Source organism: Streptococcus sp. 9.1, assembly GCF_016648815.1.
GTDB classification, from domain to species: domain Bacteria; phylum Bacillota; class Bacilli; order Lactobacillales; family Streptococcaceae; genus Streptococcus; species Streptococcus salivarius_E.
Map to the genome: position 1 here is coordinate 1 of NZ_JACLQS010000005.1, position 57,671 is coordinate 57,671.

General features: G+C 40.7%; 60 protein-coding genes and 2 pseudogenes (1 of these 62 running past the window's edge). 7 read left to right on the plus strand and 55 right to left on the minus strand.

What is annotated here, in order from left to right; all coding sequences use genetic code 11:
* Positions 1–124: 124 nt before the first annotated feature.
* From H7T93_RS04930 to H7T93_RS05025, 20 genes and pseudogenes are all read right to left on the minus strand, one after another.
* Positions 125–1,216, minus strand: a complete 1,092-nt coding sequence (locus H7T93_RS04930) for a nucleotidyltransferase (RefSeq protein ID WP_175057753.1) — start codon at positions 1,214–1,216, stop codon at positions 125–127.
* A gap of 5 nt (positions 1,217–1,221) precedes the next feature.
* Entirely contained in the window at positions 1,222–1,962 is a 741-nt protein-coding gene (locus tag H7T93_RS04935) for a class I SAM-dependent DNA methyltransferase (RefSeq protein ID WP_048790347.1), read from the minus strand.
* A gap of 439 nt (positions 1,963–2,401) precedes the next feature.
* Positions 2,402–2,752: a ribosome silencing factor gene (gene rsfS / locus H7T93_RS04940; RefSeq protein ID WP_002891669.1), complete on the minus strand. Its 351-nt coding sequence runs from the start codon at positions 2,750–2,752 to the stop codon at positions 2,402–2,404.
* 14 nt (positions 2,753–2,766) lie between these two features.
* Positions 2,767–3,267 carry a cysteine hydrolase family protein gene (locus H7T93_RS04945; RefSeq protein ID WP_004183286.1) on the minus strand — a complete coding sequence of 167 codons (501 nt, stop codon included), beginning with the start codon at positions 3,265–3,267 and terminating at the stop codon, positions 2,767–2,769.
* Between the two features lie 3 nt (positions 3,268–3,270).
* Entirely contained in the window at positions 3,271–3,864 is a 594-nt protein-coding gene (gene yqeK / locus H7T93_RS04950; protein WP_073689584.1) for a bis(5'-nucleosyl)-tetraphosphatase (symmetrical) YqeK, read from the minus strand.
* Positions 3,861–4,493, minus strand: a complete 633-nt coding sequence (locus tag H7T93_RS04955; protein ID WP_073689585.1) for a nicotinate-nucleotide adenylyltransferase — start codon at positions 4,491–4,493, stop codon at positions 3,861–3,863. The genes yqeK and H7T93_RS04955 overlap by 4 nt, the downstream gene beginning before the upstream one ends.
* Before the next feature lie 105 nt (positions 4,494–4,598).
* Positions 4,599–4,916, minus strand: a complete 318-nt coding sequence (gene yhbY / locus H7T93_RS04960) for a ribosome assembly RNA-binding protein YhbY (protein ID WP_002884193.1) — start codon at positions 4,914–4,916, stop codon at positions 4,599–4,601.
* A gap of 29 nt (positions 4,917–4,945) precedes the next feature.
* Positions 4,946–6,064, minus strand: a complete 1,119-nt coding sequence (gene yqeH / locus H7T93_RS04965) for a ribosome biogenesis GTPase YqeH (protein WP_201041644.1) — start codon at positions 6,062–6,064, stop codon at positions 4,946–4,948.
* A complete protein-coding gene (locus tag H7T93_RS04970; RefSeq protein ID WP_002891674.1) occupies positions 6,064–6,591 on the minus strand; it encodes a YqeG family HAD IIIA-type phosphatase in 528 nt (175 codons plus the stop codon). The genes yqeH and H7T93_RS04970 overlap by 1 nt, the downstream gene beginning before the upstream one ends.
* Positions 6,592–6,727: 136 nt before the next feature.
* Entirely contained in the window at positions 6,728–7,645 is a 918-nt protein-coding gene (locus tag H7T93_RS04975) for a DMT family transporter (RefSeq protein ID WP_155213405.1), read from the minus strand.
* 97 nt (positions 7,646–7,742) lie between these two features.
* Positions 7,743–8,786 (minus strand): 2,3-butanediol dehydrogenase, encoded by a 1,044-nt coding sequence (locus H7T93_RS04980; RefSeq protein ID WP_060971912.1) that lies wholly within the window; start codon positions 8,784–8,786, stop codon positions 7,743–7,745.
* Between the two features lie 159 nt (positions 8,787–8,945).
* Positions 8,946–9,329 (minus strand): hypothetical protein, encoded by a 384-nt coding sequence (locus H7T93_RS04985; RefSeq protein ID WP_201041645.1) that lies wholly within the window; start codon positions 9,327–9,329, stop codon positions 8,946–8,948.
* Positions 9,330–9,423: 94 nt separating this feature from the next.
* Positions 9,424–10,866, minus strand: a complete 1,443-nt coding sequence (gatB, locus tag H7T93_RS04990; RefSeq protein WP_201041646.1) for an Asp-tRNA(Asn)/Glu-tRNA(Gln) amidotransferase subunit GatB — start codon at positions 10,864–10,866, stop codon at positions 9,424–9,426.
* The gene (gene gatA, locus H7T93_RS04995) at positions 10,866–12,332 is read right to left on the minus strand and encodes an Asp-tRNA(Asn)/Glu-tRNA(Gln) amidotransferase subunit GatA (RefSeq protein ID WP_183137314.1); all 1,467 of its coding nucleotides are present in this window, start codon (positions 12,330–12,332) and stop codon (positions 10,866–10,868) included. Before gatA ends, gatB begins: the two co-directional genes overlap by 1 nt.
* Positions 12,332–12,634: an Asp-tRNA(Asn)/Glu-tRNA(Gln) amidotransferase subunit GatC gene (gatC, locus tag H7T93_RS05000; protein ID WP_183137315.1), complete on the minus strand. Its 303-nt coding sequence runs from the start codon at positions 12,632–12,634 to the stop codon at positions 12,332–12,334. Before gatC ends, gatA begins: the two co-directional genes overlap by 1 nt.
* A 139-nt stretch (positions 12,635–12,773) precedes the next feature.
* Positions 12,774–13,214, minus strand: a pseudogene (locus H7T93_RS05005) (glycosyltransferase); the annotation flags it as partial.
* A gap of 20 nt (positions 13,215–13,234) precedes the next feature.
* Complete coding sequence (locus H7T93_RS05010) at positions 13,235–14,674, minus strand: 6-phospho-beta-glucosidase (RefSeq protein WP_049546025.1); 1,440 nt, start codon at positions 14,672–14,674, stop codon at positions 13,235–13,237.
* A gap of 211 nt (positions 14,675–14,885) precedes the next feature.
* Positions 14,886–15,437, minus strand: coding sequence for a cysteine hydrolase family protein (locus H7T93_RS05015; protein WP_049546024.1), 552 nt, complete (start codon positions 15,435–15,437; stop codon positions 14,886–14,888).
* A 64-nt stretch (positions 15,438–15,501) separates the two neighbouring features.
* Positions 15,502–16,287 (minus strand): GTP-sensing pleiotropic transcriptional regulator CodY, encoded by a 786-nt coding sequence (gene codY / locus H7T93_RS05020; protein ID WP_002884784.1) that lies wholly within the window; start codon positions 16,285–16,287, stop codon positions 15,502–15,504.
* Positions 16,288–16,554: 267 nt separating this feature from the next.
* The gene (locus H7T93_RS05025; RefSeq protein WP_195519952.1) at positions 16,555–17,769 is read right to left on the minus strand and encodes a pyridoxal phosphate-dependent aminotransferase; all 1,215 of its coding nucleotides are present in this window, start codon (positions 17,767–17,769) and stop codon (positions 16,555–16,557) included.
* Positions 17,770–18,128: 359 nt separating this feature from the next.
* Between H7T93_RS05025 and H7T93_RS05030 the strand changes: the two genes are divergently transcribed.
* Positions 18,129–18,581, plus strand: coding sequence for a universal stress protein (locus H7T93_RS05030; protein WP_002884397.1), 453 nt, complete (start codon positions 18,129–18,131; stop codon positions 18,579–18,581).
* A 78-nt stretch (positions 18,582–18,659) separates the two neighbouring features.
* On the opposite strand, the gene H7T93_RS05035 is transcribed toward H7T93_RS05030, so the two are convergent.
* The 4 genes from H7T93_RS05035 to H7T93_RS05050 all read right to left on the minus strand — a co-directional run bounded on the left by H7T93_RS05035 (position 18,660) and on the right by H7T93_RS05050 (position 22,894).
* Complete coding sequence (locus H7T93_RS05035; RefSeq protein ID WP_014634961.1) at positions 18,660–19,412, minus strand: hypothetical protein; 753 nt, start codon at positions 19,410–19,412, stop codon at positions 18,660–18,662.
* Positions 19,413–19,481: 69 nt separating this feature from the next.
* On the minus strand, positions 19,482–20,282 hold the full coding sequence (gene pflA / locus H7T93_RS05040; protein ID WP_021143691.1) for a pyruvate formate-lyase-activating protein: 801 nt from the start codon (positions 20,280–20,282) through the stop codon (positions 19,482–19,484).
* 186 nt (positions 20,283–20,468) lie between these two features.
* Entirely contained in the window at positions 20,469–21,209 is a 741-nt protein-coding gene (locus H7T93_RS05045; RefSeq protein ID WP_201041647.1) for an LPXTG cell wall anchor domain-containing protein, read from the minus strand.
* Positions 21,210–21,562: 353 nt separating this feature from the next.
* A complete protein-coding gene (locus H7T93_RS05050) occupies positions 21,563–22,894 on the minus strand; it encodes a hemolysin family protein (RefSeq protein ID WP_014632682.1) in 1,332 nt (443 codons plus the stop codon).
* A 109-nt stretch (positions 22,895–23,003) separates the two neighbouring features.
* On the opposite strand from H7T93_RS05050, the gene H7T93_RS05055 reads away from it, so the two are divergent.
* Positions 23,004–23,786, plus strand: a complete 783-nt coding sequence (locus H7T93_RS05055; RefSeq protein ID WP_175057281.1) for an ABC transporter ATP-binding protein — start codon at positions 23,004–23,006, stop codon at positions 23,784–23,786.
* 183 nt (positions 23,787–23,969) lie between these two features.
* Here H7T93_RS05055 and H7T93_RS05060 read toward each other — a convergent pair whose 3' ends face one another.
* From H7T93_RS05060 to dinB, 15 genes are all read right to left on the minus strand, one after another.
* Positions 23,970–26,036 carry a cation:proton antiporter gene (locus H7T93_RS05060; RefSeq protein ID WP_037602478.1) on the minus strand — a complete coding sequence of 689 codons (2,067 nt, stop codon included), beginning with the start codon at positions 26,034–26,036 and terminating at the stop codon, positions 23,970–23,972.
* 8 nt (positions 26,037–26,044) lie between these two features.
* On the minus strand, positions 26,045–26,287 hold the full coding sequence (locus H7T93_RS05065) for a hypothetical protein (protein ID WP_002891697.1): 243 nt from the start codon (positions 26,285–26,287) through the stop codon (positions 26,045–26,047).
* Positions 26,284–26,832 carry a tRNA (mnm(5)s(2)U34)-methyltransferase gene (locus H7T93_RS05070; protein ID WP_037602480.1) on the minus strand — a complete coding sequence of 183 codons (549 nt, stop codon included), beginning with the start codon at positions 26,830–26,832 and terminating at the stop codon, positions 26,284–26,286. Before H7T93_RS05070 ends, H7T93_RS05065 begins: the two co-directional genes overlap by 4 nt.
* Positions 26,829–27,773 (minus strand): TIGR01212 family radical SAM protein, encoded by a 945-nt coding sequence (locus H7T93_RS05075; RefSeq protein WP_037602483.1) that lies wholly within the window; start codon positions 27,771–27,773, stop codon positions 26,829–26,831. The genes H7T93_RS05070 and H7T93_RS05075 overlap by 4 nt, the downstream gene beginning before the upstream one ends.
* An 85-nt stretch (positions 27,774–27,858) precedes the next feature.
* Positions 27,859–28,896: a SepM family pheromone-processing serine protease gene (locus H7T93_RS05080; RefSeq protein WP_051677074.1), complete on the minus strand. Its 1,038-nt coding sequence runs from the start codon at positions 28,894–28,896 to the stop codon at positions 27,859–27,861.
* A gap of 16 nt (positions 28,897–28,912) precedes the next feature.
* Positions 28,913–29,410, minus strand: coding sequence for a pantetheine-phosphate adenylyltransferase (gene coaD / locus H7T93_RS05085; RefSeq protein ID WP_195918162.1), 498 nt, complete (start codon positions 29,408–29,410; stop codon positions 28,913–28,915).
* A gap of 32 nt (positions 29,411–29,442) precedes the next feature.
* Positions 29,443–30,039, minus strand: a complete 597-nt coding sequence (rsmD, locus tag H7T93_RS05090) for a 16S rRNA (guanine(966)-N(2))-methyltransferase RsmD (protein ID WP_272128123.1) — start codon at positions 30,037–30,039, stop codon at positions 29,443–29,445.
* 139 nt (positions 30,040–30,178) lie between these two features.
* The gene (locus H7T93_RS05095; protein ID WP_201041648.1) at positions 30,179–32,308 is read right to left on the minus strand and encodes a hypothetical protein; all 2,130 of its coding nucleotides are present in this window, start codon (positions 32,306–32,308) and stop codon (positions 30,179–30,181) included.
* A gap of 356 nt (positions 32,309–32,664) precedes the next feature.
* Positions 32,665–33,618: a thioredoxin-disulfide reductase gene (gene trxB, locus H7T93_RS05100; RefSeq protein WP_255296714.1), complete on the minus strand. Its 954-nt coding sequence runs from the start codon at positions 33,616–33,618 to the stop codon at positions 32,665–32,667.
* Between the two features lie 32 nt (positions 33,619–33,650).
* On the minus strand, positions 33,651–33,875 hold the full coding sequence (locus H7T93_RS05105) for a DUF4059 family protein (RefSeq protein ID WP_002884393.1): 225 nt from the start codon (positions 33,873–33,875) through the stop codon (positions 33,651–33,653).
* Between the two features lie 211 nt (positions 33,876–34,086).
* Positions 34,087–34,830: an amino acid ABC transporter ATP-binding protein gene (locus tag H7T93_RS05110; RefSeq protein ID WP_002891704.1), complete on the minus strand. Its 744-nt coding sequence runs from the start codon at positions 34,828–34,830 to the stop codon at positions 34,087–34,089.
* On the minus strand, positions 34,830–35,576 hold the full coding sequence (locus tag H7T93_RS05115) for an amino acid ABC transporter permease (protein ID WP_095559509.1): 747 nt from the start codon (positions 35,574–35,576) through the stop codon (positions 34,830–34,832). Before H7T93_RS05115 ends, H7T93_RS05110 begins: the two co-directional genes overlap by 1 nt.
* 387 nt (positions 35,577–35,963) lie before the next feature.
* On the minus strand, positions 35,964–36,794 hold the full coding sequence (locus H7T93_RS05120) for a transporter substrate-binding domain-containing protein (protein ID WP_175057759.1): 831 nt from the start codon (positions 36,792–36,794) through the stop codon (positions 35,964–35,966).
* Positions 36,795–37,010: 216 nt separating this feature from the next.
* Positions 37,011–37,901: a peptidase gene (locus tag H7T93_RS05125; protein ID WP_175057760.1), complete on the minus strand. Its 891-nt coding sequence runs from the start codon at positions 37,899–37,901 to the stop codon at positions 37,011–37,013.
* Positions 37,902–38,022: 121 nt separating this feature from the next.
* Positions 38,023–39,129 (minus strand): DNA polymerase IV, encoded by a 1,107-nt coding sequence (gene dinB / locus H7T93_RS05130; RefSeq protein ID WP_175057761.1) that lies wholly within the window; start codon positions 39,127–39,129, stop codon positions 38,023–38,025.
* Between the two features lie 267 nt (positions 39,130–39,396).
* Between dinB and pflB the strand changes: the two genes are divergently transcribed.
* From pflB to H7T93_RS05145, 3 genes are all read left to right on the plus strand, one after another.
* Entirely contained in the window at positions 39,397–41,709 is a 2,313-nt protein-coding gene (gene pflB / locus H7T93_RS05135) for a formate C-acetyltransferase (RefSeq protein ID WP_175057762.1), read from the plus strand.
* Positions 41,710–41,973: 264 nt separating this feature from the next.
* Positions 41,974–42,756, plus strand: coding sequence for a carbonic anhydrase (locus H7T93_RS05140; RefSeq protein WP_201041649.1), 783 nt, complete (start codon positions 41,974–41,976; stop codon positions 42,754–42,756).
* Positions 42,757–42,841: 85 nt separating this feature from the next.
* Positions 42,842–43,294, plus strand: a complete 453-nt coding sequence (locus tag H7T93_RS05145) for a GNAT family N-acetyltransferase (protein WP_201041650.1) — start codon at positions 42,842–42,844, stop codon at positions 43,292–43,294.
* 16 nt (positions 43,295–43,310) lie between these two features.
* Here the strand turns inward: H7T93_RS05145 and H7T93_RS05150 are convergent, their stop codons facing one another.
* From H7T93_RS05150 to H7T93_RS05160, 3 genes are read right to left on the minus strand one after another with little or no spacing between them, the layout of a single operon-like run.
* Positions 43,311–43,985, minus strand: a complete 675-nt coding sequence (locus tag H7T93_RS05150; RefSeq protein ID WP_201041651.1) for a hypothetical protein — start codon at positions 43,983–43,985, stop codon at positions 43,311–43,313.
* On the minus strand, positions 43,969–44,916 hold the full coding sequence (locus tag H7T93_RS05155) for a serine hydrolase domain-containing protein (RefSeq protein WP_201041652.1): 948 nt from the start codon (positions 44,914–44,916) through the stop codon (positions 43,969–43,971). Before H7T93_RS05155 ends, H7T93_RS05150 begins: the two co-directional genes overlap by 17 nt.
* Complete coding sequence (locus tag H7T93_RS05160; RefSeq protein WP_022495893.1) at positions 44,916–45,671, minus strand: CppA family protein; 756 nt, start codon at positions 45,669–45,671, stop codon at positions 44,916–44,918. Before H7T93_RS05160 ends, H7T93_RS05155 begins: the two co-directional genes overlap by 1 nt.
* 173 nt (positions 45,672–45,844) lie before the next feature.
* Between H7T93_RS05160 and H7T93_RS05165 the strand changes: the two genes are divergently transcribed.
* On the plus strand, positions 45,845–46,516 hold the full coding sequence (locus tag H7T93_RS05165; protein WP_082759636.1) for a CPBP family intramembrane glutamic endopeptidase: 672 nt from the start codon (positions 45,845–45,847) through the stop codon (positions 46,514–46,516).
* Positions 46,517–46,605: 89 nt separating this feature from the next.
* Here H7T93_RS05165 and gla read toward each other — a convergent pair whose 3' ends face one another.
* Positions 46,606–47,472 carry an aquaglyceroporin Gla gene (gene gla, locus H7T93_RS05170; protein WP_201036093.1) on the minus strand — a complete coding sequence of 289 codons (867 nt, stop codon included), beginning with the start codon at positions 47,470–47,472 and terminating at the stop codon, positions 46,606–46,608.
* Positions 47,473–47,592: 120 nt separating this feature from the next.
* Between gla and H7T93_RS05175 the strand changes: the two genes are divergently transcribed.
* Positions 47,593–49,860: a Xaa-Pro dipeptidyl-peptidase gene (locus H7T93_RS05175; protein ID WP_201041653.1), complete on the plus strand. Its 2,268-nt coding sequence runs from the start codon at positions 47,593–47,595 to the stop codon at positions 49,858–49,860.
* Between the two features lie 196 nt (positions 49,861–50,056).
* On the opposite strand, the gene H7T93_RS05180 is transcribed toward H7T93_RS05175, so the two are convergent.
* The 12 genes and pseudogenes from H7T93_RS05180 to rlmN all read right to left on the minus strand — a co-directional run.
* Positions 50,057–50,353, minus strand: coding sequence for a bacteriocin immunity protein (locus tag H7T93_RS05180; protein ID WP_021152512.1), 297 nt, complete (start codon positions 50,351–50,353; stop codon positions 50,057–50,059).
* 769 nt (positions 50,354–51,122) lie between these two features.
* Positions 51,123–51,523 (minus strand): annotated as a pseudogene (locus H7T93_RS10035) (hypothetical protein).
* 329 nt (positions 51,524–51,852) lie between these two features.
* Positions 51,853–52,020 (minus strand): hypothetical protein, encoded by a 168-nt coding sequence (locus H7T93_RS05185; RefSeq protein ID WP_022495889.1) that lies wholly within the window; start codon positions 52,018–52,020, stop codon positions 51,853–51,855.
* A 74-nt stretch (positions 52,021–52,094) separates the two neighbouring features.
* Entirely contained in the window at positions 52,095–52,220 is a 126-nt protein-coding gene (locus tag H7T93_RS09980; RefSeq protein WP_022495888.1) for a hypothetical protein, read from the minus strand.
* On the minus strand, positions 52,208–52,297 hold the full coding sequence (locus tag H7T93_RS05190) for a ComC/BlpC family leader-containing pheromone/bacteriocin (RefSeq protein WP_022495887.1): 90 nt from the start codon (positions 52,295–52,297) through the stop codon (positions 52,208–52,210). Before H7T93_RS05190 ends, H7T93_RS09980 begins: the two co-directional genes overlap by 13 nt.
* A 141-nt stretch (positions 52,298–52,438) precedes the next feature.
* The gene (locus H7T93_RS05195) at positions 52,439–52,606 is read right to left on the minus strand and encodes a hypothetical protein (protein WP_002891737.1); all 168 of its coding nucleotides are present in this window, start codon (positions 52,604–52,606) and stop codon (positions 52,439–52,441) included.
* A gap of 15 nt (positions 52,607–52,621) precedes the next feature.
* Complete coding sequence (locus H7T93_RS05200; RefSeq protein WP_004183368.1) at positions 52,622–52,801, minus strand: Blp family class II bacteriocin; 180 nt, start codon at positions 52,799–52,801, stop codon at positions 52,622–52,624.
* Positions 52,802–52,961: 160 nt separating this feature from the next.
* Positions 52,962–54,710 (minus strand): ABC transporter ATP-binding protein, encoded by a 1,749-nt coding sequence (locus tag H7T93_RS05205; RefSeq protein WP_398578080.1) that lies wholly within the window; start codon positions 54,708–54,710, stop codon positions 52,962–52,964.
* The gene (locus H7T93_RS05210; RefSeq protein WP_060971665.1) at positions 54,700–56,460 is read right to left on the minus strand and encodes an ABC transporter ATP-binding protein; all 1,761 of its coding nucleotides are present in this window, start codon (positions 56,458–56,460) and stop codon (positions 54,700–54,702) included. The genes H7T93_RS05205 and H7T93_RS05210 overlap by 11 nt, the downstream gene beginning before the upstream one ends.
* Positions 56,461–56,523: 63 nt before the next feature.
* Positions 56,524–56,913: a hypothetical protein gene (locus tag H7T93_RS05215; RefSeq protein ID WP_260313905.1), complete on the minus strand. Its 390-nt coding sequence runs from the start codon at positions 56,911–56,913 to the stop codon at positions 56,524–56,526.
* Between the two features lie 159 nt (positions 56,914–57,072).
* Entirely contained in the window at positions 57,073–57,600 is a 528-nt protein-coding gene (locus tag H7T93_RS05220; protein ID WP_201041654.1) for a VanZ family protein, read from the minus strand.
* A gap of 1 nt (position 57,601) precedes the next feature.
* On the minus strand, positions 57,602–57,671 hold the 3' end of the coding sequence (gene rlmN, locus H7T93_RS05225; RefSeq protein ID WP_096832658.1) for a 23S rRNA (adenine(2503)-C(2))-methyltransferase RlmN. The gene runs 1,040 nt beyond the window's last position; the window shows 70 of its 1,110 coding nt (coding positions 1,041–1,110); its start codon lies beyond the right edge, outside the window — the gene reads right to left on this strand; the stop codon is at positions 57,602–57,604.

Consider the following 57,671-nt stretch of genomic DNA (forward strand, 5'->3'; position numbering starts at 1 on the left):
TTTAGCTTACAGAACTGCTTGTGAAGCTCTAGAGGATGAGTTCGAGTAAATGTTGCACTTATTCTTGCAATTTATCATTCGAAAAAGATTTAAAAAGCATACCAGAGGTAGACCTTCTATAAAACTATTTTACTCTAATCGGTACACGTCCAAAGTTTTGTTCGCAAAGCTCGGGGTTACCTAATTGATAAACATTATCCGCTTGCTGCGTAAGCATGTCCCAAGGCTCCCTTCCAATCCGAGCCACTATATCCACAGACTTTTTCACAGATTTGAGATGAGCCTGCCCTTTTTGAGAAAATCCAAGCACATGAATGGATTCAGGCAAAGGCTTTTCCACAGCTCCAACCAGAATATAGGTCAAAAGACGACGTACACGTGCTTTTGTATAGCGTTTGGTTGCTACCTTATCCACCAATTCCTCCACAGAAGAAACCTCACGAATAGCAGCTTTTAAACGACTGGCAATCTCTTCATTTACCTGGAAAACACTAGTCAAATCGGGATTTGTAAGAATCTGATAAACCAGCAATTGGAAATAATTATCCCAAGAGACCTGTGGAGAAGTCTGAAAAAGTTTGCTATTGGGCATGAACTTATCCACAAAATCACTATCTTGCTTGTGGAGACGTAGACTGGTCGCTGAGGCGAAAGATACTTTCTTGTCTGAGGAATGATAGCCAGCCCCTTGTCTCTGGATAGGAGTCAACTTAATGCCCCTACCAGCACAAGCTTTGGCATAGGCTAATCCTAGAATATGGTTGGGGGTATTGCCAGTAAAGTCCACACTAGCAAACTTTTCCCACATTTTTTGCGTCTTCTGTGGATAAGACAAATCACTAGGCAAACTTTCCACAAAAGCTTCCATTTCCTCGGACTTTTCAGCATAGACATCTGCTATCGCCTGGTAGTCTAGGACTTCTTCCGTACCAAAAGTAAGGCAATCAATTCCCAGTCGGGACAAGATATCGACGGCTCCAACCGCAAAATAATCAGCAGACTGAACTGCCGTAAAGAAAGGCAACTCAACCACGAGGTCAGCCCCATTTTCCAAAGCCATCTGAGCTCTAGTCCACTTATCCACAATAGCTGGCTCGCCTCGCTGAACAAAGTTCCCAGACATGGCAACGATTTTTACGCCTTCAGCCTGATCCAAGAGATACTTGTGGCCGTTATGAAAAGGATTGAACTCAGCAATAATACCTGTAACTGTCATAGCTCTTATTTTTGCGCCACAAAGAACCAACGTGCACTAGTTTCAGTCGGTTCCTTATCCTCGAAATCAGCGTAAAGTTTGAAGGATTTGAAGCCAGCTTGCTCCAACAAGATATCATAAGTCAAGACCTCATAGGTACGCTCCTCATGGACCTCATCATGTCGGCTAAAGCTTCCATCTTCCTCTTGGACAAAGAAGGTCAATTCATGAACAATAGAATGCGGTGCCGCATCCTCATAGGTATCCCAAAGCATAGCAAAGTCTTCTGCATTTTCATGGTAGGAATAGCCAGGAAAAACCTCATCCGTCTGATAGGTTGAGTGCACATCAAAAATGAAGACGCCATCCTCATTAAGGGCATTGTAAACCTCCTTGAAGACATCCCCAACCTCTACTTCGTCCTGCATATAGCAGATTGAATCTGAGTAGCAGGTCACAAAGTCATACTTGCCTGCTTTCGATAAATCCAACATGTTGCCTTCAATAAAGTCAATTTTCTGTTTGGCAGAAGCTGCTCGCTTCTCAGCAATTTTCAACATATCAGCACTCAAATCGAGTCCAGTCACATCAAAACCAGCTTGAGAAAAACGTACAGATTGAATCCCAGTTCCACAAGCCAATTCAAGCAATTTCTTTTTATCCTTAGTCTTTGGCAAATGACGAAGCGAAAAATCCGTCCACAAATCGTAAAGACTATCATCCATAACAGCGTCGTAGACCGCCGCAAAAGTTTCATAAGTAGCCATAATGATGATACCAAGTCCGTCCGTAATCGGAATGAAAATTAGGGGGAGTGAGACAGAACGAGTTTTTTTTTAAAATCGTTCGTTGTCTCACCCCCGCAAGGCTGATTAGGTACTCTTCCGAGCTTAAAAAGCGAATGAAGAGTCCAATCAGCTACTGCGCCAAATAATAAATTTTAATATTGATTATTTGACATAGAACTATCTATTTTCCGACGATTACAGGACGGGTTCAAATCCTTTCTAAGATACAAAGAGCGTTAAAAGCAAAAAAATAGGAAACATTCTGTCATATCGCTAGATACAAAGGAAGTTTTTCTTTTTCTCACAGCTTTTAGCTCGTGTTCAGTTAACAAACCAACCAAACACAAGACTCTATCCTTCCTATTAAATCTTTAGTTTAAGCAACAAAACCCAGTTGTCGCCAACTGAGTCCAATTTCTTATGCCAAATAAGCTGACACATCCACCATTGGTGCTTCATGCCAGAGTTTTTCGAGGTTATAGTGTGCACGTTCATCTTCTGTAAAGATGTGAACAACAACATCGTTAAGATCCAAAAGAATCCAACCACCCTTGTTGTCACCTTCCATGTGACTAGCATCAAGGCCAGCTTCTTTCACTTTCTCACGGATGTTGTCGGCAATAGCTTCCAACTGACGGCTGTTCATTGCACTCAAAATAACAAAGTAATCTGTTAGACTTGTAAGGCCGTACAAATCAAGGGCAACAATGTCTTCAGCTCGCTTTTCATCAGCAGCTTTGACAACCAATTCAAGTAATTCTTCTTTCATTTAATCCTCTTTCATTAAAAAATCGTTTTGTAATCTAAGACATCTGCAAAACGTTCATCCCAAATGTTCTCGTAAAATTCATTAATCGTTTCTGCTGGAATGTCGTCTCCATCAAAGGTTGTAACAGTACCTTCGGGAACGACTAACTTGTAGCCATGTTCGAAAGCAACTTTAACGGATGTATCAACACAATACTCCGTCTGCATACCGCATAAGACTAGTTTCTCAATTCCTTGTTGATCCAAGTATTCCTTTAATCCAGTCTCTTTAAACATGCTATTGTATCGCTTCTGAAAAACCTTTTCATCAGACTGTCTCTTTAATAGTGGCGATAATTTCCAATCTTCCGAGGTTAGAGCCTCTTCCGTTTCAATATGCTGAATATAGATAATTTCAATCTGCTGTTTTCTAGCCTGATCTTGTAAATAAGAGATTTTCTCTAACAGCTTTTGTGTTTCAAAACCTGTTTCCACTAAGATATTTTGTACATCAATAATAATAAAAGCTGTTTTCACTTACTAATCCTCTTTTAAGTAATGCACAAAAGCATTATAGGTTTCCAAGGTTTGTGGGAAAATCGGCAAGGCCTGGTGGGCCAAGTGTTCTACCGTATGGACGGTTTCAAAAGCAACTGCCTTATCCAAGGATTGCTCAGCTACTTGTCTAGCTTCCTCTACCAAAGGGAAATTACGGTTATGCTCAATATAATCAGCCACATAGACAATCTTGTCTAGGGTCGACATGTCATGGCTTCCGACGGTATGGATTTCAATACTGCGTAGAATCTCAGAATCAGTTAAACCCAAATCTTCTTGAATTTTGTAAATCCCGACCATACCATGCCAGACATTATTTCCCCATTTTTTCAATTCAGGGTCGAGCTCATACTTATCGATTAGCTCTAAGAATTCCTGATCCGGAAGCTCCTTGGCATAATCATGAAGGAGGCCAGCCAAACCAGCTTTTTCAGTATCGTAACCATACTTTTCAGCAAGAGCAACAGCAGCTCGCTCAACACCCAAAACATGATTGAAGCGTTTAGGACTCATGACCGCTCGAACTTTTTCAAGGAGTTCTTCACGAGAATAGTCTAGATATTTTTCATAGGTCATTTATAGAGCCCCGCTTTCTTGATGTAGGCAAGTACAGACTGGGGCACCATAAAGTTAGGTGTACGATCCTTCTTAATGTAGGCTCTGACTATACTCGAACTAATATCCATAAGGGGCACATCCACCCAGATAACGGGATATGAGGTTCCAGCCTTATACTTAGGACGCTGAACACCAACAAATTGGACCATCTCAATTAGTTCATCAATACGATGCCATTTTGGTAGGTATTCGACCATATCCGCTCCAATAATAAAGTAATAATCCGTATCAGGATTGGCCTCTGTCAAAAGCTTCATGGTGTCATAAGTATAGCTGATTCCCTTACGTTCCAACTCGATGGTTTCGATGTCCAATCCTTCAATGCCGTTAATAGCCAACATAAGCATATTAAGGCGGTGTTTTTCATCAATAGTCTCTTTTTTATCGACATGAGGTGGCTCATATTCAGGCATGAGAAGAACTTCATCGAGACCTAACTGCTGACGCACCTGGTCCGCAACAACCAAGTGAGCATTGTGAACAGGGTTGAAATTTCCACCTAAAATTCCCACCTGCTTACGGCCAGTATCTTTGATTTCTTCTTCTAGTTGAACCTTTGTAAATGGGGTTACGAGATCCAGTGCCATGTACGCCTCCTCTTTTTCAAGCATTATACAACTGACTTAAGGCTAGCTGATGCTTCAAAAGTGTTCCTATACCTTAGTTTATCCTTCACCAAGCAAAGTCAGCAACTATTTTTGGATAGCTTTGACCTTTGGTGACAACTTACGATTTTCTTTTTTAGCTGACTCTTTATAGAGAATCAAGATACGTCCAATCTTAAGAACTGTATCACAGCCAATTTCTTCTTCCAAGATTTCAGCAACCTCATGAATATCTTCCATAGTGTTTTGGAGTAGGGTTACTTTGATCAATTCACGGGCATCAAGGGCGTTGCGAACGCTAGTTTTGATATGGTCGTTAAGACCGTTTTTCCCGATTTGTACAATAGGTTTAAGTGTGTGTGCTTCCGATTTGAGGAAGGCACGTTGTTTTGATGTTAATGACATGTTTATTCCTTTTAACTACTTAATTAAGTTTAAATAATCGCTTTTCGTACGGCAACGCCAACACCTTCTGGTGCCCAAGCAGCAACGATGGTTGGTTGGTCAGCTTTTCCTTGGACACGGATCCATCCTAATCCTGAGAAGACAATGTCTGTCTTATCTTTAACAGTAAATTCATGACGAACAAGTTTTGGAAAATCAGCCAATTCCTTTGGTCCAGGAGGCATGAGAAGACTTCCAACATGCTTATCATAGAAGGCATCTGCGCCTTCAAGTTTGGTACGATGTAGCTTCAAGTTATTATCAAAGAAGGCTGTAAAACCTTGCTTATTCCCATCAATAAAGTCAAAACGTCCAAGACCGCCTAGGAATAAGCTTTGTCCTGCATTTAACTGGTAAGTTTTTGGCTTAATTTCCTTCTTAGGACTAACGTACTTGAGATCCTTCGCTGACAGATAGTGTGCCATCTGGTGTCGGTGAATAATTCCTGGTGTATCAAAAATATAGCTACCGTCATCCAATGGGATTTCAATCTTATCAAGGGTCGTTCCTGGAAAACGAGAGGTTGTAATAACATCTTTATCACCAGTAATTTCTTTGATGATGGCATTGATTAAGGTTGATTTACCAACATTCGTCACACCGACAACATAAACATCACGACTCTTACGGAGTTTTTCAATACGCTGAATCAACTCTTTAATGGCGTGGTGATTTTGGGCAGACGTCAACATGACATCCACGGGACGCATCCCTTCTTCGTGGGCACGTTCTGTCAACCATTGGGTTACCTTACCATCTTTTACTGATTTAGGTAGGATATCCTTTTTATTTCCAACCAAGAGCACATCATTACCCGAAACAAAGCGTGATAAGCCTGGTATGATTGATCCATTAAAATCAAAAATATCAACGACATTGACAACGAGGGCATCACTATCACCAACTTCATGAAGCAATTTTAAAAATTCATCATCTGTGATGTGGACATCCACAATCTCATTGTAATGACGAAGACGGAAACAGCGTTGGCAGTATAACTCACCTGTTTCTTCGGCCTTTTTAATAGAGCTAGCAGGTGTGAAACCTGCTTTTTCTTTATCTTCTGTTTGAATTTGGGCTCCACACCCAATACAAAATAATTCTTCCATTAAATTCCTTTGTTGAAGGTCATTGGACCATATGCTTTTTCAATCTTTTTCCACATGCGACGTTCACGCCAACGGTTAAACTTGGTTACCCAAGCATCTGATTTCACCAAAGGCTTGACCAAAATCGAGCGAATTCCAGCTCTGTGGCTAGCTCTGATGTCAGTCATTAGCTGGTCTCCCACCATAACGACCTCATCTCGATTAAAGTGGTAACGCTCAATCGCTTCATTAATGCCTTTAGTGAAAGGCTTCATGGCACGACTCACGAAATCCACATGGAAATTGGCAACCGCACGTTCAACACGTTCATATTTATTGTTAGAGACCACAACTACCGGAATATCAGCCTCTGTCATCTCATCCAACCAAGCACGTAGCTCAGGAGTCCCATCAGGGTTGTTCCAAGCAATCAAGGTATTGTCCAAATCGACCAAGACGGCACGAATACCGTGTTCACGTAGTTGGTCAGGTTTCAAATCATAAACAGCCTCCACCATAAAATGGGGCCTATAATCGTCTATAGTCATTTTCTCTCCAAAATGTTAGTTTACCTCTTATTCTACCATATTTTTAAGGTTTATGTGTGGGACTTAAGTCCTATTTTTTAAGAACATCCTTTACAGAACAATAAAGAAAAGAGCCACAATCACTCAGGCTCCATTCTTATCTTTGAATTTTTTCTTGTTTTTTAAGGGCAACTAAATTCTTAAGCGATATGATGATAACAGCAAGAACAATTAAAATCATCCCAACCACATCAATGGCAAAGAAGCGGTCCCCCATAATTAATACGGTCAAAATGACCGATGCTACGGGTTCTACCGAAGCCAAGAGACTCCCTTTGACAGCTCCAACCATGATCGTCCCCTTAAGGAAAACAGTGTAGGCAAAGACTGTCCCAATGAAGACCAAACCAAAAAGCGCTAAGAGATTTCCGCCAGTCAAAGGAAGCTTATACTTCCAGGCTTGGATAACAATCGGAAAGATTAAACCACCGAGCAACAGGCCTAAACCAATGACAATCAAACTACCCCATTTTTCAATAGCCTTAGCAGGCAGTAAGATATAAAGTGCATAGGTCACCGCCGAAAAGAGACCCCAGAACAAGCCCAGAGGTGTAATCGCCAGCTCCCTTATCTGACCATGCGTTGCGATGGTAAAGGTTCCCACAATAGCCATGATAATCGCCACTAGCTCTGCTGCTGTTGGGAACCTACGATATTTTGCACATACAAAAGCCAGGATGATAACTGGGGTGACATACTGCAAGACCGTCGCTGTCCCAGCATTAGTGTATTGAATAGCACTAAGATAGGCGTACTGATTTAGTACCAGACCAAAGAGAGCAAATAAGGCGATACTTACTAAGGTTTTTCTATCTTTAATAGCTTGTACTAATTTGTCTCGCTGCCTAAAAAAGACCGAAGCCGTTAGTAAAATACCAGACAGAAGCAAACGTAAACTCGTCAAAAGATTGACATTAACACCATGAGCCATTAGGTATTGACCAGAAACTCCTGAAAATCCCCAGGCAATTCCTGCAGTTATGACCATCAGACTACCTTTTAGCGTCTTTGACATAGTCGCCTCCCAAATCTATTTGTTTCTGTTATTGTAACACAAAAAGGTCGAAACAAAACGGTTTCGACCTTTATCTATTCATTCGACCTTTATAAGCTTATTCTGGTTCAACTAAGATCTTAATTTGAGATTTATCTTGGGTCAATTCAACAAATCCTTCTTCAACGATATTCTCCAATTTAATTTTCTTAGTAACCAATTTATCAGCAGGGAAGTAGCCTTGTTCCATCAATTCCAAAACTTTAGGGAAGATGTGACGGTAGGCAATAATTCCTTTGAGAGATTTTTCTTGGATGGCGAATTCATTTGGATTGATGCTGGCTTCACGTTCCCAGATAGATACGACCATACATTCCCCAGCTTTATGAACAGCTGCAAGGGCTTGGCCTAAAACAACCGGAACCCCAGTAACTTCGTAAGAAACATCTGCTCCACCTCCTGTCAAACGATGGATAGCCTCTACGACTGTTTCCCCTTCTTCTGGGCGAACAACAATTGCTCCCAATTCTTCTGCTTTCGCTTGACGTTCAGGAGACAATTCAACCGCATAGATTTTTGATGCGCCTGCTGCACGAAGGGCTTCAACGATCAAAAGACCAATTGGACCCAAGCCAAAGATAACAGCTGTATCCCCAGCTTTCAAAGCAGATTGACGGACTGCATACACAGCTACAGCAGCAGGTTCTGTAAGAGCAGCTTGTTCATAGCTCAAGCTATCTGGAATCACATGGACAAGATCACCATCAAGGACACAGTATTTCGCAAAACCACCATCTGCAGCGAGGCCGACGAAGTTCAAGTTTGGATCAAGGTTATAATCGCCAATCAAGTTGTGCTCTGCAAGAATTGGTTCGATGGTTACACGATCGCCAACTTTGACACGAGTCACATTACTTCCGACTTCTACAATCTCACCAGAGAATTCATGTCCCAAAGTAACCGGTGCTTTTTGACCAGAATACACATGTTCTTCTGTTGGAATGAAGATTGGTCCATCCAAATATTCATGCAAATCTGTACCACAGATTCCTGTGAACTTGACTGCCACTTTTACTTGATGAGGCTGTACTTCAGGTACTTCCACTTCTTCGATACGAACGTCTTTCGCTGCATGCCAGCGAGCTGCTTTCATAGTAGCCATATGATGATCTCCTTGTTTTCACAATTTTTGGTTTTCTTTTCAGGAAACATTATACATCAAATTGTAAACGTTTTCTTTTTACTTGTCAAGGAAAAACTGGACAAAAGAGATTAGGGAAGCACCCCATAAGATACTTCCCTAATCTCAACTTTATTTGTGTTATTTCTTTTTGATTCGAGACACCTCTAGCCACCAACCTACAACCCAGCCAAGGACTAAAAGATAATTTTCAAGTGCACCTATGGCGTTGACTGAGTGATGATGTTGAAAATAGCTAAGGAAATGATTAGTCCCAATCCCGAGGCCTCCAATAATCAAAGCTATCAGTACAGCTCTCAAATAAAACCAATCGTATTTGAGATTAACGGAAATCAGGATGACAAGGACTGCCACATTCCAGATACCAATCTCCCTCTGCCAGCCAACTGAAATACCGTACCCCGAATGACTTCCCATATAAGTTGGGAAGAACAGCTGAAAAATAATAGCACCAGTCATGGCGAGAATGACGAGGATAAATAGGACTCTTAAGAATTTGTTCATGGGGTTGCTCCTAAACTCTTTTTTTAATGTTCCCAACTAGTCTAACACAAATATTGCAGATAAAAAACCAACCTTTCGGCTGGTTCTTTATCTATTATTCTTCTTTCAACTTCGCCAATTCTTGGGCAAGTAACTTGAGGGCTACTTGTGGGTTGGCTTGACCTTTGGTTGCTTTCATGAGGAAGCCTGTGAAGGCCTTGTCAGCGTTACGTTTACCTGACTTGAAGTCGGCTACGGCTACTTCATTGTCTGCAAAGACTTGGTGGATGATTGGGATCAAGACTTCAGGGTCTGAAATCTGTACCAATCCAGCTTTTTCGACGTATTCACGCGCACCTCCACCGTTTTTCGCCAAATGAACGAAGACTTTCTTAGCAATCTTAGAAGAGATGGTTCCATCTTCGATGATGGCAATCATTTCTACCAAGTTTTCTGGTGTCAACTTGATTTCTTCAAGCGTTTTACCTTCTGCGTTCAAGAATTGAGCGACTTCACCTTGGAGCCAGTTAGACACTTGTTTAGCGTCTCCGCCAAGGGCTACGGCTGCTTCAAAGAAGTCAGATGTGACCTTAGTAGCTGTCAATTGGTTGGCATCATAGTCAGACAAGCCAAGCTCTGCCACATAGCGAGCACGGCGGTCTTTTGGAAACTCAGGCAATGATGTACGCATTTCCTCAATCCAGTCATCTGAGATTTCAAATAATGGTAGGTCTGGTTCTGGGAAGTAACGGTAATCCGCTGCCCCTTCTTTGACACGCATAAGGATAGTGCTCTTGTTGGCCTCATCATAACGGCGTGTTTCTTGACGAATGACACCACCTGAACGCAAAATTTTTGCTTGACGCTCCACTTCGTATTCAAGACCTTTACGCACGTTTGAGAAAGAGTTCAAGTTCTTCAACTCCGTCTTGGTACCAAATTCCTCTTGACCGTAGGGGCGAAGGGAAATGTTGGCATCGACCCGCATCGATCCTTCTTCCATCTTGACGTCAGAAATACCTGTGTATTGGATGACTTCTTTCAAAGCTGTCAAATAAGCATAGGCTTCTTCCGGAGAACGCATATCTGCTTCAGATACAATCTCGATCAATGGAACCCCTTGACGGTTGAGGTCTACATAAGAGAAACCGTCTGTTCCGTGGGTGTTCTTACCGGCATCTTCTTCCAAGTGGGCACGTTCAATCCCGATTTTCTTAGTTGAGCCATCTTCCAATTGCACTTCAATCCAACCGTTGTAACCGATTGGTTCGTCAAATTGCGAAATCTGGTAGGCCTTTGGATTATCAGGGTAGAAATAGTTCTTACGGTCAAAGTGCATGTGCTGATGAATATCCATATTCAGGGCCAAAGCAGCCTTGATACCAGCGTCCACAACACCCTTGTTCAAGACAGGAAGCACCCCTGGGAAAGACCAGTCAATCACATTGGTATTGGCATTTTGCTCGTTCCCAAAATGAGCAGAGGTTGGTGAGAAAATTTTTGAGTTTGTATTCAATTCAACGTGGACTTCAAGTCCGATGACTGTTTCAAAGTTCATTAATTGTCACCTCCGAAAATAAGGGGTTGTTGCTTGTGATAGTCCGTTGTTGCTTCAAAAGCAGCTGCAGCTTGGTAGATGGTTTCTTCCGAATACTTAGGACCAATCAACTGCAAACCAACTGGAAGTCCTTGCGCAAAACCAGCAGGAATCGAAATCCCTGGAAGACCTGCCAAGTTAACTGGAATGGTCAACAAGTCCGCCAAGTACATGGCAACCGGATCATGGTTAAGCGAATCCAAATCAAAGGCCACGCTTGGAGCTGTTGGACCAAGGATGAGGTCGTAATCCGCAAAGACTTTTTCAAAATCTTGGATAATAAGACTACGGACTTGACCAGCTTTCTTGTAGTAAGCATCGTAGTAACCAGATGACAAACTAAAGGTTCCAAGCATGATACGGCGTTTGACTTCATCACCAAAGCCTTGGCTACGAGTGTTCACATAGATGTCATCCAAATTCTTGGCATCTTCCGCACGGAAACCATAACGAATACCATCGAAACGTTGCAAGTTTGATGAAGCTTCAGATGAAGCAATGATGTAATAAACGGCAACCCCGTATTTAGAATGAGGCAGGCTGACTTCTTCGACAGTTGCTCCCAATTTCTCAAAGTGCTTCGCCGCATTAAGGATAGTTTCTTTGACTTCTGGGTCAATTCCTTCACCGAGGTATTCCTTAGGAAGGGCAATCTTCATGCCCTTGATGTCTTGACCAATCTTAGAAGTAAAATCGGCTACGCGTACTGGCGCTGAAGTTGAATCTTTGGCATCTTCACTGGCAATGACATTGAGCAATTGGGCATTTTCCTTAACGGTTTGTGAGAAGGTACCAATTTGGTCAAGTGAGCTACCAAAGGCAATAAGACCGAAACGTGAAACAGTTCCATAAGTTGGTTTGAGACCAACAATCCCGTTGAAGGCAGCTGGTTGGCGGATAGAACCACCGGTATCAGAACCAAGAGACAAACGAACTTGCCCTGAAGCGACAGAAGCTGCTGAACCACTAGAAGATCCACCAGGCACCTTGCTGTGGTCCCAAGCATTTTTAGTCGCCCCATAGTAAGATGTTTCACCAGATCCACCCATAGCAAATTCATCCATGTTGGTCTTACCGATGACAATCATATCTTTGGCTTTTGCATTGGCAACAGCTGTCGCATCAAAGATAGGCTCGTAGTTGTAGAGCATTTTTGATGCCGCAGTCGTCAAGATACCATCTGTTGAGATATTGTCTTTGACAGCGAGTGGAATCCCTGACAGGAGGTTATCTTTATCGATTCCTTTTTCGTCAATAGCCTTAGCTTGGGCAAGTGCTGCTTCTTCAGCCACCGTCACAAAGGCATTGACTGCTTCTTCACGCGCCTTGATATCCTCAAGTGTCGCTTGGGTCAATTCGGTTGCTGAAATTTCCTTAGAGACAAGGAGGTCGTGTAACTCTTCAATGGTTTTATGGTTGAATGACATTAGGCATCTCCTCCATCTTCTAGGATAGCTGGTACCTTAATGTAATAGCTATCTTTTTCAGGTACATTTTTAAACAAGCGGTCACGGTCTGTCCCTTTTTCAGCAACATCCGGACGCAATACGGTCTTACGATCAGCCATAGTCGTTGTTGGGGCCACACCGGTTGTGTCCACTTCTTCCAACAATTCCACCATGTCGACAATTTTAGACAAGGTTGTCGCAAACTCAGCTGTCTCTTCTGGAGAGAATTTCAATTTTGAAAGATTGGCAACGTGGGTTACCTCTTCTTGCGTAATTTTCATCTTGCTTCCTTTCGTGAAATGATGATTTTTCAATACGTTCTATTTTACCATAATTAGGCCTATTTTGCTTGGAGGATAAAAAAACTGTAGTAACTTTTTTGTCACTACAGTTTACAGAGATAGAGCTTTTTCAAAACACTTATCGTATGGCTATCAAGAGCTTTCTCCAAGCCTCTAGGATTTCTGGTTTCAAATACTGTTTTGCCAGGTCATATGAGACTTGGTGCATAGACTCAAGATCACTTTCTAAGGCAAATACAATTTTGTCTGCCATCTGAGAAACAAGTAGGTTCTCATCCATAGTTTCGCTATAAGGAACCAGAAAGCCGTTTTTACCATCTTTGATGAAAGTTGGATTGCCATAACGGGCGTCAAAACCAACCAAGGCTAGACCTGCTCCCACCGCTTCCATCAGAGTCAAGCCAAAGGTCTCCCACTGAGAGGCGGTGACATAAAGTTCATACTGTGGGTAGACATCACGCAAATCCGCATGACCCCGAAGTTGGATGAAGTCACCTGCCCCAAGAGCATCAATCAGATCTTGTAGATTCTCTTGCTCGCCACCTTTGCCATAGATGTCATTAGTCGAGAACTCACACCCTATTCTACAGAGGCACCGTTACTTGCGATAACTTCTTTGTACCAGTTAAATGATTTCTTCTTAGAGCGTTTAAGACTACCATTACCATCGTTATCTCGGTCCACATAGATGAAGCCATAACGTTTCTTCATTTCACCAGTTCCAGCAGAAACAAGGTCGATACAGCCCCAGGTTGTGTAGCCCCAAAGCTCTACACCATCTTCATTAATAGCATCACGCATAGCCTTGATGTGGGCTGCCAAGTAGTCGATACGATAATCGTCTTCAACATAGCCATTTTCATCTGGCGTATCCACAGCACCAAGCCCATTTTCAACGATAAACATCGGTTTTTGGTAACGATCCCAAATAGCATTGAGGGTAATACGAAGGCCTAGTGGGTCAATTTGCCAGCCCCACTCTGAAGCTTCCAAATAGGGATTTTTAATAGAGGCAAAGATATTTCCAGCAGTCTCTTCATTAACTTCTGGATCACCTGAAGCCACACGACTTGCATAGTAAGAGAAGGAAATAAAATCAACAGTATGCTCTTTAAGAAGGGCCAAATCTTCTTCCGTCATCTCAAGCTCAATGCCATCACGTTCCCACTGTTTCTTAGCATAATTTGGATACTCTCCACGAGCTTGAACATCAGTAAAGAAATAGCTACTACGGTCTTCTTGAATAGCTGCCCAGTAGTCACGTGGATGGGCTGTATTTGGATAATATTGACCTGCTGCCAACATACAACCGACCTTATTTTCAGGGTCAATCTCATGAGCCAATTTCGTCACCATAGCTGAGGCTACCAACTCATGGTGAGCAGCCTGATATTTAACCTGCTCCTCATTCTCACCCTCTTCAAAGCAGAGTCCTGCTCCCATAAATGGGGCATGAAGAATCATGTTGATTTCATTGAAAGTGAGCCAGTACTTAACCAAACCTTTAAAGCGTGTGAAAAGGGTACGGCAAAGATTTTCATAGAAGCCAAGCATCTTACGATTACGCCATCCTCCATACTCGGTAATCAAGTGCATTGGACAATCAAAGTGTGTGATCGTCACCAAAGGTTCAATGCCATGCTTGTGACATTCCTTGAAGAGGTCCTCGTAAAAGGCAAGCCCAGCTTCATTTGGCTCAGCCTCATCACCCTTAGGAAAAATACGTGACCAAGCAATAGAAAGACGATAAGTCTTAAAGCCCATTTCACCAAAGAGAGCAATATCTTCCTTGTAACGGTGGTACATATCGATACTTTCCTTGGCCGGATAAAAATAACCATCCTCAAAATCAAACATCTTGCGACGTCCAGTGATAATCGAAAGGCGATCCTCACCAATTGGCACCACATCAACATTGGCTAAACCACGCCCATCAGCATCATAGGCACCTTCACATTGGTTAGCTGCTGTCGCACCACCCCACAAAAATCCGTCAGGAAAAGTTAATTTTTTAGTCATTATTCTACCTCCTATATCTTTCGACTTAATATGGTAATAGTATACAATAGCCTGTAATCGTTTTCTTATAGTAAACTACGGAAAACTGATACTATCCTATGATTTTAGACAAAAAAATTGAGAGTAGGGCAGATTCCCACATTCGATAAGAGCTGACTCCCAAACCACTCCTCATTATTACAATTATCAAAAAAAGAGTAAGAACTAACTCTTACTCCACAATTGTTGCTCCAAGAACATTTTTAAAATGTCCAATAGCAAAGTCATGAGCTTCAGGCGTCAAGGAGGCTGTTGCACTCTCTACCACCTCGATATCATAGCCCAAATTATAAGCATCAATAGCCGTATGTAACACACAAATATCTGTTAAAACTCCCGTCAAAACAACTGTCGTCACACGACGCTCACGTAAACGAATATCTAAATCCGTTCCCGAAAAGGCTGAATAGTGTCGCTTGTCCATCCAAAAGACACGATGGTCGTCCTTGATGGTATCATATACACTAGCTAACTTACCATAAAGTTCTCGCCCAGATGTCCCTGCAATGTTGTGAGGTGGAAAGAGTTTAGTCTCAGGATGGAAGGTATCTCCTTCATCATGTCGATCCATGGCAACAAAAATATAATCCCCATTGTCATAGGCTTCTTGAGTTACCTGAGCAATACGATCTTCAATGGCTTGGGCAGGCTTACCAGCCGTCAACTTCCCATCATCTGCCACAAAATCATAAGAGTAATCAATTGATATCAATGCCTTTGTCATGCTACTTTCTCCTTTTAAAAAAGTGGGGCAGGTCCTCCTACCTCACTCTCTTTCAGTATTCTTCTTATTCGTATTCTTTCAATTTGTCGTAGATACCTTCGTTAAGGACTTTAAGATAAGTCCCTTTCATACCGAGTGAACGGCTCTCAATAATACCAGCTGATTCCAACTTACGAAGGGCATTAACGATAACTGAACGCGTAATTCCGATACGGTCAGCAATAACAGATGCTGTCAAGCGACCTTCCAAACCGTCCAACTCGTTCAAGATAGCTGAAACTGCCTTGATTTCTGAGTAAGACAAGGTATTAATAGCCATGTTAATAGCTGTTTGTTTACGAATCGTTTCTTCCAAGTTCTCTGTTTGAAGGTTTAACAACTGCAACCCAACTACCGTAGAGGCAATCTCAACCAAGATAAGATCTTCATCCACAAAATCATGGTCGTTACGCCAAATGATGAAAGAACCAAGACGCATACCACCACCATAGATAGGGGCAATTGTAGTCAAACCATCTGGGAAGTCATCTTTTGATTCCACAGGGAAAATGGTCAAGTCACTGTCAATACCAATGTTTTCTTGAGTGTCATAAACACGGCTGATTCCACGTGTGTATTCTTCTGGAAGTTGTTTAGCTTCAAAAAACTCTTCTACACGATCATTGTTGGTTTTGTACTTCATGGCAAAACCAAGGAGAGCACCACCACCATTAACGATAGCAGCGTTACAATCAATGATATCCGCCAATTGAGCAGCCATGTTGTTGTATGGAAGGTCTCCTTCCAAGCTGTCTACTGAGCGTTGCAAGATAGATGTAATTTTACGTGTTTTAGCCAGCAAATTTGCCATATTTATTGTCTTCACTTTCTATTGTAATCATAATAATATCAAGCCTTGTACTAATCTTCTGCGTCAAGACCTACTAGCCCTACTATTATAGCACACTTAACCCAGAAATTGCAAACAATTGTCTGAAAATTATTTATTATTTTACTATTCATTATATTATGTATATTATGGCATTTTTAGGAAAAACGTTCGGATTTTACTCAAATACATCCCCTTTTTAGAGACAATAAAAACTGGACAAGCCTTTTTGTCCAGTTTTTTAAGAAATTAACGCTTGTAATATGACAAGACTCGTTCGATTTTGTTACCGAGATCAGCCAACTCTTCAACACGAGGAAGGTAGACAATACGGAAGTGATCTGGTTCATTCCAGTTAAAGCCTTTACCTGGAACTAGGAGAACCTTCTCCTTCTTCAAGAGACGAAGACAGAATTCTTCATCATCTTCAATATCATACATGTTACGGTCAATCTTAGGGAAGATGTAAAGCCCTGCATCTGGCTTAACAGCTGATAGTCCTGGAATAGCGTTTACGGTATTCGTGATAAACTCACGTTGTTCATAGATACGACCACCAGGAATCAAGAGTTCATCCACGGATTGGTAGCCACCAAGTGAAGTCTGAATAACGTGCTGAGAGAGCACGTTGGCACAGAGACGCATGTTGGCCAACATATTAAGCCCTTCAATATAGCCTTTGACATTCTTTTTAGGTCCAGAGAGAACCATCCAACCTACACGGAAACCACAGATACGGTGAGACTTAGAAAGACCATTCATAGACACACAGAAAACATCTGGTGCAAGGCTCGCAATCGCAGTATGCTTTTTACCATCCATAACCAAGCGGTCATAAATCTCATCCGCAAAGATAATCAAATCATTTTGTCGAGCAATATCCACAATCTGTTCAAGGACATCCTTAGGATAGAGTGAACCTGTAGGATTATTAGGATTGATGACTACAATTGCCTTAGTATTTGACGTAATTTTTGATTTGATATCATCAATATCTGGATACCAGTTAGATTTTTCATCACAAACATAGTGTACGGCATTACCGCCTGCTAGACTGACACAAGCTGTCCAAAGAGGATAGTCTGGCATTGGGACCAAGACCTCATCTCCATCATCAAGCAAGGCCTGCACAGACATGGAAATCATTTCTGAGACACCATTACCAATATAAATATCATCAATATCTACATTTGGGAATCCCTTTAGCTGGCAATACTGCATAATCGCCTTACGAGCTGAGAAAATCCCCTTACTATCCGAATACCCTTCACTGTTACGAACATTCATAATTAAATCACGAATGACTTCATCCGGTGCTGTAAAGCCAAATTCCGCAGGATTTCCTGTATTAAGACGAAGAATCTTTTCACCATTGGCAATCATACGGTTGGCTTCATCCAAAACTGGTCCACGAATATCATAGGCAACGTGATCCAACTTTGATGATTTATCAAATGTTTTCATAAGTTAATCCTTTCAAAAGATACTAAAAGTAGATACATCTAGCAGAAAATAAGAAAATTCAACACCTGATGGGGATTTCCACTTTTATTGACACCAACTTTAGGCTTGGCCATTTGGTATCATTTCTGAAGACTTGTCTTCCTCTTTTTTAATTATCATGTTTCTTACGAAGCTAATAACAGATTGTATTATACCTCTTTTTCAAGCAATCTTCAATTTTTAGATAATACTGAAATCTTCACATTACTAAGAGCGTCCTAAAGTAAGCAGTCAAAAAAAGATTTCAGAAAATCTATAACAACGCTTTCATTTTTTAGATTAAAGGAGTATAATAAAGCTAAAGATAGGAGGTAGAGCTTATGTCTCAACAATATGAACGTATTATGGTAGCTGTCGACGGTTCTTACGAATCAGAACTGGCCTTTATTAAAGGTGTGCACGTTGCAAAACGTAATAATGCTCAGTTACTATTGGTACACGTTATCGATACACGCGCCCTTCAAAGCGTTGCGACTTTCGACTCTTACATCTATGAAAAACTAGAAGACGAAGCTAAAGCTGTTTTGGCTGACTTTGAACGCCAAGCCAGAGAAGCTGGTTTAACCAAGATTCGCAAAGTTATTGAGTTCGGTAATCCTAAGAGCCTCTTGGCTGTTGATATCCCTGATAAGGAAAATGTTGACCTTATTATGGTTGGTGCCACAGGTCTCAATACTTTTGAACGCTTGCTTATTGGTTCATCTTCTGAATACATTCTCCGTCACGCAAAAGTTGACTTGCTCATTGTTCGTGACTCTGAAAAAACACTTTAGTCACCTCTCACAAGCACCTCTGGTGCTTTTCTCATATGAAAAAGAACCGAGATCTTAATCTCAGTTCTTTTTTCTGTTCTATTTTTCTGACTTTGCTGATTCAGACATTACTTCTGACTCTGAAGTTGACTGGCTTTCTTCGGCCAAGTCTTCACTAGCAGATTGACTTGAGGCACCTGCTTGCTCCAAAGCAAGGCTAGTTGAAAGGCTCTCACGTTCTGCTTCCTGACTAAGGCTAGCTTCAACAATCATGAGTTCCTTTTGACGTTCTGTTTCACGAAGATATTCACGTTCTTCAAGTTCTTCCTGACGACGTCTTTCCTGCTCACGTCTTTGGGCTTTTTGACGCTCACGCTTAGCATGACGTTTTTGCGTTTCATCAATCAAGACCTTAGTGTTGTCTTTAATATGCATCCACTTAATAAGACGAACCAAGAGTCTCCATAGGAAGACAATAATTGACTCTGCAAAGAGAAGAATCTCAACCAGAATAACTCCCAACAAGCTCCAAGCCATGAAGAGTGTAATCAATAACTGTGTGAAAATCTTCTTCAAGTCACCCAAATGATTATTGTGAATATTAAGGGTCTCAAGGAAAAGATCTAAAATCCCCTGCAAGAGGTGTGATTTAACAGATTTGTCTCCCTCTAGGCTCAAGTCCGTTTGGACTTCTGCCGGAGTAACAACTGTCAAGTCCCCATCCTGATAGACATCTATACGGTCTCCTAATTTTATATCAAAATCAAAAAGCGTGCGATCTATTTTCTTAAGTCGCCCGTCAGGATGACTGAGATAAACAAAGTCATCATCAAATTTTAAAATACGAAACATAATTTACCTACTCTTTATTGCTCCCTAAATAATAGCAAAGTTAAAAAGCTCTTGTCAAGAGCTTCTTTTTCAATCCAAGGTTTTAACACCGATACGATTTTTATACTCTTGATACGTTTCAGTGTGCATGAGAGCTTTGGCATTTTTAACCCGATCTGCCGTTGGTGGTTTGACCCCTTCCAAAGGATATGGAATACCGAGCTCACGCCATTTGAACTCACCCATTGTATGATAGGGAAGAATTTCAAATTTATCGACATTTTTCAAGGTTTTTACAAACTCACCAAGCTTAACCAAGTGTTCGTCAAAGTCTGTCAAACCAGGTACCAAAACATGGCGAATCCAGACTGGAACTTGTTTATCAGACAGATATTGAGCAAATTCCAAAATATTTTTATTAGGTTGACGGGTCACAAACTTGTGTTGTTCAGGATCAATCTCTTTGATGTCAAGTAGGACCAAGTCAGTAACAGCCAAAAGTTTGTCAACAACTTCATGATACTCAGGAGTATTGCGGTAAGCAAACCCACAAGTATCAAGCGTACAATGAATCCCTAGCTTCTTAGCCTCTGTAAAGAGGGCAGTGACAAAATCAATCTGAAGCATGGCCTCACCACCTGATACAGTGATACCACCATGCTCACCCCAGAAATGACGGAAACGAAGAGCCTCATCTAAGACATCTTCAACTGTACGTTCAACAGCCTTATTTGACTCCATAGCCCAAGTATCTGGGTTATGACAATATTGGCAACGCATCTTACAGCCTTGCATGAAAACAATAAAACGGATACCAGGACCATCTACGGATCCAAAACTTTCGGTTGAATGAACAAGTCCAGTCACCTGACTGTAATCAATTTCTGCCATGGCAGCCTCCTTGAAAACGCTTTTTACATGTTTTTATTATACCTCTTTTATCAGAAACATGCTCCATATCTGCCTGAATTCAGGCAAAGGTTATACTATAATACATCTGAAATTAAGGAATATCTATACTATACCAGAAGAAAAACAAAAAAACTGGAAAAATCCAGTCTTTTATCATCTATATTACTAGGCACGTTTCTTAAGCCCCAAAAAGGCTGCAGCAGCAAGGAAGAATGTTCCTACCATTGTCAAGATTACTGTTGATGCTTCACCAGTCTTAGGAAGTGTAACTTCCTTACCTTTAGCATCTTTACCAGTCAATGTACCGTCAGCGTTCACTTTGAATCCTACTGTTTCAGGAGCAACAACACTTGTTGTACCATCAGTGTTAGCGATAACAATTTGGCTATTTTGTGTAGACACAATTGTTTGGCCAGCTGCAGTGATAACTGGAGCTGTCGGTGTTACAGTAACAACAGGTTGTCCATTAACATTCACTGCTGGAGTTTCAGGGTTTTGAGGTGCTTCGCTTGTCCCTTTATCAGTTGCTGAAGCTGGGTCTTCCGGCTTATCGGCTGGTTTCTCAGTTGGTTTATCAGCTGGTTTTGTAGATGAATCAGCTGTTGGAGCCGGTGTCGCAGGTGTTTCTGGAGTTGCTGGTGTTGTTGGTTCAGCTGGTACTTCAGGAACTGTAGGTGTTGGTGTTGTTGGCGTTGCCGCACCTGTGTTTGAATCATTGCTACGAGCCAAGTCTCCATCACTTGGGGCTGTTGAAGGACCAGTTACTGCACGATCTGTCGTTGGTTGTGTAAGAACAGCATCATTTGTCGCAATACCATCGTCCGCAAAAGAAGTTACTGGTACAAAAGCTCCTAGGGTAAGGGTGAGTAAAAGCAAGCCACTATATATAGATTTTTTAGAAGCCATTAAGATTCTCCTTTTTTCATTTATCAGTTAATTTATATTCTACCATAAAAAAGTAATAAAAGACTGTTTTAATTAAAATCTTATTTATTTTTATTCTAAATCTATCAATACACTAAAATATGTTAGAACATCTCCAAAATTATAGTTCTTTTTCTGACAAAGTCTGGCAGTTTTGATAGGTGAAAGAGGCTTTATGACGTACTTTATAGGCATTTTCTAATCTTATTATTTTGATAAGCTGATATTCCAAGATAGATAAGAAAAAGCACTTTCACTCATAATGAGAGAAAGTGCCTAATTAGTAAATAGTCGCTTTTAAGTTCCAATATTTTCTAATAAAAACATGTAGAAAACTATTCTTCTGCCTCTTCTGGAGCTGCCGTGATGATTACCTTAAGTTTGGTTACACGACCATCCTTAACCTTATCATTGATAAATTCGAGGTGTTTGTCCTTGTTGATAACTGAATAGTGTTCCTTGACTTCTTGAGTTGGAATGGCTCCCACACCTGTCAAATAATAACCTGCAATAGTATCAACATCATCACTCTCAAGTTCTGTATCAAAATGTTCATTGAAGTCGTTAAGAGTCATAGCTCCCTCGACAATATAGGTATTCTCACCAATTTCACGAACTTCCACACTAGATTTATCTGTTTCGTCGTCAATCTCACCAACGATTTCTTCCAAAAGGTCCTCGAAGGTAACAAGACCAGCAACGCCACCGTATTCATCAAGCAAGATAGCCATCTGATTATTGGTGTTACGAAAGGCTGCCAAGAGATCATCTACGAAGATAGTCTCAGGAACAAAGAGTGGTTCATTCATGATTCGACGAAGTTTGATATTTTCGAAACCAAGTTCGAAACCTGCTTTAAGAAGGTTTTTGGTATGAATGACACCGATGATCTTATCCTTGTCATCTTCGTAAACAGGAATACGAGAGAAACTTTCCTTGAGAATAGCTTGGATATTTTCTTGAGTATTGTCTTCAATATCAATCATGAAGGCATCTGTACGAGGGACCATAACCTCACGCGCCATCAATTCATCAAGAGAGAATACCCCTTGGAGCATTTCAATTTCTTCAGCCTCAAGTGTATCCTCACTCTTGGTCAACATGTACTCAATCTCATCACGTGTCATCTGCTCATCTGCATCATCAAAGGTCATAGGTGTCAAACGAGACAAAAGATTGGTTGAGGCCGAAAGAATCCAAACAAAGGGACTGACAATCTTACCTGTAACAATAATGACAGGTGCCGAGTAGATGGCTAGATTTTCCTTGAGATTCATAGCGATACGTTTTGGATAAAGTTCCCCAAAAACGATAGAGATATAGGTCAAGACAACCAAAGAAATCATGCTACCTGCTGTCTTAGCCCAGGCTGCATGACCAAACCAAGTCGCTATCACTGCACCTAGCGAAGCGGAGAGACTAGCCCCTTGTAAGAGACTGATAAAGGTAATACCAACTTGAATGGTTGATAAGAAGTTATTTGGATTTTCAAGAACCTTGAGCAGGCGAATAAATTTCTTGTCGCCTTCTTCAGCCTTTTGTTCCACACGTGAACGGTTTAGTGATACTAAAGCCATCTCTGATGCTGAGAAAAAGGCCGTAAGCAAGGTTAAAATTAGTAATAAAATAGATTGAAATAATAAGGACTGACCACTGGAGTCTTCCATTTTTTCTTCTCCTCTAAAAAAATTCTGACTTCCATTATATCACAATTTCCCAATATAGGTTCCTATTTTATGCTATAATTAGAGTAATTTATCATCGAAGGAGAGACTTATGTCACTTATACGCTTAGAAAATGTCAGCTTGGCTCGACAAGGAAAAACACTCTTGTCTGACCTTAACTGGACAGTTGAAAAAGGACAAACCTGGGCTATCCTGGGACTTAACGGTGCTGGAAAATCAACCCTTCTACGTTTGTTGACAGCTGAATTCTTCCCTTCTGAGGGAAAGGCTGAGATACTAGGCTACACCTTTGGGAATGGAGACATCACAGGTCTTCGTCAACATATCGGTATCGTCAGCTCCTTCATCACTGAGCGTTTGCCTAAGCATATGACTGCTGAAAAAATCGTCCTTACTGGTAAATACAAGAGCTCAATCCTCTACAAGGCATATGGGGATAAGGAGTTGCAAGAAGCCAAGGACATGCTGACCTCACTTGGTGCTGGAGATTTGATAGGTCGTAAATACCATGGCCTGTCTCAAGGAGAAAAACAAATTTGTTTGATTGCTCGCAGTCTCATGGAAGATCCTGACATCATTATCCTTGACGAAGCGACTGTTGGCTTGGACCTATTTGCCCGCGAAAAACTCTTACGTCAGATTGACCGTATCACCTCGCTTCCACATGCTCCATTGGTTCTTTACGTCACCCACCACGCTGAAGAGATTACTGAAAAAATGGACCACATTCTCCTACTCCGTCAGGGAAGAATCGTGGCACAAGGACCAAAAAACGATATTATCACACCGGAAGTTCTAGCTGACTTCTACCAAAATCCTGTTCAAATTATCCCAATTGACAACCATCGTTTTTACATTAACCCTCTTCTATAAAAATCGCTCAAAGAAACAAGTCCCCCAGATAATGTCTAGGGGACTTGTTCTTTTATCACTACTCCTCTTTTATTTTCGATACGCCATACAAAATTAAGGCTGGAACGACAAGCTGTTCTATAAAAATATATGAACAAGAAGCCAAAATTTTTCTTGGCTTCTTTTTGTGATAACATTCATTGCTTAAGCTCGACCTCGAGCCAGATTAATCATATCATAGGTTAACGTGTTGCTAGTTTCTTTGAGAGAGTAATCCTCCAAAGTATTGACTTCCTTACGAAGCTGCTTGGCATAACGGCTAGAAATAAGTTCAGCCTGCTCGTACTCGTTGATAACCTTACGTTCCAAATAGTAGCCACGCAACATTTCATCAATATTGTCTGGATGAAGATGGGTGATAACCCGCTCAACAAAGGCACCTGATTGAATAATCTCAGCCTCTTGAAGGCGACTGCGTTTCAGATAAGACAAGAGATCTGAATGATAAACACCTTCCAGATTACTCAGGGCTTCCAAAATCTGCTCAGTATTTGTCAAATAGAGCTCAGTCATATGGTCGCGGTTTTCTTCCGTCAACCTAGGACCTCTTCTCGTTTCATCCTGATCAATATGAAACTTGAAAGTAAGAGCTAAGTGTAACAATCTACGAAGGCCACGCACAAAGACAGCTAGGGCGTAAGAAAGGCTAGAGACAAAACCACGGTTGATACGACGTTCCAAGCCCTTGATATAACGTTGGTAGAGATTGTATTCGAGTTCTGAAATCTTACCCTTCTTGTAGGCATATTCCAGACCCTCACTCTCAATTTCCATAATCATTACTCGGATATTGGCCAACTCTTCTTTGACATCATTTGATTCCTGCTCCAAGATTAAATCTTCCAAGCGTTGATTGTAGTTGTCAATAGTAGCATAGACAGCCCCTTGATTGGTAGACTGTTTTAGATCTTTTTCCAACTCATCGACCACATCATTGAGAATGGCAATCTGCATATAATGGTTGGTCGTGTGCGCTGGTCCAGTCGCTAGCTTAGGTAGGACTAAAATCCCTGTTAAGAAGCTCAGCAAGGTCACACCCGCTACCGTAAAAAGCAAAAGACTATGTTCCAGAGCAGTCATATTGGCAACTGGAAGCAAAAGGATGGTTGCAATGGAAACCGTTCCTTTAACACCTGAAAAGGTTAACAGAGTAGCACCCTTCCAGATTTTTTTTAGTGATCGTTTGGCCCTCCAAGCTCTTTGAGCAAATACTGCACTAATCATAACAAAACGAATACCAAACATGGTCGCTGTTAGAAGGATGATAGCAAGAAGCATCCAGAGATTATCGTAAGTACTGCTACGCAGTACTGGGGCTGCTAGGGTTGGAAGTTCTGTTCCCAAGAGGAAAAAGACCATGCCATTAAGCATGAAGGTAATGGTTCCCCAAATCGTATGAGAAACACTATCCAACTTAGCATCAAAAACGGTGATTTTTTTGAAACGACTGGCAAGCGAAATCCCTGCTACGACAACAGCAATAATTCCAGAAGCATGAATTTCCTCGGCTACAAAGTAAGAGGAAATCGGTAGTACCAACTCTAGTAAGAGAGCACCTGTGACATCAGCAGCATCCATATTGTCCAAAATGGTTAAAAAGAGACGATTAAATAAGGCTGTAATCAAGCCAACTAAAAAACCACCAAGCACAGAAATAACCAAATTCCAGCTCGCCCCAAGGAGAGAGAAGGTACCTGTGGTCAATGCAGTCACCGCCACCTGAAAGGCGACCAAGCCAGAGGCGTCGTTCAGAAGACCTTCCCCCTGCAAAATGTAGCTAATCCACTTTGGAAAACTGAAACGTTTAGAAATAGCTGAATAGGCCACCAAATCCGTTGGCCCAAGAGCCGCCCCAATAGCTAGGCAGGCAGACAAAGGCACTGAGGCAGGCAAGACAGCCTTAGCAAGATAACCGATTCCCAGTGTAGACACGAAGATGACTGGAAAAATCAAAAATAGAATGAGCTTCCAGTTACGTAAAATACTGGTAATATCACTTTCTTCACCCTCACGAAACAGCAAGGGAGCAATAATGAAAGCTAGAAAAAGTTCCGTTTCAAGCTCGAAAGCACGTCCCTTAAAAAGAAAACCGATACCCACTCCAAAAATAATTTGAATCAAGGGTAAGGGAAGACGTGGAAAGATACGATTGATAACGTTCGATAAAATCAAGCTAAAAAGAAGAACAAGCAAAGCTAACGATAGATGCATAGCTCCTCCTACCCTTCCTTATGACAACAGTTTGAGAATAGTTCTTTTTGCTTACTAATTTTTTTATCAATGGCAGTGACATCTTCCTTGGCTAAAAGTTTATGGCAACGTTCGACCTCAAGACTAGCTAACTTTTTCTTGATCTTAGCCGTTTTACGATTATCAACCTTTTTCAAAGTACCCTCGGCACTCTGCTTATCAATATATTTGGCCTGCATATCTGCAAGTTTTTCTTTAATATCTGTAATCATTGTAATTTCTCCAACATCACCAAAAATGGTGGGGTATTAATTTGATTAAGGGGTTGGTAAAGCATAGCTGTGAAAACACGCTGGTCCAAACCGATAACGTACTCAAGCACAGCATCCTTCTCCATATCACCACCATCATGACCGTAGTAAATCATAATAGCCAAGCGCCCACCAACCTCTAGACGGTCAAGAATTTTCTCAACGGCCTCAAGAGTCGTATGGGGCTTAGTGATGACACTTTTGTCTGCAGATGGCAGGTAGCCCAGATTGAAAATAGCTGCTCGAATAGGTTCCGTGACATAACGGTCCAGATTTTCGTGACCATCTAAAATGAGTTCCGCATTTTCAATTCCCAGGTCTGACAAGCGTTGACTGGTCTTTTCAAGCGCCTGCTCCTGCACGTCAAAGGCATAGACCTTCTTGGCAAGGCCAGCCAGAAAGGCTGTATCATTGCCGTTTCCCATGGTCGCATCGATAGCTATACTCTCATCATCCAGCACTTCTGCTAGAAAGTCATGAGATAAATGAATGGGTCGTTTAATCATGCTTTTTCCTCCTTCTCGCTAGCTACTTTGCACCCTTGCCATGAGTCACGACGTTCCATCTCTTTGTCGATGGCATTAAGGACTTCCCACTTGTTGAGACTCCACATAGGACCAATCAACATATCTCGCGGCGCATCACCAGTAATACGATGAATGACGATATCCTTAGGGATGATTTCCAACTGGTCACAGATGATTGACACATACTCTTCCTGACTCAGCAATTTAAGACGCCCCTCGTGGTAATCTCTTTGCATACGCGTATTGGTCATCAGGTGGAGGAGGTGGAGTTTGATGCCCTGAATGTCATTGTCCGTCACACAACGGCGAACATTTTCCACCATCATCTCGTGGGTTTCCCCTGGCAATCCATTAATCAGGTGCGATACAATTTCAGCCTTTGGTGCACGCTCACGCACACGCTTCACGGTCTCTACGTAGAGTTCATAGCTGTGTGCTCGGTTAATGAGTTCTGACGTTTCTTCATAAGTCGTCTGCAAACCAAGTTCAACAGTCACATGCATACGTTCTGTGAGTTCTGCCAGATAATCAATCACATCATCTGGCAAACAGTCTGGGCGAGTACCGATATTGATGCCAACAACACCAGGCTCATTGATAGCCTGTTCGTAGCGTTCCTTGATAACCTCAAGCGGAGCGTGGGTATTAGTAAAATTTTGAAAATAAACCAGATATTTCTGAACTTCTGACCACTTGCGGTGCATAAAGTCAATCTCATGGTAAAACTGCTCACGAATCGGCGCCTCAGGAGCTACAATGGCGTCCCCAGACCCCGATACCGTACAAAAGGTACAGCCACCGTGGGCCACTGTGCCATCACGGTTGGGACAATCAAAGCCCGCATCTATAGGAAGTTTGAAAATCTTTTCGCCAAAAATTTCACGATAGTAATCATTGACTGTTCTGTAACGTTTTTTCATAAAGACTATTATAACACTTTGACCTTAAAAAGAGAGTAAGACTAGGACAAAAATCATGGATTTCTGCCTGTCCTACTCTCTCTTCTTACTTAGTCTTTTTCAAATAATCAATGGCTTCTTGAGCTGTTTTAACAGGGACGATTTTCATCTTGGTCCCCAGTTTCTTGGCAGCTTCCTTGGCCTCTTGATAGTTAGTCTTAGCATCCGGATCAGCCTTTTTCATTTCCTTAGTTACTGGATTATTTGGCACGAAGAAAATATCTGCGCCACTATCAGCCGCTGATTTCACCTTGAGGTAGGCCCCGCCGATATCACCGACAGCCCCATCCTTTTCAATAGTGCCTGTTCCAGCAATTTTACGGCCAGCCTTGAGGTCTTGACCAGACACCTGATCGTAAATAGCCAAAGTAAACATAAGCCCCGCACTTGGTCCACCAACACCATCAAGTTTAAACTTCACGTTTTCAGGACTCTTGACCTCAGTATGATCCGTCAAACCAATACCGATACCATTTTTACCATTAGCAATCTTAATGATCTTACCAGTGGCAGTCTTTTCTTTGTCCTCTGTCGTATAAGTGACCTTGACTTTTGAACCCAACTTAAGTCCTTGGACGTATTTAATCAAGTCAGTAGAATTATCAAAGGTCTTGCCATTGACAGCTGTCACCGTATCCGCAATATTAAGGACACCCTTGAAACTAGAATCATCAGCCACCTGAAGCACATAAACACCCATATACTCCAAGCTAGCCTCCTTACCAGCCTGAGTCAAGCCCTGATAAATCGCCTGGTTTTGGGAAGTCTCCATGTAGAATTGATTGATACGCATGAAATCTTCATCAGAGTAATTTCCAGTTGCCTCTTCAGCCGTTTGAAGCTTTGCAAAATCATTAAGCTGAGCATAGAGCATGAGGGCCAAAGTTGCCTTGGTTTGAGCCACCGCCACAAAATTGTAGGATCCTTTTGAATCATCAGCTTTCTTATCTACAGTCAAGACTTCCTTAGTATCAAAAGCACCACCCGGAAGCTCAACATAATAATTATTTAGCGGGAAAAAGAGGGAAAAGAGGAGGAAAAGTACCGTAATAATACTTAATAACCACCACTTAATCCGCCACATTTTCCCTAATAGCGATTTAGATTTTGTCTTGTTTGCCACGCTTGGCCTCCACTTCCTTAACAACTGCTTGAGGAACATAAGAACTAATGTCCCCCTCAAAATAAATCAACTCACGCACTCGACTCGAGGACACTGGTGTCACCTCATGACTAGCAATCAAATAAACCGTTTCAAGCTCAGGCGCCAGCCCCTTATTGAAATAATCCATATTAGCCTCATAGTCAAAATCTGTCGCATTACGAAGGCCTCTAACCAGATAAGTCACCCCAAGATCTCTGGCGACATCTACAGCCAGACTATCGTGAGCCGTTATAACCTTGACATTGGGAAAATCTGCCACAACCTCTTCCAAGATACGCTTGCGAGTCTCAATGTCCCAGAAGCCCTGCTTATTTTTATTATAAAATAGTCCAATATAGAGCTCATCAAAGAGCTTGCTGGCTCTGGCAATAATATCCATATGCCCATTGGTAATTGGATCAAAAGACCCCGTAAACATAGCAATCTTTGTCATAGCATTCCTTTCTACAACTTCCCTATCAAAGGCTAACGCACGTAAACGGTCACCTTACTGATACCATAGGTTTTCTGCTTCCAAATCCCAAAGTTTGAAATTTCTTCAGGCAAGTCCACAGCCTTATCCGTCTCGCAAACCAACATAACTTCTTCAGCCAAGAGCCCTTGCTCCTCTAACTGAGTAATATTAGCCACAATCTGCTCTTTGGCATAAGGCGGATCTAAAAGCACCAAGTCAAATTGACCTGTCAATTGTGTCAATGCACGCGCTGCATCCATCTTCAAAAGTTGAAACTGCTTCTCACTCTTGGTCATCTTGATATTTTCCTGAATAACAGCCTGTGCCCGACGATCCTTTTCCACGAGGACAGCAGACGACATACCACGACTGATAGCCTCAATAGCCAGGCTACCGCTCCCAGAAAAAAGATCCAAAACACGCCCTCCATCAAAGAAAGGACCAATCATATTGAAAATAGCACCCTTGACCTTGTCCGTTGTTGGACGAGTCGTTTTGCCTTCTAACGTTTTAAGCGGACGCCCGCCAAAATCACCTGCTACAACACGCAAGTTGGTCACCTCGTTTTTACTGATTTTTAGTAAGACTTTTCTATTATAACAAAAAATTACACATAGATGTTGCCACAAAGAAATCTAGTCATGCTAAATACCTACAAGACCACACAAAAAACTCGAGAACCTCCCGAGTTTCCATTTATTTTACTTATCACCAAGTGCAGTCACGTAGTTGTAAGAACCACACATGCTACAATCCTTCTAGATAACTAACCCATCCTTGGTATCGCTCTCCAACTGTCTCATCATAGTGATATTGATTGAGAAGAATTCCCTTTTTATCAGGTATAAATTCGTTTTTTTCTGCATTAACTATAAGTATATCTCTAAGTCTATTTTTTGCCCAATCATACCCTTTGTTAACCTTGAAAAAATCCATTATATAGTATTTAGCAAGCTTTCCACCTATCGTTTCAGACATTGAGAGATTCATAACAATAAACAATAAATGTTCTATCTTTATATTTATGCTATCAGGTTTAAATAAGTCTTTCTCATCTGGATAGATACACCTAGATGATGTATTTAAGCTGACTCTATATAATTGTTCTTCAAATTTTCCTTGATCACTATTTTCAAATTCTATTACTGAATTTTTATTTGAAGGCAACAAAGGAACATGATTATATTTACTATAATCAAAGCTATTACCATTATTAATTAAAGCTATATCAATATCTTTAAAATAAAGTAAAAATTCCTTTACCAAATACATAGATATACTTTCATTGATTGGGTATTTTGGGGAAATTATGTTATACAAAACCCTTGATTCTAGTAGTTTTTCAAAATCTTGAGAAATATTTTTAGGTAAACTAGTTAAAATATTTTCCAAAGACTTGATATCTAATAGATTTTGTGAAAACTCTTGATAAAATAACATTGTGGGTTTTATCCATTCATCAGGTAGACCATTCTTGCTTATCAATAATTTAGATACTTCTCTATAATAAATTTCTTGCCAGTCCTTTTTATATTTGGAACGACCTATTATATTGTGAAAATTCCCAATAGTAATATTAGTAAAAACGTCTCTCCCTGTTGCAGATTTTAACCCAGATCTTGATTCATATTTTTCAGAAAAATAATGTTTTTCCAAATAATTGTCTGAAAACCATTCTTGTAACAGTCTTTTCATCAGGAGGGTAACAGGGGTTTTTTGCATCAGAATACTAATCTCATCATCATTAAATGAGCCATTATCACTAATTGCATCATTTGGCAAGGCTAAATCCATATGGAAATTCACTAAAGCATTGTGGAAAGTGATTCTGTCATCCCCAATTTTTTTAGATTTAATATTACTTCCAGACACATAATAAAACTTGGAGTTCTCAAATCCATAGTATTGGATTAAATTCTTTATAAGTTTGTATACATCATCAAATTTAGAAGGATTTTCAATACTATTTAACTTTAATACTAATTTATAAGCTATCAACTCTCCGTCAGTAATCTGAATATCTAAATTTAGCTCCTCAATCAAACGACTAAGCGAATAAGAAATAATATGTGTAACATTGGATTCATTACTTAATTCACTCAATTCCTTTACAAAAGGTCGGTACTGTAAGAAAGAGTCTTTCCCTTTGTTCTCAAGGCTCATCTTTGTTTTCCAGATTTCAGCAAGACTAGTCGATACATTTGTTAAGTCTGTCTGACTCAACTGCGTTAGATTTTCTTTAACAATATTTTGAAACTTGTCTGTATTAAAATCAATTTTGATTTCTCTAGGACTAAACTTAGGAATGATAATTTTCTTATATAAAGGCTCTATTTCTTTCTTTGAGGAGATAACAATAACACGGCAACCGATTATTTGTTCGATATAATCGATAACTCCTAAAGCTTCATTATAGCTCTCAAATTCACTCAATTTTAAATTATTCGACTTCTCAGCCGATTTTATAATAGTATTTGATACCCTCTCGAAATCATCAAAAACAAGAATCCATTCTTCTGAATAATTTCTAAGAATGTATATCCCTTGAGAACTATAAAACCATTGAATCAGATTTCCAATTACCGGTAAATTAACAAGAATTGAAATCTTTGTTTCTTGAATAATTCTATTATTTATTTCTTGAATAATATCTTTACGTGAATTTAGTCCAAACAAAGATACATATAAATATTTTTTCCCAATTTTATCTAACATTGAAGTAACAAACTTTGTTTTTCCTGTTCCCCAACTACCTGTTATCCATATATTTCTGACACCACCGTTATTGATAAGCGACTCAAACTCCTTATACTCGTCCCCTTCGAAATTTTCTCTATCAATTCGCTTTTTTTTATTACTTTTATTTTTTGCATACATCCCTCAAAATAAAAAATGCTAAACCAATAAAACAGATGAAAAAACAACGATAAATTGTCTTGATGACTTCTATTGGGATTGTATGCCCAAAGAAGAGAATACCTACTGTACTATTAATACTAATTACAATCTTTCGTCCCACTTCAGTAAATGAAATAATAACTAACGCTAGCATGAAATACCAAATTCTTCTGAACTTCAACGTTTCTCCTACTTTCTTTTTCTACATACGTCTCCCATTCTACCATAACTATAACTCAGTTTTTACTTAACTTATAATATAAAATAACCTCAAACTTATTTTCACCATCAAACAAACACAAAAAACTCGAGAACCTCCCGAGTTTCCATTTATTTTACTTATCACCAAGTGCAGTCACATAGTTGTAGGCTTCGATACCAGCTGTGGCACCATCCCCTACGGCTGTTGTAATTTGGCGAAGGTCTTTCTGGCGGACATCCCCAATGGCAAAGATACCAGGAATACGTGTTGCCATCTTATCATCTGTAATTACCCAACCATCTTGGTCAGTGATGTCGAGACCTGTCAAGTAATCTGAAACTGGATCAAGTCCCACATAAACAAAGACACCACCAAATTCGTGGTTAGTCACCTCACCAGTTTTGACATTCTTGATATCAACACTGCGAACCTTGATATCATCACCCTTGATTTCTTCAACGACTGAATCCCAGATAAACTTGACCTTTTCATTGGCGAAAGCACGGTCTTGAAGAACCTTTTGGGCACGCAATTCATCACGACGGTGAACAATGGTCACGCTATTGGCAAAGCGTGTCAAATAAATTCCTTCTTCAACGGCAGAGTCTCCACCACCAACAACCAAGAGGTCTTGATTACGGAAGAAGGCACCATCACACACCGCACAGTAAGAGACACCACGGCTGTTGTACTCTTCTTCACCAGCAACACCAATATGACGGTGTTTGGCACCAGTCGCAATGATAACTGTCTTGGTTTGGTACTCCTCATCACCAGTTTTGACAACTTTATAGTCACCCTTGTCTTCGATACCAGACACAATACCATAAAGATTTTCAACGCCCAATTTTTCCAAGGGTTCAAACATCTTCATTGACAATTCTGGACCAGAGATACTTTCAAAACCAGGGTAATTTTCAATATCAGATGTGTTATTCATCTGTCCACCAGGAGCACCTTGCTCCAAAGTTGCCACTTTAAGGTTGGCACGAGCTGCATAAAGTGCTGCAGTCATCCCCGCAGGACCAGCTCCAATAACAATTGTATCGTACATGAGTAACTCCTTATATGATTTTCTTGTAGAGATATCTTACACCTAATGTGCCAACAAAGCTAGAATTATGCATTCAGCACGATAAGAATCGCCATAAAAGCAAATGCCAAAACTGGAATCGAAACCATCGACATCATAATAGCATCATAGAGGGCACCTTGACGCTCCTTAACAGTTTTGTCTGCACGACGTAACGCACGCCATCCAAGCCAAATGGCACCAATCACCAAGCACACAAAGAAAGCAATCACAAGGCCTAAGAGATAAAATTTAAAAATATTTAATAACATAAATCATCCTAAAGTGAGAAATAGAAAAGGCTGAGATAACATTCTCCAACCTCTAAATTCGACTAGTAATAACTGCACGATGCAGCCTCTGATTGGACTATAGTCGCCTTTGAAATATTCAAAAGTTCCTAATCATCCTTGTGGGATTTTGACTATGGACTAAACTGTAGTCCTATCCCACTACCTTTTCTATTGTAACAAAAATCCCATCTTAAAGATATTGTTTTGAATAAGAAGCGAAAAATTCTTTTGTTCGCTCTTCTTTTGGATGGTTAAAGATTTCATCAGGTGTTCCTTGTTCAAGGATATGACCTTTTTCAAGAAAGAGCACCTTGTCAGCCACTTGATAAACAAAGTTCATGTCGTGACTAACCAAAATCATGGTCTGACCTGACTTAGCCGCATCAGCGATTGATTTTTCAACCTCACCGACCAACTCAGGGTCAAGGGCAGATGTTGGTTCGTCAAGCAAGAGCACATCAGGCTTCATTGCAAGGGCACGAGCCAAGGCCACACGTTGCTTTTGACCACCCGACAAGTGACGTGGGTAGTGATTTTCACGATTAGAAAGCCCAACCTTAGCGAGCTCTTCTTTAGCAATCTTGGTAGCTTCGTCGTCAGAAAGTTTCTTAACAATCTTAAGACCTTCCTTAACATTATCCAAGGCTGTACGACGTTCAAAGAGGTTGAACTGTTGGAACACCATGGACAACTTACGACGAAGAGTAAGGATTTGCTCTTTGGTAATTGTTTCGAAATCTACCTTGAAATCATCAATGGTAATAGTACCAGAATCAGGTTGTTCCAAATAGTTTAAGCTACGAAGGATTGTTGACTTACCTGCACCAGAGGCACCAACAAGAGCTACAACTTCACCCTTTTCAATGTCAATATCAATGCCATCGAGAACCTTTTGTCCTGAAAATTCTTTGGTCAAATTTTTGATACTAATCATTAGCGGTCACCTCCAATGCCAGAAATGTCAGTCGCTTCAGGAGCCTTAATGGCCATATGATTTTCAACCGAACGACCAATGTACTCAATTAAGATTGAGATTGCCCAGTATACGAGGGCAACTGAGATATAACGTTCAAAGTAACGGTAGTCGGCACCACCCAAGATTTGAGCCTGTGCATACATTTCGACGATACCTGCACTAAAGGCAAGTGATGTTCCCTTAGTCAAACCAATCAAACTGTTAATCAAACTTGGTGTCGCTATAACTGCCGCATTTGGAATGATGACACGACGGTAAACTTGTGCTGATGTCATCCCAAGAGAACGGGCAGCTTCGATTTCCCCAGCATCAACGGCCTGAATCGCTGCACGGATGGTCTCACTCATGTAAGCTGCTTCATTAAAGGCAAAGGCTGTAATAGCGAAGATAGCTGGTGGAATCTCATTAATGTTCCAATCTAAGCCGAACTCACCATTCAAGTAACGAAGGAAGAGTGGAATACCATAGTAAGTCAACATGAGTTGTACAAGGATTGGTGTCCCACGCAAGAAGCTCACAAAAACGGCTTGAATTGGATAAAGGATACGTACTCGATTGATTTTAACAACCGCAAAGACAAGGGCCAAAATCAAACCGAAGAAGGCACCTGCAATAGTCAAGCCCAAAGTTAAAGGCAAGCGTTCCACAATCTTAGGAACAGCATCGAAGACAGCCTTCCATGAGAAGAGCTTACCAGCTGGCATCCAAGATGAAATCCATTTGAAGACAACCGTAACCAGTTGCAAAACATAGCCCCAAAGGATTTCCACTAGCCATGATAAGGGAATGGCTAAAGCAACAGCTACTGCCAAACCAACCAAGCCAAGGATAACTTGGAGATACCAAGGTGACCGATTAAATGCTTCTATACTCTTTTTCACAATGTCGCCCTTTCTTTCTAAAAAAGTCGGTTAGCCTAGTGCTAACCGTTCAAATATCTTATCATAAATTTTATAATATTCATTTTAGCACGACTCAGAAAGTCTGTGAAATAGTCTTTTCTTATCAAAGTGATAAGGAAATCATATCACTGATAATTCAGCTTTATTAACGTCAAAAAGCTGAGACAGCAGTCTCAACTTTTAACAGTCTTATTTCAAATCACTGACGTAATCGCCACCGAAGTATTCCTTGCTGAGTTTGGCAAGGGTTCCATCCTTCTTGAGCTCTTTGATACGTTTATTGACAAAAGTCTTGAGTTCCTTACCTTGCTTATCATTTGAGAAAAGAAGATATTCAAGACCATCAGTCTTCATACCAATATCGTCTTTAATCTTGTTTACAGCCAACTTATAACCTTGATCTTTGACAATGTACTCAGAGGAAATGGCATCATAAAGGATAAAGTCAATTTTTCCTTCTTGAATGTGTTGAACACGTGTTGAAAGACCAGTTGAGCTAGAAGCGTAGTTGATTGTAATTGGTGTCTTGTCCGCATTGGCATGGTTCCAATTTTCAAGCAATTGAGCATAGTTAGAGCCAGGAAGTACTTCTGTCGTCTTACCAGACAAATCGTCTAGGCTGGTATACTTGGTCCCCTCAGCACTGGTGATGGCATAGTTAGAACGTGAAATCGGATCTGAGAAACCATATTTCTGCTCACGTTCTTCATTATAGTTGAAATCATTAGCCGCAATCTGATAACGTCCAGAATCCACCCCTGTCAAGATGGAATCAAAAGGCGTCGTCACAAACTTCACCTCATACTTGTCAGAGTCCTTGAAAATAGCCTTGACCAAATCAATATCATACCCCTTGAAGTCGTCACCTTTTTTGAAAGTGAAAGGCGCCGTATCAGAGTCTGTCGCAACAGTAATCGTCTGCTTTTCACCAGATGCCTTACCGTCACTCTTATTTCCACAAGCAGCCAAAGTCAAAACTGACAAGCCAAGAATCCCTAAACCTGCAAGCCATTTTTTCATATCTATATTCCTCGATACTTTCATTAATAGTTAGTGATAACAGTTTACCATCTTCATCCCAACTCGTCTAATAATAAAATCCTAAGTGGTGATAGATAAAGGTTATAGGGGGTGAGAGGAAGAATAACAAGATAGAAAAAAGCTGCCACTCATGTGACAACTCTTTTCATCCAAAACAGCTTTCCGTACATGTTTAACATCAAATCCAATAAAACACTACTTATCCTTATCTGATGACTTACTGCTTGAGTCGCTACTATCTTCAGGTTGATAGTCTGACAAATTCTTATGGATACGTTCGGCGTAAACGGCTCTGCTTCCTGATTCGTCATGGTCGACCAAGGCTTCGGCAAGCTCTTTATAATCTTCTACAGAAATAGTCCAGTTTCCACCATCATCTTTGGTAAGCTTGAAGGTCTTTTCCAGATTATCAGCACCTGTCAAAGGTGTATAGGACATTTCTTTATCAATGTCCTTAAATTGCGTCAAATCACCGTTAAAGTTTTCACCATAAAGGAACTTCGTTGTGAGATCTTTGGCCTTACCCTTTTCCACATCGTTGTTATCAGCTTGATTCCATTGTTTCAACTTGTCAATGTCGTTGTCATAGAGACTCATAAGGAGAGTACGAACAGCAGCTGCAGCTCCATAGGCACTAACAGAACGCGAAGTAAAGGTAACTGTCGCATCATTTCCCTTAACTTTGACATCCTTCAGCTTATAGTCCTGAATCTTACCAATCATATTACGACGGACCTTAAGAAACTTAGAAAGTACTTGAGTTGGTGTCTTGGCATCATAACCTTCAATGTATTTAAACGTATACTTTTCTTCCGGTGTATACCCCTTCTCTTCAATAGTGTCTGCAACCTGTTTTTCAAAGACATTCGTTTCAGTCCATGTTTCGTAATTTTCTCCGTAGAGTTTTGAAAAACCGTTACTTGATTTTCCAAGCATGGTGTCAATCAAAATCGTCGCATCAGCTTTAGCACGTTCTGTCGGAGTTGGTGTCGCCTTTTTCTTCTCAGCTGGTTTATTGGAAGCACAGGCTACAAGAACCAAACAAGCTGCCAGAATCAGTCCTAAATAGGTAAGAACTTTTTTCATTAAGATTATTCCCTCATTTCTATTGGTTACTATTTAAGATAGCATAGGTCTGATGATTCTTCAAGGTCACTTTTCAGAGTATGAAGCAAAACTCTACCTATTATATTGTTTTGTTTCTAAATCATGACTCCAAATCATCCAAATCTAACTGCCTACCCTCTTGGTCCTCTAAACCTGTCAGGGTAACACCTAAGAGACGAACACCACTGCTATTTTCCTCCAGCTGGTCGAAAATGGTGTGAGCAATCCTTTCGATGGTGTCGAAATCCTGGGTCGATTTGTCCAAGGTCATACGCTTGGTTAAGGTTGAGAAATCCGAATAACGGACCTTGATGACAATAATTCGACCGACTTTTTTAGTTTTCTGAGCACTTTCAGCTACTCGTCTAGCATTCTTAGTCAACTCAGCCTTGATGTCATCTTCATTATAAAGAAGCTTGCCGTAGGTTCGCTCACTTCCGATAGATTTACGGACACGATTGGGCCTAACAGGACTATTGGAAATCCCCCTAGCCTTTCGAAAGAGATCAAATCCAAAACGTCCAAAACGATCAATCAGAGCCATCTCAGGAACCTTCAGAAGATCGGCACCGGTGTAGATATCCATGTCATGAAGACGTTCAACTGACTTTTTACCTACCCCATGAAACTTTTCAATAGGGAGCTTTTCCAAAAATTCCTGAGCCTCCTCTGGAAGTACCACCGTCAAACCAGCAGGCTTTTGAAAATCAGAGGCTAGTTTGGCGATAAATTTATTATAGGAAACGCCTGCTGAACAAGTCAGGTGAAGTTCCTGCCAGATATCATACTGGATAAGCTTGGCTACCTTAACCGCCGATTTGACACCAAGCTTATTTATCGTCACATCAAGATAGGCTTCATCGATAGACATAGGCTCAACCAAGTCAGTATAGCGTTTAAAAATCTCACGAATTTGCATCCCTACCTCTCGGTAATGGCTATAATTTCCTGAGATAAAGACAGCATTAGGACAACGTTCATAGGCTTCCTTAGAAGACATGGCTGAATGGACACCATATTTTCTAGCCTCATAATTACAAGTTGATACCACACCACGTCCCCCAGTTTTTCTAGGATCATGACCGATAATAACCGGCTTGTCCTTAAGACTGGGGTCATCCCTCATCTCGACCTGAGCAAAAAAGGCGTCCATGTCAATATGGATGATTTTTCGACTGGTATCATTTATTAGAGGAAACTCTAACATGGCTCCCTGCCTCCTTTCTCAGATTTATTTCATTGTAAAGCTTTTCACATAAAACTTTGGGCCTACAAAGCATTCTCCCCTTATGATACCAAAATCTATCAAAAAACAGAAATTTATAATACAGATTTATCGTTTTCAAAACTGTATTATAAAAGAATGTCTCTAAAAACGGAGTTTTAAAGTTGTGTAAGCGTTTACTGTGTGATAGAATACTTCTAGAGAATGTAACAGATGATTTTGTTACTAGAATTATAGGAGATCCAAACTATGGCAACGGTTAAAACTAACACAGATGTTTTTGAAAAAGCGTGGGAAGGCTTTAAAGGAACTGACTGGAAAGAAAAAGCTAGCGTTTCACGTTTCGTTCAAGCAAACTACACACCTTATGATGGTGACGAAAGCTTCCTTGCAGGACCAACTGAACGCTCTCTAAAAATTAAAAAAATCGTAGATGAAACTAAAGCAGGCTATGAAGCTGAAGGACGCTTCCCAATGGATACTCGTCCAACTTCAATCGCTGACATTGACGCAGGGTACATTTCAAAAGAAGATGAACTTATCTATGGTATCCAAAATGATGAGCTCTTCAAATTGAACTTCATGCCTAAAGGTGGTATCCGTATGGCGGAAACTGCTTTGAAAGAACACGGTTATGAACCAGACCCAGCTGTACACGAAATTTTCACAAAATACGTGACTACAGTTAACGATGGTATCTTCCGTGCTTACACTTCAAACATTCGTCGTGCACGTCACGCTCACACAGTTACTGGTCTTCCAGATGCTTACTCACGTGGACGTATCATCGGGGTTTACGCTCGTCTTGCCCTTTACGGTGCTGACTACTTGATGCAAGAAAAAGTTAACGACTGGAATGCTATTAAAGAAATCGACGAAGAAACTATCCGTCTTCGTGAAGAAGTTAACCTTCAATACCAAGCACTTCAAGATGTCGTTCGCCTTGGTGATCTTTACGGTGTAGATGTTCGTCGTCCTGCCTTCGATACTAAAGAAGCTATCCAATGGACAAACATCGCCTTCATGGCAGTATGTCGTGTAATCAATGGTGCCGCTACTTCACTTGGTCGTGTGCCAATCGTCCTTGACGTATACGCAGAACGTGACCTTGCTCGTGGTACTTACACTGAATCAGAAATCCAAGAATTCGTTGATGATTTCGTTATGAAACTTCGTACAGTTAAGTTTGCTCGTACAAAAGCTTACGACCAATTGTACTCAGGTGACCCAACATTCATCACAACTTCAATGGCTGGTATGGGTGCCGACGGACGTCACCGTGTTACTAAGATGGACTACCGTTTCTTGAACACTCTTGACAACATCGGTAACTCTCCGGAACCAAACTTGACAGTTCTTTGGACTGACAAATTGCCTTACTCATTCCGTCGCTACTGTATGCACATGAGCCACAAGCACTCTTCTATCCAATACGAAGGTGTGACTACTATGGCTAAAGACGGATACGGTGAAATGAGCTGTATCTCATGTTGTGTATCACCACTTGACCCAGAAAACGAAGAACAACGCCACAACATCCAATACTTCGGTGCTCGTGTTAACGTACTTAAAGCCCTTCTTACTGGTTTGAACGGTGGTTACGACGATGTTCATAAAGACTACAAAGTATTTGACATCGATCCAATCCGTGACGAAGTTCTTGACTTTGACACTGTTAAAGCTAACTTCGAAAAATCTCTTGACTGGTTGACTGACACTTACGTGGATGCCCTTAACATCATCCACTACATGACTGATAAGTACAACTACGAAGCTGTTCAAATGGCCTTCTTGCCAACTAAACAACGTGCTAACATGGGATTCGGTATCTGTGGTTTCGCAAATACTGTTGATACATTGTCAGCAATCAAATACGCTACAGTTAAACCAATCCGTGACGAAGATGGCTACATCTACGACTACGAAACAATCGGTGACTACCCACGTTGGGGCGAAGATGACCCACGTTCAAACGAATTGGCAGAATGGTTGATCGAAGCTTACACTACTCGTCTTCGTAGCCACAAACTCTACAAAGATGCAGAAGCTACAGTTTCACTTCTTACAATCACTTCTAACGTTGCTTACTCTAAACAAACTGGTAACTCTCCAGTTCACAAAGGGGTATACCTCAACGAAGATGGTTCAGTGAACTTGTCTAAATTGGAATTCTTCTCACCAGGTGCTAACCCATCTAACAAAGCTAAAGGTGGATGGTTGCAAAACTTGAACTCACTTGCAAGTCTTGACTTCGGTTATGCCGCTGACGGTATCTCACTTACTACTCAAGTATCACCTCGTGCCCTTGGTAAGACTCACGACGAACAAGTTGATAACCTCGTAACTATCCTCGACGGATACTTCGAAAATGGTGGACAACACGTTAACTTGAACGTAATGGACTTGTCAGACGTTTACGAAAAGATCATGAGCGGTGAAGATGTTATCGTTCGTATCTCTGGATACTGTGTAAACACTAAATACCTCACTCCAGAACAAAAAACTGAATTGACACAACGTGTCTTCCACGAAGTTCTTTCAATGGACGACGCTTTGGGATAAAAATGAATAAAGAGCTCGCAATTGCGAGTTCTTTTCTTTTTGTAAAACACTTATTTTCATTATATTTTTCTAAATCTACTATAATTTGTATTTGACTTTTTCTCAGATTAGCTATAAAATAAAAGCGTTTCCGTTTGGTTTCTCCAAACACTTCACTCTCAGAAGCACCTCAGAGAAATGACACTCTATCACTGTCTAACTGCTAGTTTACAAATAACAGGTCAACTAGTATGACAATAAAATAAAAGAGTACAAGGAAGAAAGATGAATAAGAAAAGTTTTAAGCTAATAGGATTAGTAGCTCTCGTAGCAAGTACAGTCCTACTCGTAGCCTGCCAATCCGAGACCAAAACCGAAAACTCAAAGTCCAAGGACGTTCAATGGGGTTATACTGGCTCTACTGGTCCAGACCATTGGGGTGACCTTTCGAAAGATTATGAACTCAGCAAAAATGGTAAAGAACAATCTCCGATCAATATCACCGGTGCTGAGGACGTTGATCTTCCAGAACTAAACCTTAATAATCAAGAATCAGAAGCTCAAGTTGAAAATAACGGGCATACGATTGAAGTCAGCTTTAAAAATCCAAAGAATACCCTAACGATTGGTGATGATGTCTATAAATTACAGCAGTTCCATTTTCACGCACCTAGTGAGAATGAAATTGATGGTCATACTTATCCTCTAGAGGGGCACTTCGTCTATAAGACAGATAATGGGAAAATCACAGTTGTCTCGGTTCTCTATAATTATGGCGATGAAAATCAAGCCTTAAAACAAATATGGGATAAAATGCCTCAGGCGGCCAATACAGAAACTGAGCTTCCTCAGGCTATCTCACTATATGATTTCTATCCTGAAGACAAGGACTACTACAACTTCGAAGGTTCCTTGACAACACCGCCATGTACTGAGGGTGTTAACTGGATTGTCTTCAAGAATCAAGAAACCGTTAGCAAGGAACAAGTGGAAAAATTCACCCAAACCCTTGGATTTGAAAATAACCGTCCTATCCAAGATACAAACGGTCGAAAGATAAATGAATAAAACAAGATAAAGAGCTTGATGACTACTCCTCTCATCAAGCTTTTTTTCGTTGACGATATACTAGAATCTTTGTTACACTGGTTCTATGATTATCAAACATACAAGAGATACACTTTCAGAGACTTATCTAGATGCTGTGGCTATTCGAAACACCGTTTTCGTTAAAGGGCAAGGAGTTCCTCACTCTATCGAGATTGACGCAAATGAAGCCTACTGTATTCACTTTGTTTTATACGATGATAAAGACAAGGCTGCAGCAACCGTACGCCTACTGCCTAATAAAGATTTGACTCAGCTTACCCTCCAACGTATGGCGGTGCTCGAGGCCTACCAAGGCCAAGGTCTGGGAAGCATTCTCTTGAAAGAAGCTGAAGATTTTGCACAAGAGCAAAGCTTCCAGACTATTTCTCTCCATGCTCAACTCGGGGCACTTAAGTTCTACCTCAATAATGGCTATCAGGAAGTCGGTAAAATCTTTGAAGAGGCTGGTATCCAACACATTACTGTTGAAAAATCATTACTAAGTAAAAAAGCTTAAGCAGTAGGTCAACTGCTTAAGCTTCTTCTTTTGTCGCAAATATAGGATAGCCATGCTCGACAGCAAGAACTGATACATATTCTCTTTTCTTTAATGTCTCTACGATCTTTTTCCAGTATTTCTGCCCTTTAAAAAGAAGGACAAACACTCCCATGCAGACCAAAAAACCAAGAAATTGTTTATATTCAGAAGATGACAGTTTTGATTCTAGTTCTAGGAGCTCAAACAGTCCTCTCAATAGAACTGTAAAGGTAATCATTATAAGGCTAAGTCCACTAAAGTATCCTAAACATATAAGCAAATACCCTATTTGAAGCTTCTTGGAACGCTTCTTGTAGAGTAACTTATAGTCCTGACTGTACTTTTCAAATACAGGAAAGTGAATATCAAATCCTCTCCTCATACGAATGACTTTCAAATCAGGTTGGGCACGATAACCAAGGCAATGAATCAATTTGTATAGTATCTCTCTTATCAAGATATAAGAAGAAGCGATTATAGGGACTACTATACAAGAAAATACAAGAACACCTAAATAGAAGGAATCTTTATCAAATGCCAACAAGTCGACCATCACCCCAAAAAACATACCACAGACAAAGAGACTACTCCCGTTAAGCACACAAAAGAGGAGACTCAAAAACCAAGGGACAAGTTTGCTTTCCTTAGAATGTCTACTCGACCCTTTCACGAATCAGCTCCTTTTTCATTATCTCAATTAAAACATCTCTGTCTTTAATCCATTGAGCTCTCTCATCCTTGTAGTAAGTACGATTACTGAGGAAAATAGCTGCACGTTGAGCTGGGATATTGATAAGCACAAAGGTACCTGTATAACCAGTATGAAGAATCCAATCGCCTTGGAGGTCCCAAGCGACACTACGTTCCTTATTGGATTGGCTGATATTCTGCGTCAGATTTTTAGCAAAATCATCTCTCAAATAATGGTCAATAAAGATTTCCAAGTCCTTTAGGGTTGAAAAGAGACCTGCTGAACCTGTATGCTCTTTGAGCACTCGAGCCTTGGGATCGTGAACAGTTCCTCCCGGAATTCCCTCAACAGTTGGAACAGCAACCTCAACTGGCCCAAACCGTGTTTCAGACATACCAAACGGTTGAAAAATCTCGCTGTCAAAGAGCTTATCCAGTGTTTGTCCAGAGACTTTCTCAAGCATCAAGCCTAGGAGAATAAAATTAATATCGGTATACAAAAAAGGTTTATCATCCTTAACTTTGATGGCATTAATAGCAGAAATCAAGCCAGCTTGGTCTAACTCATCACGGTTTGGAATAAAGGGATCAATGCCGCTACTGTGAGAAAGAAGCTGACGAAGGGTTAGCGTCTTATCCACTACTGCAGGATAATAGGTCGATAGTTTCTCGTCCAAGTCCAATTTTCCCGCCTGCAAGTAGAAAAGACAGAGGGTCCCTACTCCTACCACCTTGGAAACACTAGCTAAATCATAGGTCAGTCCTGGAACTACCGGAATATTTCCATCCTGAGTTCCTAGATAATGCTCCTGCCAATCTTGTCCGTCATAAAGTGCAAGGCTGGCACCTGGAAAGATGTCAGCCTTGATGTAGTCTGTAATTGTTGACAATGTTTGTTTAAAATTAGTCATTATTTTGTTAGCCAAACCTCAATATTACTCATATCAGTCAGTGCAAGTAGGCTTTCTTTAGTATCTAGATAACTTGAGAACTGTTCCTTTTCAAGTTTCTCATGCAAGGCAACCAAGTCGTAGTCTTCAGCTACCTTAAATTCTAGAATTTCCAAATCCCAAGTCTGGTCTGGACTCACTTGGAGGTCAGGACCTTCTGCTTTCTCAAAGTGGATAGACAAAGGCAATTCTTCACCAAAAAGATTGTCGTAAAAGAAAGCTGCTTGAGCTGTATCAACAACGTTCAAGGTCAAAGACTCGACCGTAAAGTCTGACACTCCTTTGAAATCTTCTTTTTCTTCAACATCTGCGTATTCAACTGTCTTGAGAGTAGACAAGTCATCTTCGGCATGCATCAAAATAAGACCATTCTCAGGTGAGATTGTTTCAAAAGCATACCCTTTTTCCCCTTGGAAAATAGCCTTGGCTTGGTGATCATCACGCGCCAAAAGGTACTCAATCTCAAGTGGATCTGAAACCTTGATAACCACTTTATTAATTTTCTTAGGGCCTTCAACCGCACGGCAACGGTAAGCTGGTGACTCCTCAATCACAAAAAGTGAGTTACGGTCTGTCCAATCTGTGAAGACCGCAAGGGCATTTTCCTCAGTCAAAAGCTTAAATCCTAATGTATTTTGGTAAAAATCAATATTTTCTTGTCTGTTATTCACACGAAAGATTGGTGTGTGAAACTTAAAATTCCCTGATTGCGTCATGACAACCTCCATTCTTTTCTATTTTATCCGAAAAGAGCCTGTGTGACAAGGATTTTCCTAAGAAAAAACAGGATTGTAATTTTTTCACATTCTTTCACATAAATTATGAAAATCATTATATTATATTTACCTTAGGACTAGCTATTTCCTCATTTTAGAGTATAATAGAGACTATGAAAACTCTCGTCAATCATTTGGCGTTTAGACATACCTATCAGGGATTCTTTTTACTGCTGATGATAGCTATCCCAAACCTGGCTTTAGGTATGACAACGTCATATAACAATCAGACTGGGTTGACCTTCACTAGCCTTGAAAGCTGGGGAATTATCGCTGTCAATCTCATTATTTTTTACATTACCTATCTTTGGGCTAAAAGTGAGGGGTTGATTCACAGCTTTAGCTTAAATCGAAAGGATATCAAAGCTATTATCTGGGGCTTTGTGCTTATTTTTCTGATGGGAGTTATTGGGAGTAATCTTATGCTACTGACTCACACCAACTACCATGCAGAACTTCAAAGAACCCTTACGACAACGCCTATCCTACCAGTAGCCATTGGCATGATGACCACAGCCTTCTTACAAGAACTACTCTTTCGCAAGTGGATTTTCTCTTGGCTGGCTCCTTATTCGACAGTTGCTGTTTTAGTGAGTACCGGTCTCTTTTGCCTATTCCATATGCCTACCAACCTTGCCCACCTCCTCCTTTATATTGGAATGGGCTTGGCTCTCTCTATGATTTACCAAAAAAGAGAAAATCTATCAGTGGCTATCTCACTTCATGTCCTATGGAATCTTTTCACCTTAGGTGCTACAATCCTAGTTATAACTACTCCTATGTAACTGAGAAAACTTTCTCAGTTTTTTTGCTACTTTCAAAATTTTTAGCGTAAAAAAATCTGAAGCACTAACTTCAGATTTTTTGTTATTGATTAAAGGTAGAGGGCTTTGAACAAGTATACAGCCAAAATTCCTGCAAGGATTGGAGCTACAACTGGAACCCAAGCATACCACCATTTAGAATCACCTTTGTGCTCACCAAGAACTGATGTTGGCAAGATGTGGTGAAGAAGACGTGGCATCAAGTCACGGGCTGGGTTAAGGGCTGGTCCTGTAGGTCCACCAAATGATAGAACCAAGGCACAAACCAAGAAACCAACACCAATGTGAGCTACAGCAAGAGATCCATTCGCCATTTGGCCTGTTACAGCTTCTTTATCATACCCATATTGGACTGCTTGTGAGACCAATTTGTGACCAAAGTAGTTGTTAGTCAAGGCAAGGGCACCAAAGAAGAGAAGGAATGAACCTGCAAACTCATTGGCAAAACCGTTAGCCCATGCACGATTACGATTTTCTGGAGTGTCATCATGATCGTCAACTGCTGAAATCGTTGAGAAAGTACCAAGAATATTGTTTGGATTCTCAGTTTGTACATAGTAAGGTTGGTGAACCCAAACCACGATAGCTTGACCTACAAAGGCACCAAGAAGTTGTGCAATAAGGTATCCAGGAACGCCTACCCATGAGAACAAGCCAGAAGCAGCAAGTCCAAGTGTGAAGGCAGGGTTGATGTGGTTACCAGAAACATCACCAAACATAAGGGCTGGCATCATAACACCAAAACCATAACCAAAGGCGATTACAATCCAACCAGATTTGTTACCTTTTGTTCCCTTAAGCTCAACGTTGGCAACGGCACCATTACCAAGGGCTACAAGAAAAGCAGTTGCGATAAACTCAGTGAGGTATTTTAAAACCCATTCACTGCTGAACGCTTCTTTTAGAAAATCATTCATTTGTCTCTTTATTTCCTTTCGATTTTACAATAATTTAGACATCTATCATTTTATCAAGTATAATGTCTAATGTAAAGATATTTCTGAAATGTTTACGCATTCTTTTTGAGGTTTTTAAATATGAAATTTAACCAGTTTAGTTACATCCCTGTTAGTCCTGAAATGGCTTGTCAGGAACTTCGTTCTTTAGGCTTTGAAGTTTCTTTAGACGCTAGTGCTAAAGCCAATTTTGAGGCTTTTGTTCGCAAGTACTTCCTTTTCTTTGAAGATACTGATTTAGCTTTGAAAAATTGGATTGCTGATACAGAGACTGACCTCCTAACCTTCTTCCAATCAGATCGTCCTTTGACTGCTGAAGTCTTTGGTTTGGTAGCTCTTCAAATGCTAGGATTTGTCCCTAATGTGGACTTTACAGATAGTGTTGCTTTCCTAGAGGAAATGGCTTTCCCAATTACTTTTGATGGTAGCCTTAATAACCTCCATCAATTGCTAGCAACACGCACACAGTCTGGCAATACCTTAATTGATCAGTTAGTAGCTCAGGATTTGATCCCTGTAAGTAATGACTACGTCTTCTTTAATGGTAAGAGCTTGGCAACATTTGACACTAGTCAGCTTCACCGTGAGGTGGTTTATGTCGAAACACCTGTAGATACCGATCAAGATGGACAGTTAGATTTGGTCAAGGTGACTATCTTACGTCCTGATGTGGACTTCCCAGTTCCAGCCATGATGACCGCAAGTCCTTATCAACAAGGGACTAACGAGCCTGCTTCAGATAAGCTCACCCACAAGATGGAAGGTGATTTGCTCGTCAAACCAGCAGGTGAAATCTCCCTTAACCAACCAGAAATCAAGACACCAGAGGCAGACCTTACGCCTATCAATCCTGTCACGAAGGCTCAGGAGCGTTTTGCTCACACAGATACCTACACGCTTAACGATTACATGTTGGCTCGTGGTGTGGCTTCTATCTATGTGTCGGGTGTCGGTACCTTCAATTCTGAAGGCTTCATGACCTCTGGAGACTATCAACAAGTTCTGGCCTATAAAGCTGTCATTGACTGGCTCAATGGTCGTGCACGCGCCTTTACTAGTCGTAGTAGACAGCATACCATCACTGCAGATTGGGCATCTGGTAAGGTGACTACTACCGGACTTTCATACTTAGGTACCATGTCCAACGCCCTTGCTACAACTGGTGTCGACGGTTTGGAGATGGTCATCGCTGAAGCAGGTATTTCTTCTTGGTACGACTACTATCGTGAAAATGGACTCCTCGTCAGTCCTGGAGGATACCCTGGTGAAGATCTCAACACCTTGACCGAATTCACCTATTCTCGTGCCCTATTAGCTGGAGAATACCTACGCCACCAAAAAGACTACCAAGCCCACCTCAAAGAGCTAAGCACAGCCATTGATCGTAAGCATGGGGACTATAGCCAATTCTGGCATGACCGCAACTATGTGCAATTCGCAGACCGTGTCAAAGCTACTGTAGTCTTTACACACGGTAGCCAGGATTGGAATGTCAAACCGATTAACGTCTATCAAATGTTCAATGCTCTTCCAGACTCTCTTGAAAAACACCTCTTCTTCCACAATGGTGCACACGTTTACATGAATGCTTGGCAGTCTATTGACTTCCGAGAAAGCATGAACGCCTTGATTTGTCAGAAACTCCTTGGTTTGGAGAATGGCTACACACTACCTACTGTTATCTGGCAAAACAACCAGTCTGAACAGACCTGGGAAGTTCTCGATAACTTTGGACACGACAATGGTAAAAACATTCAGCTTGGTGAGACTGAAGCTAGTATCGCTAACCATTATGAAGAGGAAACCTTTGCCAAATACGGTAAAGCTTACCAAAGCTTCAAGGATGACCTCTTTGCAGACAAAGCCAACGCCATTACCTTGGACTTTGAACTGGACCAAGACATCCAGATTAATGGCCGTGTCCACCTAGAGCTCAAGGTTAAGTCTAGCACAAACCGTAGTCTTATCTCGGCCCAGGTTCTGGAAATGGGAGATAAAAAATACCTAGCTCCAATACCTGAATTAAAACGCATGAGTTTAGATAACGGACGTCTCTTCAAGGAAGAAGCCTTACGTGAACTGCCATTCAAGCAGGCCAAATACCGTGTCATTACCAAAGGACACCTTAACCTGCAAAATCGTAAAGACCTTCTTACCATTGAAGATGTTACGCCAAATGAATGGATGACTATCGGTTTGGACTTACAACCAACCATCTACAAACTCAACAAGGGCGACAAACTCCGACTCGTTCTCTATACCACAGACTTTGAACACACCATTCGTGACAATAGTGACTACGAATTAACTGTGGACCTAAGCCAAAGTCAGATGACATTGCCTTATTAGTCTTTATCACAAAATTCCCATAGAATGATGACTCCTATGGGAACTTTTTTTGTGTGTAAATAAGCAAGATTTAGGCTTCAATTGTTACGATTTATTTTAATATCATTTAAACAAATGATATAGCCAAGACAGTGGAATAACACAAATTCTCAATGGACAACTCAACCTTAAAACCGAGAAATCCTCCCTAATGACATCAATAGCCATAACGAATCGCTAGCAATTTTCGCAACTCTGCCATTCGCTCCTCGATAAAGGGAGACAAGGTTAGCTGGTCTTTTCTGACCACTTCGGATATTTCCAGTGACATCCTGCTTAAGATATAGGGAGTGGCTGAACGAGAGTCTGCAAGTTCCGTTCGGTAGGAGTGCAGGACCTGCTTCAAATCAGCATAATCTGGCTTATCTCCAATAGTTTCAATTACTTCATCGATGATAGCTACTGCTTGTTCTCGTCTCTCTTTGCCTCCTGCAAACCATTTAAGTCCTGTCATTAAGAAAACCTCCTTATTTCTTTCAACTAATTTTTCAATCACATCTTTAGTATAGCATTCAAGTCTTTCTATCAGAGCTAGCGTCCCAAAAAGTGGCTATATGTCCTAAATGGTAGCCAAATCCAGATTGGATGCTGAATAGATAGAGCATTTAAATCTATATTCCCAATGACTACTCCTAGGATTGCTGATACGACACGTAACGAACGTAACACAGCAGAACTAATTTTTTGTAATATCACCATGGTAATTCCTTTTCTACTTGAGTCATTTACATAAACTACTAGGGCGTTATCTAAAGAATGATTGGCTATTATTCTGAATCTAGCATGGCTAAAGACACGAATCTGTCACTTTCCATGCTGCTTAAAACAAATACATCACTTCTCATTTCTAAAAATCAGCTGACTAAGATCATCAGAGAACGATAAAGAAACATAAAGTGACAAGGTATAAAATAAAAATGTTCTTTCTTGATGCCAGAAAAATGTTATCACACATTGAATACAGACAGCCAAGATAACTTGTAGGATAAATATTATGTATTTTCTAGAAAAAACAGATTGTTCCAATAGTAATCCTCCTTTCATGACATATTTTGAAGACCCAGACCTTGCAAGTTTTGTCTATACGATAGAAGAATATCCGTCAAGCCATAGAAATCCTACTCTAATTTTCACATTTTTCATTAATCACTTTCTTATTATAGCGTTTTTATGCACTTTATGCAACGTAAATTGAATAATGTCACAAATGGTTACTATATTTTCTATCTTTTAAAATATTTTTTGACTTGCAAGTAAGCTAGAAAATCACAGAGAATTAACAAAAGCATTAATACGACTAGTACTATGCAGTCTGTGGTATCACTGAATGTTAGTAATGTGTAAAACTCTACACAAAGCACTAGAAATGAGATGACCAGAAAGACAATGAAGGACTGCCATATTGTTAACGGATTTACTGAATCGGGACGCTTCTTAAGCAAACGGTAGAGCAGTCCATTTACAAAAATGACTACTAAAGCTAGTGCTCCGACTGATAACCAAATCTCTGGCGAAGTCTTACTTTTGTAGAGAGAAATACTGGTACTTATAAGAAAGACTGCCAATACAGCAGTGATGGTCCTAAAAATCGCAATACTCTCGAACTAATACTCTTTAACTTCATGATAAAACACTTAAGCTATGAATAACCTCAGTCAGTCTTGTAAACCGAATAAGCTATTACATTTAACTCTATTCCTTTCTGTATTTTTTTATACTGCTGTAAGATCTCAAGTAATCCCTTAGCGATTAAATTCTACTGGAGATGTAATACAATAGCGTCATTAGCACTGATATTTTAAATAAGCGAATATACATATCTTTATTTTTTCTATTACAAAAATATGCAATCAAATATAATACAATCTCCGCTATCATTAGCAAGAATAATTTTACTTCGGGAACATCAAAAATAAGCATTTGCAAGCACCTCACGTTCAAAGGGGCAAAAGGTTACTTTTTAAACTGTGACCATTTTTTAAAAAGGAGACTATAAAGAAGCAAGGTTAGCCCCAACAAGTTAATGGTATGGTGGACTGCATCCAAACTTCTAAATAGATTAGCGAGGCCCATTCCGATGAGAATGGTAGCCAGTAAATACGGTTTTGAGTTTTTAAACATACTTTTCTCCTTAAAGTGTTTTTAGCGTTCTGTGCAAAGCTATTCACAGACTAGCAATTGACAAGGTATCTCAATTAGGATTTCTTTTTAGCGGAATTGGTAGCTTTGTGTTTTTCAAGCAATGACATAATAGGCTTATCCAAAAAACTCATCACAGCCATGAAAACCATCCCTAAAATATAACTTTTCAAATCAAACATAATCCATCACCACCTTCAACGTTTGCAAGTGCCTCAAGGTCAAGGAGTTCAAAATTGTTATTTGTTTGCCTTGTCATAGCAACAACCTCCTAAACTATTTTTTAGCTTTTTTCTCTCAAGCTATGAATTTTATTATAGGTTGTAGGCCGACAAAAAAGTAGTGACATAAATGTCACTACTCGTTTTTGATTTTTAGGAACTCTACATTTCGAATACTTCTATTTTTTGAGTCGCTCCCATTTGCTAAAAATCAGACTATAAGTGATTAATGCCAACCCTACCAAATTAATGATATGATGAACAAAATCTAAATTTCTGAAAAGGTTAGCAATTCCAAATCCTAAAAGGAAAATTGCTAGTAAATACATTTTTTTATCTTTAAGCATAGGGTCACCTAAATATTAGCAGAATGTGGCGTAACCAACTAAAGCTCCTCCCCAGTAACCTACTGGGCCTCCTGCTGATCCTACTAGAGCAGATCCAATTGTGCCGGCATAACACTTAACCCATCCGCCACCTTCAACGTTTGCAAGTGTCTCGAGATCGAGTGTTTCAAAAGTGTTCATTGTTTGTGTTGTCATTCTAACAACCTCCTAAAATATTATTTTTTAGCTTTTTTCTCTCAAGCTATGGTTTTATTATAGGGTGGAAGACAACAAAAAAGTAGTGACATAAATGTCACCACTCGATTTTGATTTTTAAGAAATCTTTTCGAATATAGAATCTATGCTCTAAACTAGCTTACTCTCCTTCCATTGCACCTGCTTGTAGGCTGTACATCTTGTGGTAGGTGCCGCCGAGGGCTAGGAGCTCCTCATGGCTACCGTGTTCGATGATACGGCCCTTGTCTAAGACATAGATGCAGTTGGCATCTTGGATTGTTGATAGGCGGTGGGCAATGGCAATGGTTGTGCGTCCTCGACGCATTTTTGCTAGAGAATTTTGAACAATAGCCTCTGTCTCTGAATCAATATTGGCTGTCGCTTCATCCAGAATCAAAATCTTAGGCTGGCTAGCAACGGTCCTAGCAAAGGCTAGAAGTTGGCGCTGTCCGGTTGAAAAACTTGAACCTCGTTCAGAAACTGGAGCATCATATCCTTCTGGAAGTTTGTCGATAAAGTGATTGGCATCCACAAACTCAGCGGCCGCTTTAATCTCTTCATCAGTTAACTCCTGATACATGGCAATATTGGATTTGATTGTACCATGATAGAGAAAGGGTTCCTGAAGGACAAGACCAATGTTCTTACGCAACTCTGCCTGACTATAATCGCGAATATCCACACCGTCAAGAAGAACTCGCCCTGATTGAAACTCATAGAAACGCATGAACACGTTGATAATAGAGGATTTTCCGGAACCTGTAGAACCGACAAAAGCGATGGTTTCTCCTTTATTGACAGAGAAGGAAATATTATCCAAAATCTGGTGCTTGCCATCATAGGATAAGGAGACATTTTCAAAGCGAATATTCCCCTCGGTAACCTTGGCATCTATATCTCTCTGCTCAGGTTCATAGGTGCGCTCGTCAATCAAGGCAAAGACCCGACCGGCTGAGACCATAGAAGTTTGCAAGGTTGAGAAGTTTTGTGTCACTTCAATCAAGGGATCAAAAAGACGGTTAATGTACTGGATAAAGGCATACATGGTCCCCGCTGTGATGCCCAAATAGATACCTCGGTAGCCAAAGTAGGCCATGAGAACAGCATAGCCCAGGAGCTTCAGTAAACTCATGGCTGGGCGTAGAAAGAGAGAATCCAGTGACATGGAACGGCTGGCGTAAATCAGGTGTTCCTCATTAATGGCATCAAACTCTTTTTTGAGGCGTTTCTCTTGGTTAAAGGCCTGAATGATGCGAATCCCTTCGATACTCTCTGACAGTTTGGCATTTATATCTGAAAGCAAGGCTCTGGTCTTTTCAATGATGACCACTGATTTTTTGCGGTAGAGATTAACCAAAAGAACAATCAGAGGAAGAAAGAGCACAATAAGCCCGGTCAGACGAATGTCCAAGATCATCATGGTGTAAAGGGTGGTAACAAATATAAAGATAGCCGAAATAAAGCTAGACAGAATCCCTGAGAACATCTCACTAATAGTCTCTGTATCATTGGTCAAGCGGGAAACGATAGAGCCTGCTGGAGTTTTGTCAAAGTAAGACATGCCTAGTTTCTCCATATTGGCAAAGGCATCTCGGCGAATATCCCTGACAATGCTGTAGGACACACGCGCAAAAAAGAGATTTCCCAAATACTGAACTAGTGTCTGCAAAAGATAAAGACCATAGTAACCAATCAGAATTAAACTTGCCGCCTGATTCATATCATGAAGATAGTGGTCAATAAAATAAGAGGCCACAAGGGGAATAATACTCTTGATAACCGTTGTGGACAAGAGGAAGGCTAAAGCTAGAAAGGTCAAGAATTTGTAAGGCTTGAGATAGGTCAAGAGACGCTTAAACACAGACCATTGGTTTTGATTAGGCATCATCTTCTTCTCCTCCTTCCATTTCTAACTGTTGAGACTCATAGGTCTTGGCATACCAACCACCCTTAGCTAGCAAATCCTCATGACGGCCACGTTCAATGATACGACCATCCTGCATGACTAAGATAAGGTCAGCGTGCACCACCGCACTCAGACGATGGGCGGTAATGATAGTTGTCTTGTCCTTGCGGGTATGTTTGAGATTGTCAATAATAGCATATTCTGTCTTGGCATCAACCGCAGATAGGGAGTCGTCCAAAATCAAAATATCTGGATCCAAAATCATGGCCCGACTCATGGCCAGACGTTGTTTTTGACCGCCTGATAGGCTGACACCCTTTTCACCAATGATTGTTTCAAAGCCTTCAGGCATATCCTTGATGTCATCATAAACTTGAGCTAACTTAGTCGCTTCTTCTACCTTGTCAAAGGAGAGATCCGGATTACCAAAGCAGATATTGTCTAAAATGGAGCTGGCAAAGAGAAACTGGTCTTGAGGAACATAGCCCATCAAGCTACGCAAGTCTGATAGGCGATAATCTCGGATGTTATGACCATTCAAATAGATGGCTCCTTGATTAACATCGTGCTCCCGCAAGAGCAACTTGACAAGGGCCGTCTTTCCTGAGCCAGTCTGTCCAACCAAACCAAGGGTTTGCCCCTTGTCCAAGGTGAAATGAATATCTCTCAAAGTATCCTCATCCTCAAAGGCAAAGCGGTCAATCGCATATTCTAAGCGACCATTTTCAATACTTGGGAGAGGGTGCGCAGGATCTTGAACATCTGATTCCTGCTCCAGAAGATTTTCAATACGTTGGTAGGACACATTTCCTCTCTGTGTGATATTAAAGAGGAAGCCAATGGCCATTAGAGGCCAAACCAGCATGTCCAAATAGGTAATGAAGGTTACCAAATTTCCGACCGTTATCTGACCAGCCTGAATCATAAAGGCACCGACAAGAAGGGTCAAAACATAGGATGAGCCAACAAAGAGTAAGACCAAAGGATCAAAAAGGCTATCATACTTCATGGTATGCATATTCTTTTTAAAGGTCATCTTATTGGTCTCTTGGAAGGACTGAAGCTCAGCCTCCTGATAGCCAAAAGACTTGGTTACCTTGATACCTGATACCGACTCTTGGACCTTATTATTAAGTTCTGAAAAGGCTGCCTGGGATTCTCCAAAAGCTTTATGGGTCTTGCGTCCTAAACGACTAGTCGCAAAAGCCATGAAGGGGAGGGGTAAGACAGCCACCAGTGTCATCTGCCAGGAAATGCTGAAAAACATGGTGATTAGGGTTACCAAGGCTGTGATAGAGGCATCCACGGCTGACATGACGCCCCCGCCAGCCAAGCGGGTTAAAGAGTTGATATCATTGGTTGCATGGGCCATGAGGTCCCCAGTTCGGTACTTTTGATAAAAAGAAGGCGACATCTTAGTAAAATGCTCAAAAAGGCGTGAACGCATAATCTGGCCTAAGCGATAAGAAGTCGCCAAGATATACATGCGCCAAACATAGCGCAAATAGTACATCCCCAGAGCTGCCAAAAGCAAATATACGAGATTCAGAAGCAAGATCTGATTGGTCAATTTTCCCGATGTGATAGCATCAATGACCCGCCCCATAACCATAGGAGGAATCAGATTGAGAACCGAAACCAGACTCAGTGCCAAAATCCCGACAATATACCGGCGTTTTTCTAACTTGAAAAACCACCAAAGTTTTGCAATGATTGATTCTTTAAAAGACAAGTTACTCCTCCTATCCTTACAAATGGTTAATAATAGACCTCGTATAAGTCTCGTATGATAAGGTTACTTCCAATAGCGATAGATTGTGCCATCTTCTAACTGAAAGTGACCAATATAAGATAACTTCCCAAAATCAGTAGACTCTGGTAATTGATAAGCAAAGGAATCAAAATTATATACCTTGTTCCCACCATCCATAGAGTAACTATCCTTATCATGGATAACTGATTCATCTTTCTTAGGGCTCCAAATGCGTCTGATTTCATCAGATGTCTTATACTCTCTGACAAAATTGTACAATTCAAAGTTAGTAGCCTCACTGAGATAGCGACCATCGGTGTTGTAGTTGGCTAATTGAGGCTCTCTCTTAGGCTCAGAATAATTCCAAACCTGTCCTCTTTCTCGCATGATATCGGCATCACGACCACTTTGATAAGTATCTGCCTTACCCATCGTCATTGTTACTCCTAACGTTAATACGGTGACTACTGTCATCATTAAGTGTTTCATTGTTTCTCCAAACGTGTTTATTCATTTTTCCCTCTTTTGAATGTGTTGTATTTGTATGATAGAAAATAAGTGAAACCTGGGACACATAGGCTCCCAGGTTTTTTACTCTTTAAAATGCGTTTGAATCAGTTTCACAAGGAGGCGGTAGGCAGCTAATGCCAGCAAACCTCCTAAAGTATTGGTCCATAAATCATCTAACTCAAAGACACGATTAGCATCAATGAGAAGGTCTAGAATGACTTGTCCAACCTCAATCGTCAAAGACATGACAAAGGTCGCTAAAAGGACCTTTTTCCAAGACCTGAATCTGGGGTACAAGGCTAAAAGCCCTAAAATCAGCGGACTCAGCAAGAAAATGTTGGTCACATTTTGCCCAAGCACAAAGACAATCTCTTTAAGACTATCTAGCTGATAAAAGTTAGTCAAACTATTGAATGGGGTTAATAAGACCACGACACGACCAAAATGTTGAATACCAGGGGTTTCAACACCTTCAACTAGCCCGTACTGGGGTGTCCAACATAGGAGCACTAAACAAAGGAGATAAGCACAGACCAAAACTTGGCTTAGCTTTCTTCCTTTTGGTGTTAGTTCTCCGTCCTTATCTACCCAAGTCTTAAGCTGAAACATCTTACTTACCTTCTGATTTACCAGAAGCTTCTGCCACTGCTTTTTGACGGTCGCGTTTCATAGTGTTTGAA

Bases quoted from the DNA above. Each gene is read 5' to 3' on its own strand.
- H7T93_RS04930 (WP_175057753.1), bottom strand. From the start codon at position 1,216: ATGACAGTTACAGGTATTATTGCTGAGTTCAATCCTTTTCATAACGGC.
- H7T93_RS04935 (WP_048790347.1), bottom strand. From the start codon at position 1,962: ATGGCTACTTATGAAACTTTTGCGGCGGTCTACGACGCTGTTATGGAT.
- rsfS (WP_002891669.1), bottom strand. From the start codon at position 2,752: ATGAAAGAAGAATTACTTGAATTGGTTGTCAAAGCTGCTGATGAAAAG.
- yqeK (WP_073689584.1), bottom strand. From the start codon at position 3,864: ATGACCTATGAAAAATATCTAGACTATTCTCGTGAAGAACTCCTTGAA.
- H7T93_RS04955 (WP_073689585.1), bottom strand. From the start codon at position 4,493: ATGGCACTGGATCTCGTAACCCCATTTACAAAGGTTCAACTAGAAGAA.
- yhbY (WP_002884193.1), bottom strand. From the start codon at position 4,916: ATGTCATTAACATCAAAACAACGTGCCTTCCTCAAATCGGAAGCACAC.
- yqeH (WP_201041644.1), bottom strand. From the start codon at position 6,064: ATGGAAGAATTATTTTGTATTGGGTGTGGAGCCCAAATTCAAACAGAA.
- H7T93_RS04970 (WP_002891674.1), bottom strand. From the start codon at position 6,591: ATGACTATAGACGATTATAGGCCCCATTTTATGGTGGAGGCTGTTTAT.
- H7T93_RS04975 (WP_155213405.1), bottom strand. From the start codon at position 7,645: ATGTCAAAGACGCTAAAAGGTAGTCTGATGGTCATAACTGCAGGAATT.
- H7T93_RS04980 (WP_060971912.1), bottom strand. From the start codon at position 8,786: ATGGCTACTATGAAAGCAGCTCGCTGGCATGCAGCGAAAGACGTTCGT.
- H7T93_RS04985 (WP_201041645.1), bottom strand. From the start codon at position 9,329: ATGAACAAATTCTTAAGAGTCCTATTTATCCTCGTCATTCTCGCCATG.
- gatB (WP_201041646.1), bottom strand. From the start codon at position 10,866: ATGAACTTTGAAACAGTCATCGGACTTGAAGTCCACGTTGAATTGAAT.
- gatA (WP_183137314.1), bottom strand. From the start codon at position 12,332: ATGTCATTCAACCATAAAACCATTGAAGAGTTACACGACCTCCTTGTC.
- gatC (WP_183137315.1), bottom strand. From the start codon at position 12,634: ATGAAAATTACGCAAGAAGAGGTAACCCACGTTGCCAATCTTTCAAAA.
- H7T93_RS05010 (WP_049546025.1), bottom strand. From the start codon at position 14,674: ATGACTAAAAAATTAACTTTTCCTGACGGATTTTTGTGGGGTGGTGCG.
- H7T93_RS05015 (WP_049546024.1), bottom strand. From the start codon at position 15,437: ATGACAAAGGCATTGATATCAATTGATTACTCTTATGATTTTGTGGCA.
- codY (WP_002884784.1), bottom strand. From the start codon at position 16,287: ATGGCAAATTTGCTGGCTAAAACACGTAAAATTACATCTATCTTGCAA.
- H7T93_RS05025 (WP_195519952.1), bottom strand. From the start codon at position 17,769: ATGAAAACATTTGATAAATCATCAAAGTTGGATCACGTTGCCTATGAT.
- H7T93_RS05030 (WP_002884397.1), top strand. From the start codon at position 18,129: ATGTCTCAACAATATGAACGTATTATGGTAGCTGTCGACGGTTCTTAC.
- H7T93_RS05035 (WP_014634961.1), bottom strand. From the start codon at position 19,412: ATGTTTCGTATTTTAAAATTTGATGATGACTTTGTTTATCTCAGTCAT.
- pflA (WP_021143691.1), bottom strand. From the start codon at position 20,282: ATGGCAGAAATTGATTACAGTCAGGTGACTGGACTTGTTCATTCAACC.
- H7T93_RS05045 (WP_201041647.1), bottom strand. From the start codon at position 21,209: ATGGCTTCTAAAAAATCTATATATAGTGGCTTGCTTTTACTCACCCTT.
- H7T93_RS05050 (WP_014632682.1), bottom strand. From the start codon at position 22,894: ATGGAAGACTCCAGTGGTCAGTCCTTATTATTTCAATCTATTTTATTA.
- H7T93_RS05055 (WP_175057281.1), top strand. From the start codon at position 23,004: ATGTCACTTATACGCTTAGAAAATGTCAGCTTGGCTCGACAAGGAAAA.
- H7T93_RS05060 (WP_037602478.1), bottom strand. From the start codon at position 26,036: ATGCATCTATCGTTAGCTTTGCTTGTTCTTCTTTTTAGCTTGATTTTA.
- H7T93_RS05065 (WP_002891697.1), bottom strand. From the start codon at position 26,287: ATGATTACAGATATTAAAGAAAAACTTGCAGATATGCAGGCCAAATAT.
- H7T93_RS05070 (WP_037602480.1), bottom strand. From the start codon at position 26,832: ATGATTAAACGACCCATTCATTTATCTCATGACTTTCTAGCAGAAGTG.
- H7T93_RS05075 (WP_037602483.1), bottom strand. From the start codon at position 27,773: ATGAAAAAACGTTACAGAACAGTCAATGATTACTATCGTGAAATTTTT.
- H7T93_RS05080 (WP_051677074.1), bottom strand. From the start codon at position 28,896: ATGTGGCGGATTAAGTGGTGGTTATTAAGTATTATTACGGTACTTTTC.
- coaD (WP_195918162.1), bottom strand. From the start codon at position 29,410: ATGACAAAGATTGCTATGTTTACGGGGTCTTTTGATCCAATTACCAAT.
- H7T93_RS05095 (WP_201041648.1), bottom strand. From the start codon at position 32,308: ATGTATGCAAAAAATAAAAGTAATAAAAAAAAGCGAATTGATAGAGAA.
- H7T93_RS05105 (WP_002884393.1), bottom strand. From the start codon at position 33,875: ATGTTATTAAATATTTTTAAATTTTATCTCTTAGGCCTTGTGATTGCT.
- H7T93_RS05110 (WP_002891704.1), bottom strand. From the start codon at position 34,830: ATGATTAGTATCAAAAATTTGACCAAAGAATTTTCAGGACAAAAGGTT.
- H7T93_RS05115 (WP_095559509.1), bottom strand. From the start codon at position 35,576: ATGCCAGCTGGTAAGCTCTTCTCATGGAAGGCTGTCTTCGATGCTGTT.
- H7T93_RS05120 (WP_175057759.1), bottom strand. From the start codon at position 36,794: ATGAAAAAATGGCTTGCAGGTTTAGGGATTCTTGGCTTGTCAGTTTTG.
- H7T93_RS05125 (WP_175057760.1), bottom strand. From the start codon at position 37,901: ATGAAAAAAGTTCTTACCTATTTAGGACTGATTCTGGCAGCTTGTTTG.
- dinB (WP_175057761.1), bottom strand. From the start codon at position 39,129: ATGTTAGAGTTTCCTCTAATAAATGATACCAGTCGAAAAATCATCCAT.
- pflB (WP_175057762.1), top strand. From the start codon at position 39,397: ATGGCAACGGTTAAAACTAACACAGATGTTTTTGAAAAAGCGTGGGAA.
- H7T93_RS05140 (WP_201041649.1), top strand. From the start codon at position 41,974: ATGAATAAGAAAAGTTTTAAGCTAATAGGATTAGTAGCTCTCGTAGCA.
- H7T93_RS05145 (WP_201041650.1), top strand. From the start codon at position 42,842: ATGATTATCAAACATACAAGAGATACACTTTCAGAGACTTATCTAGAT.
- H7T93_RS05155 (WP_201041652.1), bottom strand. From the start codon at position 44,916: ATGACTAATTTTAAACAAACATTGTCAACAATTACAGACTACATCAAG.
- H7T93_RS05160 (WP_022495893.1), bottom strand. From the start codon at position 45,671: ATGACGCAATCAGGGAATTTTAAGTTTCACACACCAATCTTTCGTGTG.
- H7T93_RS05165 (WP_082759636.1), top strand. From the start codon at position 45,845: ATGAAAACTCTCGTCAATCATTTGGCGTTTAGACATACCTATCAGGGA.
- gla (WP_201036093.1), bottom strand. From the start codon at position 47,472: ATGAATGATTTTCTAAAAGAAGCGTTCAGCAGTGAATGGGTTTTAAAA.
- H7T93_RS05175 (WP_201041653.1), top strand. From the start codon at position 47,593: ATGAAATTTAACCAGTTTAGTTACATCCCTGTTAGTCCTGAAATGGCT.
- H7T93_RS05180 (WP_021152512.1), bottom strand. From the start codon at position 50,353: ATGACAGGACTTAAATGGTTTGCAGGAGGCAAAGAGAGACGAGAACAA.
- H7T93_RS05185 (WP_022495889.1), bottom strand. From the start codon at position 52,020: ATGTTTAAAAACTCAAAACCGTATTTACTGGCTACCATTCTCATCGGA.
- H7T93_RS09980 (WP_022495888.1), bottom strand. From the start codon at position 52,220: ATGTTTGATTTGAAAAGTTATATTTTAGGGATGGTTTTCATGGCTGTG.
- H7T93_RS05190 (WP_022495887.1), bottom strand. From the start codon at position 52,297: ATGACAAGGCAAACAAATAACAATTTTGAACTCCTTGACCTTGAGGCA.
- H7T93_RS05195 (WP_002891737.1), bottom strand. From the start codon at position 52,606: ATGCTTAAAGATAAAAAAATGTATTTACTAGCAATTTTCCTTTTAGGA.
- H7T93_RS05200 (WP_004183368.1), bottom strand. From the start codon at position 52,801: ATGACAACACAAACAATGAACACTTTTGAAACACTCGATCTCGAGACA.
- H7T93_RS05205 (WP_398578080.1), bottom strand. From the start codon at position 54,710: ATGATGCCTAATCAAAACCAATGGTCTGTGTTTAAGCGTCTCTTGACC.
- H7T93_RS05215 (WP_260313905.1), bottom strand. From the start codon at position 56,913: ATGGGTAAGGCAGATACTTATCAAAGTGGTCGTGATGCCGATATCATG.
- H7T93_RS05220 (WP_201041654.1), bottom strand. From the start codon at position 57,600: ATGTTTCAGCTTAAGACTTGGGTAGATAAGGACGGAGAACTAACACCA.